Origin of the sequence: Daejeonella sp. (assembly GCF_049655485.1) — a bacterium.
GTDB lineage: Bacteria > Bacteroidota > Bacteroidia > Sphingobacteriales > Sphingobacteriaceae > Daejeonella.
Genome location: NZ_JBASJU010000365.1, coordinates 1 through 57671, shown reverse-complemented (window position 1 = coordinate 57671; position 57671 = coordinate 1). Strand labels below are relative to the sequence as shown.

At 41.7% G+C, this 57671-nt stretch carries 57 protein-coding genes, 1 tRNA gene and 1 pseudogene (1 of these 59 running past the window's edge); 31 read left to right on the top strand and 28 right to left on the bottom strand.

Annotation, left to right across the window (positions count from 1 at the left end; all coding sequences use genetic code 11):
• The 8 genes from leuC to atpD all read right to left on the bottom strand — a co-directional run.
• Positions 1 to 74: the start of a 3-isopropylmalate dehydratase large subunit gene (gene leuC, locus WBJ10_RS15085; RefSeq protein ID WP_424291747.1), read on the bottom strand. It extends 1333 nt beyond the left edge of the window; the window shows 74 of its 1407 coding nt (coding positions 1-74); it begins with the start codon at positions 72 to 74; its stop codon lies off the left edge, out of view.
• Positions 75 to 170: 96 nt separating this feature from the next.
• Complete coding sequence (locus WBJ10_RS15080; protein ID WP_424291745.1) at positions 171 to 1679, bottom strand: 2-isopropylmalate synthase; 1509 nt, start codon at positions 1677 to 1679, stop codon at positions 171 to 173.
• A gap of 95 nt (positions 1680 to 1774) precedes the next feature.
• Entirely contained in the window at positions 1775 to 2830 is a 1056-nt protein-coding gene (gene ilvC / locus WBJ10_RS15075) for a ketol-acid reductoisomerase (RefSeq protein WP_424291743.1), read from the bottom strand.
• Positions 2831 to 2886: 56 nt separating this feature from the next.
• A complete protein-coding gene (gene ilvN / locus WBJ10_RS15070) occupies positions 2887 to 3507 on the bottom strand; it encodes an acetolactate synthase small subunit (protein ID WP_424291741.1) in 621 nt (206 codons plus the stop codon).
• A 21-nt stretch (positions 3508 to 3528) separates the two neighbouring features.
• Positions 3529 to 5265: a biosynthetic-type acetolactate synthase large subunit gene (gene ilvB, locus WBJ10_RS15065; protein WP_424291739.1), complete on the bottom strand. Its 1737-nt coding sequence runs from the start codon at positions 5263 to 5265 to the stop codon at positions 3529 to 3531.
• Between the two features lie 56 nt (positions 5266 to 5321).
• Positions 5322 to 7001 (bottom strand): dihydroxy-acid dehydratase, encoded by a 1680-nt coding sequence (ilvD, locus tag WBJ10_RS15060; RefSeq protein ID WP_424291737.1) that lies wholly within the window; start codon positions 6999 to 7001, stop codon positions 5322 to 5324.
• Between the two features lie 552 nt (positions 7002 to 7553).
• A complete protein-coding gene (gene atpC / locus WBJ10_RS15055; RefSeq protein WP_424291736.1) occupies positions 7554 to 7802 on the bottom strand; it encodes an ATP synthase F1 subunit epsilon in 249 nt (82 codons plus the stop codon).
• Between the two features lie 92 nt (positions 7803 to 7894).
• A complete protein-coding gene (atpD, locus tag WBJ10_RS15050) occupies positions 7895 to 9400 on the bottom strand; it encodes a F0F1 ATP synthase subunit beta (protein ID WP_424291734.1) in 1506 nt (501 codons plus the stop codon).
• A gap of 308 nt (positions 9401 to 9708) precedes the next feature.
• Here atpD and WBJ10_RS15045 point away from each other — a divergent pair, with 308 nt between their 5' ends.
• The 6 genes from WBJ10_RS15045 (at position 9709) to obgE (ending at position 13671) form a co-directional block, all read left to right on the top strand.
• Positions 9709 to 9957, top strand: a complete 249-nt coding sequence (locus WBJ10_RS15045) for a hypothetical protein (RefSeq protein WP_424291732.1) — start codon at positions 9709 to 9711, stop codon at positions 9955 to 9957.
• Positions 9958 to 10206: 249 nt separating this feature from the next.
• The gene (locus WBJ10_RS15040) at positions 10207 to 11121 is read left to right on the top strand and encodes an SDR family oxidoreductase (protein WP_424291730.1); all 915 of its coding nucleotides are present in this window, start codon (positions 10207 to 10209) and stop codon (positions 11119 to 11121) included.
• An 81-nt stretch (positions 11122 to 11202) separates the two neighbouring features.
• Complete coding sequence (locus tag WBJ10_RS15035; protein ID WP_424291728.1) at positions 11203 to 11667, top strand: redoxin domain-containing protein; 465 nt, start codon at positions 11203 to 11205, stop codon at positions 11665 to 11667.
• Between the two features lie 101 nt (positions 11668 to 11768).
• Positions 11769 to 11842, top strand: a tRNA-Arg gene (locus tag WBJ10_RS15030).
• Between the two features lie 209 nt (positions 11843 to 12051).
• Positions 12052 to 12636: an adenylate kinase gene (locus tag WBJ10_RS15025; RefSeq protein ID WP_424291726.1), complete on the top strand. Its 585-nt coding sequence runs from the start codon at positions 12052 to 12054 to the stop codon at positions 12634 to 12636.
• 33 nt (positions 12637 to 12669) lie between these two features.
• Positions 12670 to 13671, top strand: a complete 1002-nt coding sequence (gene obgE, locus WBJ10_RS15020; protein WP_424291724.1) for a GTPase ObgE — start codon at positions 12670 to 12672, stop codon at positions 13669 to 13671.
• On the opposite strand, the gene WBJ10_RS15015 is transcribed toward obgE, so the two are convergent.
• The 8 genes from WBJ10_RS15015 to WBJ10_RS14980 form a co-directional block, all read right to left on the bottom strand.
• Positions 13668 to 16427 (bottom strand): hypothetical protein, encoded by a 2760-nt coding sequence (locus tag WBJ10_RS15015; protein ID WP_424291722.1) that lies wholly within the window; start codon positions 16425 to 16427, stop codon positions 13668 to 13670. The genes obgE and WBJ10_RS15015 overlap by 4 nt on opposite strands.
• Positions 16428 to 16504: 77 nt before the next feature.
• Positions 16505 to 17050 (bottom strand): hypothetical protein, encoded by a 546-nt coding sequence (locus tag WBJ10_RS15010; protein WP_424291720.1) that lies wholly within the window; start codon positions 17048 to 17050, stop codon positions 16505 to 16507.
• A gap of 4 nt (positions 17051 to 17054) precedes the next feature.
• The gene (locus tag WBJ10_RS15005; RefSeq protein WP_424291718.1) at positions 17055 to 17567 is read right to left on the bottom strand and encodes a hypothetical protein; all 513 of its coding nucleotides are present in this window, start codon (positions 17565 to 17567) and stop codon (positions 17055 to 17057) included.
• A gap of 10 nt (positions 17568 to 17577) precedes the next feature.
• Positions 17578 to 18108, bottom strand: coding sequence for a hypothetical protein (locus WBJ10_RS15000; RefSeq protein ID WP_424291716.1), 531 nt, complete (start codon positions 18106 to 18108; stop codon positions 17578 to 17580).
• Between the two features lie 112 nt (positions 18109 to 18220).
• Positions 18221 to 18733: a hypothetical protein gene (locus WBJ10_RS14995; protein ID WP_424291714.1), complete on the bottom strand. Its 513-nt coding sequence runs from the start codon at positions 18731 to 18733 to the stop codon at positions 18221 to 18223.
• A 300-nt stretch (positions 18734 to 19033) separates the two neighbouring features.
• Entirely contained in the window at positions 19034 to 19567 is a 534-nt protein-coding gene (locus WBJ10_RS14990) for a hypothetical protein (protein WP_424291713.1), read from the bottom strand.
• 152 nt (positions 19568 to 19719) lie between these two features.
• Positions 19720 to 20235 carry a hypothetical protein gene (locus tag WBJ10_RS14985; RefSeq protein WP_424291711.1) on the bottom strand — a complete coding sequence of 172 codons (516 nt, stop codon included), beginning with the start codon at positions 20233 to 20235 and terminating at the stop codon, positions 19720 to 19722.
• A gap of 1 nt (position 20236) precedes the next feature.
• Positions 20237 to 20683 carry a hypothetical protein gene (locus tag WBJ10_RS14980; protein ID WP_424291709.1) on the bottom strand — a complete coding sequence of 149 codons (447 nt, stop codon included), beginning with the start codon at positions 20681 to 20683 and terminating at the stop codon, positions 20237 to 20239.
• 72 nt (positions 20684 to 20755) lie between these two features.
• On the opposite strand from WBJ10_RS14980, the gene WBJ10_RS14975 reads away from it, so the two are divergent.
• Both WBJ10_RS14975 and WBJ10_RS14970 read left to right on the top strand, forming a co-directional pair.
• Positions 20756 to 21565, top strand: coding sequence for a hypothetical protein (locus WBJ10_RS14975; protein ID WP_424291707.1), 810 nt, complete (start codon positions 20756 to 20758; stop codon positions 21563 to 21565).
• Positions 21566 to 21643: 78 nt separating this feature from the next.
• A complete protein-coding gene (locus tag WBJ10_RS14970) occupies positions 21644 to 22705 on the top strand; it encodes a DNA topoisomerase IB (protein WP_424291705.1) in 1062 nt (353 codons plus the stop codon).
• A gap of 53 nt (positions 22706 to 22758) precedes the next feature.
• Here WBJ10_RS14970 and WBJ10_RS14965 read toward each other — a convergent pair whose 3' ends face one another.
• Together WBJ10_RS14965 and WBJ10_RS14960 are read right to left on the bottom strand one after the other, a co-directional pair.
• Positions 22759 to 22968: a hypothetical protein gene (locus WBJ10_RS14965; RefSeq protein WP_424291703.1), complete on the bottom strand. Its 210-nt coding sequence runs from the start codon at positions 22966 to 22968 to the stop codon at positions 22759 to 22761.
• A 145-nt stretch (positions 22969 to 23113) separates the two neighbouring features.
• Positions 23114 to 23932, bottom strand: coding sequence for a CheR family methyltransferase (locus WBJ10_RS14960; protein ID WP_424291701.1), 819 nt, complete (start codon positions 23930 to 23932; stop codon positions 23114 to 23116).
• Positions 23933 to 24206: 274 nt separating this feature from the next.
• On the opposite strand from WBJ10_RS14960, the gene gap reads away from it, so the two are divergent.
• From gap to WBJ10_RS14945, 3 genes are all read left to right on the top strand, one after another.
• On the top strand, positions 24207 to 25208 hold the full coding sequence (gene gap / locus WBJ10_RS14955) for a type I glyceraldehyde-3-phosphate dehydrogenase (RefSeq protein ID WP_424291699.1): 1002 nt from the start codon (positions 24207 to 24209) through the stop codon (positions 25206 to 25208).
• A gap of 8 nt (positions 25209 to 25216) precedes the next feature.
• Positions 25217 to 25648 carry a GNAT family N-acetyltransferase gene (locus WBJ10_RS14950; protein WP_424291697.1) on the top strand — a complete coding sequence of 144 codons (432 nt, stop codon included), beginning with the start codon at positions 25217 to 25219 and terminating at the stop codon, positions 25646 to 25648.
• A 140-nt stretch (positions 25649 to 25788) separates the two neighbouring features.
• A complete protein-coding gene (locus WBJ10_RS14945) occupies positions 25789 to 26979 on the top strand; it encodes a phosphoglycerate kinase (RefSeq protein ID WP_424291695.1) in 1191 nt (396 codons plus the stop codon).
• Positions 26980 to 27042: 63 nt separating this feature from the next.
• Here WBJ10_RS14945 and WBJ10_RS14940 read toward each other — a convergent pair.
• Positions 27043 to 27168: pseudogene (locus WBJ10_RS14940) on the bottom strand (hypothetical protein); the annotation flags it as partial.
• 173 nt (positions 27169 to 27341) lie between these two features.
• On the opposite strand from WBJ10_RS14940, the gene WBJ10_RS14935 reads away from it, so the two are divergent.
• Complete coding sequence (locus WBJ10_RS14935) at positions 27342 to 27953, top strand: hypothetical protein (RefSeq protein ID WP_424291693.1); 612 nt, start codon at positions 27342 to 27344, stop codon at positions 27951 to 27953.
• Positions 27950 to 28249 carry a winged helix-turn-helix domain-containing protein gene (locus tag WBJ10_RS14930; RefSeq protein ID WP_424291691.1) on the top strand — a complete coding sequence of 100 codons (300 nt, stop codon included), beginning with the start codon at positions 27950 to 27952 and terminating at the stop codon, positions 28247 to 28249. Before WBJ10_RS14935 ends, WBJ10_RS14930 begins: the two co-directional genes overlap by 4 nt.
• Before the next feature lie 8 nt (positions 28250 to 28257).
• Here the strand turns inward: WBJ10_RS14930 and WBJ10_RS14925 are convergent, their stop codons facing one another.
• Entirely contained in the window at positions 28258 to 29256 is a 999-nt protein-coding gene (locus WBJ10_RS14925) for a GAF domain-containing sensor histidine kinase (protein WP_424291689.1), read from the bottom strand.
• Between the two features lie 514 nt (positions 29257 to 29770).
• Here WBJ10_RS14925 and mraZ point away from each other — a divergent pair.
• From mraZ to WBJ10_RS14850, 15 genes are all read left to right on the top strand, one after another.
• On the top strand, positions 29771 to 30235 hold the full coding sequence (mraZ, locus tag WBJ10_RS14920) for a division/cell wall cluster transcriptional repressor MraZ (RefSeq protein ID WP_424291687.1): 465 nt from the start codon (positions 29771 to 29773) through the stop codon (positions 30233 to 30235).
• Positions 30228 to 31130 carry a 16S rRNA (cytosine(1402)-N(4))-methyltransferase RsmH gene (gene rsmH, locus WBJ10_RS14915; RefSeq protein ID WP_424291685.1) on the top strand — a complete coding sequence of 301 codons (903 nt, stop codon included), beginning with the start codon at positions 30228 to 30230 and terminating at the stop codon, positions 31128 to 31130. The genes mraZ and rsmH overlap by 8 nt, the downstream gene beginning before the upstream one ends.
• Positions 31131 to 31145: 15 nt before the next feature.
• A complete protein-coding gene (locus WBJ10_RS14910; RefSeq protein ID WP_424291683.1) occupies positions 31146 to 31553 on the top strand; it encodes an FtsL-like putative cell division protein in 408 nt (135 codons plus the stop codon).
• A gap of 143 nt (positions 31554 to 31696) precedes the next feature.
• On the top strand, positions 31697 to 33796 hold the full coding sequence (locus tag WBJ10_RS14905; RefSeq protein WP_424291681.1) for a penicillin-binding protein: 2100 nt from the start codon (positions 31697 to 31699) through the stop codon (positions 33794 to 33796).
• Positions 33796 to 35256 carry a UDP-N-acetylmuramoyl-L-alanyl-D-glutamate--2,6-diaminopimelate ligase gene (locus WBJ10_RS14900; RefSeq protein WP_424291679.1) on the top strand — a complete coding sequence of 487 codons (1461 nt, stop codon included), beginning with the start codon at positions 33796 to 33798 and terminating at the stop codon, positions 35254 to 35256. Before WBJ10_RS14905 ends, WBJ10_RS14900 begins: the two co-directional genes overlap by 1 nt.
• The gene (mraY, locus tag WBJ10_RS14895; RefSeq protein WP_424291677.1) at positions 35256 to 36497 is read left to right on the top strand and encodes a phospho-N-acetylmuramoyl-pentapeptide-transferase; all 1242 of its coding nucleotides are present in this window, start codon (positions 35256 to 35258) and stop codon (positions 36495 to 36497) included. Before WBJ10_RS14900 ends, mraY begins: the two co-directional genes overlap by 1 nt.
• Positions 36497 to 37849 (top strand): UDP-N-acetylmuramoyl-L-alanine--D-glutamate ligase, encoded by a 1353-nt coding sequence (gene murD / locus WBJ10_RS14890; protein ID WP_424291675.1) that lies wholly within the window; start codon positions 36497 to 36499, stop codon positions 37847 to 37849. The genes mraY and murD overlap by 1 nt, the downstream gene beginning before the upstream one ends.
• A gap of 72 nt (positions 37850 to 37921) precedes the next feature.
• Entirely contained in the window at positions 37922 to 39085 is a 1164-nt protein-coding gene (locus tag WBJ10_RS14885; protein ID WP_424291673.1) for an FtsW/RodA/SpoVE family cell cycle protein, read from the top strand.
• 3 nt (positions 39086 to 39088) lie between these two features.
• Positions 39089 to 40186 (top strand): undecaprenyldiphospho-muramoylpentapeptide beta-N-acetylglucosaminyltransferase, encoded by a 1098-nt coding sequence (gene murG / locus WBJ10_RS14880; RefSeq protein ID WP_424291671.1) that lies wholly within the window; start codon positions 39089 to 39091, stop codon positions 40184 to 40186.
• Positions 40187 to 40199: 13 nt separating this feature from the next.
• Complete coding sequence (gene murC / locus WBJ10_RS14875; protein WP_424291669.1) at positions 40200 to 41555, top strand: UDP-N-acetylmuramate--L-alanine ligase; 1356 nt, start codon at positions 40200 to 40202, stop codon at positions 41553 to 41555.
• Complete coding sequence (locus tag WBJ10_RS14870) at positions 41548 to 42408, top strand: cell division protein FtsQ/DivIB (protein ID WP_424291667.1); 861 nt, start codon at positions 41548 to 41550, stop codon at positions 42406 to 42408. The genes murC and WBJ10_RS14870 overlap by 8 nt, the downstream gene beginning before the upstream one ends.
• A gap of 10 nt (positions 42409 to 42418) precedes the next feature.
• Positions 42419 to 43771 (top strand): cell division protein FtsA, encoded by a 1353-nt coding sequence (ftsA, locus tag WBJ10_RS14865; RefSeq protein WP_424291665.1) that lies wholly within the window; start codon positions 42419 to 42421, stop codon positions 43769 to 43771.
• A 120-nt stretch (positions 43772 to 43891) separates the two neighbouring features.
• A complete protein-coding gene (gene ftsZ, locus WBJ10_RS14860) occupies positions 43892 to 45514 on the top strand; it encodes a cell division protein FtsZ (RefSeq protein ID WP_424291663.1) in 1623 nt (540 codons plus the stop codon).
• Between the two features lie 159 nt (positions 45515 to 45673).
• Complete coding sequence (locus WBJ10_RS14855; RefSeq protein WP_424291661.1) at positions 45674 to 46915, top strand: aminotransferase class I/II-fold pyridoxal phosphate-dependent enzyme; 1242 nt, start codon at positions 45674 to 45676, stop codon at positions 46913 to 46915.
• Between the two features lie 252 nt (positions 46916 to 47167).
• Positions 47168 to 47362: a histone H1 gene (locus tag WBJ10_RS14850; protein WP_424291660.1), complete on the top strand. Its 195-nt coding sequence runs from the start codon at positions 47168 to 47170 to the stop codon at positions 47360 to 47362.
• 56 nt (positions 47363 to 47418) lie between these two features.
• Here the strand turns inward: WBJ10_RS14850 and dapA are convergent, their stop codons facing one another.
• The 3 genes from dapA to WBJ10_RS14835 form a co-directional block, all read right to left on the bottom strand.
• Complete coding sequence (gene dapA, locus WBJ10_RS14845; RefSeq protein WP_424291658.1) at positions 47419 to 48303, bottom strand: 4-hydroxy-tetrahydrodipicolinate synthase; 885 nt, start codon at positions 48301 to 48303, stop codon at positions 47419 to 47421.
• Between the two features lie 93 nt (positions 48304 to 48396).
• Entirely contained in the window at positions 48397 to 50409 is a 2013-nt protein-coding gene (gene ligA, locus WBJ10_RS14840) for an NAD-dependent DNA ligase LigA (RefSeq protein WP_424291656.1), read from the bottom strand.
• Between the two features lie 167 nt (positions 50410 to 50576).
• A complete protein-coding gene (locus tag WBJ10_RS14835) occupies positions 50577 to 51251 on the bottom strand; it encodes an ACP phosphodiesterase (protein ID WP_424291654.1) in 675 nt (224 codons plus the stop codon).
• 132 nt (positions 51252 to 51383) lie between these two features.
• On the opposite strand from WBJ10_RS14835, the gene tyrS reads away from it, so the two are divergent.
• On the top strand, positions 51384 to 52667 hold the full coding sequence (gene tyrS, locus WBJ10_RS14830) for a tyrosine--tRNA ligase (RefSeq protein ID WP_424291652.1): 1284 nt from the start codon (positions 51384 to 51386) through the stop codon (positions 52665 to 52667).
• 35 nt (positions 52668 to 52702) lie between these two features.
• Here the strand turns inward: tyrS and WBJ10_RS14825 are convergent, their stop codons facing one another.
• Positions 52703 to 53041 (bottom strand): hypothetical protein, encoded by a 339-nt coding sequence (locus tag WBJ10_RS14825; protein ID WP_424291650.1) that lies wholly within the window; start codon positions 53039 to 53041, stop codon positions 52703 to 52705.
• A 17-nt stretch (positions 53042 to 53058) separates the two neighbouring features.
• Here WBJ10_RS14825 and WBJ10_RS14820 point away from each other — a divergent pair, with 17 nt between their 5' ends.
• Together WBJ10_RS14820 and WBJ10_RS14815 are read left to right on the top strand one after the other, a co-directional pair.
• Positions 53059 to 54183 carry a DSD1 family PLP-dependent enzyme gene (locus WBJ10_RS14820; RefSeq protein WP_424291648.1) on the top strand — a complete coding sequence of 375 codons (1125 nt, stop codon included), beginning with the start codon at positions 53059 to 53061 and terminating at the stop codon, positions 54181 to 54183.
• 125 nt (positions 54184 to 54308) lie between these two features.
• Positions 54309 to 54632: a four helix bundle protein gene (locus WBJ10_RS14815; protein ID WP_424291646.1), complete on the top strand. Its 324-nt coding sequence runs from the start codon at positions 54309 to 54311 to the stop codon at positions 54630 to 54632.
• 156 nt (positions 54633 to 54788) lie between these two features.
• Here the strand turns inward: WBJ10_RS14815 and WBJ10_RS14810 are convergent, their stop codons facing one another.
• The 4 genes from WBJ10_RS14810 to WBJ10_RS14795 form a co-directional block, all read right to left on the bottom strand.
• Positions 54789 to 55493, bottom strand: a complete 705-nt coding sequence (locus WBJ10_RS14810; protein ID WP_424291644.1) for a 3-keto-disaccharide hydrolase — start codon at positions 55491 to 55493, stop codon at positions 54789 to 54791.
• Between the two features lie 3 nt (positions 55494 to 55496).
• On the bottom strand, positions 55497 to 55919 hold the full coding sequence (locus WBJ10_RS14805) for a c-type cytochrome (RefSeq protein WP_424291642.1): 423 nt from the start codon (positions 55917 to 55919) through the stop codon (positions 55497 to 55499).
• Between the two features lie 54 nt (positions 55920 to 55973).
• Positions 55974 to 57026 (bottom strand): sugar phosphate isomerase/epimerase family protein, encoded by a 1053-nt coding sequence (locus tag WBJ10_RS14800; protein ID WP_424291640.1) that lies wholly within the window; start codon positions 57024 to 57026, stop codon positions 55974 to 55976.
• A gap of 12 nt (positions 57027 to 57038) precedes the next feature.
• Positions 57039 to 57671 (bottom strand): Gfo/Idh/MocA family protein (locus WBJ10_RS14795; RefSeq protein ID WP_424291638.1); only part of this gene is annotated, 633 nt, incomplete at its 5' end.

The following is a 57671-nucleotide window of genomic DNA, read 5'->3' as shown; positions in this document are numbered from 1 at the left end:
AACACATCGGGGCCACCTTCGATCTTTCGTATTACATGGGTGTCCCACACTTTGTCAAATAATGTCTTGCTCATTTTATAAGTTATAAGTTCTACGTTATAAGTGGTTGACGCCTAATCCAACTTACACCGTCATTGGTCTTTGTTCCTTGTTCTTTGTTCCTTACTCTACTAAACGAATTTATTCAGCGCATCCAAATACGCATTTGCCGAAGCTCTTACTATATCTGTACTAAAGCCGTAACCCTTGTAAGATTTCCCTTCGTCTGTCACGCGCATATCCACCTTGCTCACATCGTCGCTTCCACTGTGGATAGCATGGATGTTAAATTCCTTTATATTGAAACTACGGCCGATGATCTTTTCAATCGCCTTTATGGTAGCGTCAACCGGGCCGTTGCCAACAGCGCAGGCTTTATGATCTTTGCCATTGTATTTCAAATCGATTGTCGCTTCCGGTGGAGACTGGTCGCCAGTTACTACCTGGAGAGAGTTGATTGCTAACCCGTTTTTGTAATTTTGTTCGGGCGCATCTCCCATAAGCAAGAGGATATCATCATCTCTGATTTCTTTTTTCCCATCAGCCATGGTTAGAAAACGATCATATACCTGATCAAGATCGATGCGGTCGACGGTATAGCCTAAGCGCTCCAAATGATGTTTTAAAGCGTGACGGCCGCTGCGCGCAGTAAGTATAATCTCAGACTGATCTATACCCACATCTTCAGGGTTCATGATCTCGTAAGTTTCGCGATGTTTTAGAACGCCATCCTGATGGATGCCTGAGCTGTGCGCAAATGCATTCTTCCCGACGATTGCTTTATTGGGTTGAACGGGCATACGCATCATCCGACTGACCATACCGCTCAGTTCGTACAGGTGTTTGCTGTTGATCTTGTGATGGAAATTAAGCGTGCTATGTGTTTTGAGAATCATGACAACTTCCTCAAGAGATGTGTTACCAGCACGTTCGCCAATCCCGTTAATTGTACATTCTATCTGGCGTGCACCATTCTCGATTCCGGCGATGCTGTTAGCTGTCGCAAGGCCCAGGTCATTATGACAATGCACAGAAATAATTGCCTGATCGATATTCTTAACATTTTCTTTCAGGTAGAGGATCTTTGCACCATATTGTTCCGGAAGGCAATACCCATTGGTGTCAGGAATATTAACCACCGTAGCCCCGGCCGCGATAACCGCTTCAATCATTCTGGCTAAATATTCGTTATCCGCCCTGCCAGCATCTTCAGCATAGAATTCGATATCTTCAACAAAGCTTTTTGCATATTTCACAGCTTCAACGGCGCGTTCCAGAATTGCTTCCCGGGTGCTGTTGAATTTGTATTTAATGTGATTATCAGATGAACCGATACCCGTGTGAATTCGCGGGTACTTGGCAAACTTTAAGGCTTCAGCAGCACAATCTATATCACCTTTATTCGCACGTGTTAATGCACAAATAATAGGCTCTCTAACGGCTTTCGATAACTCCACGACACTTTGGAAGTCCCCGGGACTTGAAATAGGAAACCCGGCCTCAATGACATCAACTCCCAGTTTTTCCAGGGCTTTACCAATCTCAATCTTTTCAACGGTTGATAACTGGCATCCTGGCACCTGCTCACCATCGCGGAGGGTAGTGTCAAAAATGTAAATTCGATTTGGGTCGTGTAACATGTTTTATTAGTTGTACGTGGTACGTGGTACGTTTTACGTTAAGTTCAAAGTGGTACGTTTGCACTTATAACGTAAAACGTACCACGTAAAACTTCTTATTTCTCCGGTTGATTCTCCGGTCTCAAGCTCCTTACCGCCTGACCAGCTTGCCATATTTCGCTGTCGCGAAGAGTTTTAAGTTCAGCTTCAAGTTTTACACGGTAGTCCGGCTGGCTGTTTAATTTAATGGTACGCTCCGCTTCTTTACCCGACGCTACGCTTTTGTACAATTCATCAAATACTGGCTGGGTTGCATCGCGGAATTTGCCTTTCCAATCCAATGCTCCACGCTGAGCTGTTGTAGAGCAATTTGCATACATCCAGTCCATTCCGTTTTCTGCTACCAACGGCATCAAACTTTGAGTTAATTCTTCAACGGTTTCATTGAAAGCTTCAGACGGAGAGTGTCCGTTTGTACGAAGGGTGTTGTATTGTGCTTCGAAGATGCCTGCTATAGCTCCCATCAAAGTACCGCGCTCACCTGTAAGGTCAGAGAATACTTCTTTACGGAAATCGGTTTCGAACAGATAACCTGAACCAACACCGATACCTAATGCAATTGCGCGTGTTCTACCTTTTCCAGTTGCATCCTGATGGATAGCAAAAGACGAGTTCAAACCTTTTCCTGCCTGGAACAAACGACGAAGGGAAGTACCAGAACCCTTAGGTGCAACAAGAATTACATCTACATCAGCAGGCGGGATGATACCTGTCTGATCTTTGTAAGTGATACCAAATCCGTGAGAAAAATAAAGTGCTTTCCCCGGAGTCAGGTATTTCTTAATCGTCGGCCAAAGTGCGATCTGGCCAGCATCTGACAAAAGGTATTGGATTATAGTCCCTTTTTCAGCTGCCTCTTCGATTTCGAAAAGAGTTTCGCCAGGAACCCAGCCATCAGCTATAGCTTTATCCCAGGTCTTTGAATCTTTACGTTGTCCAATGATAACGTTAATACCATTGTCGCGCAGATTTAATGCCTGACCCGGACCCTGAACACCATAACCTATAATTGCTATCGTTTCGTCTTTTAAAACTTCACGTGCTTTTTCTAAAGGAAATTCTTCGCGGGTTACTACTTCTTCATTAACTCCACCGAAATTGATTGTTGCCATATTCTTCGTTTTTACTTTGTTGTGTTGCTTATTTATGTTTTCTTGTTAGTATGCTTTTACATCGTGAAGATCTTCTGACCTTCATTGAGATATTCGTTTTCGGAAACTTCCTCTCCGGGTTCTAACCTTTCGAATTCACGTAGTTTGGAATTGAAGCCATCACTGTGTTTGATGATCGCCACGCGTGCGCTTCTTACGAATTCAATCAGGCCAAAGGGCTGAAGAATTTTGATGAGGGCATCAGTTTCCTCCCTGTGTCCGGTGGTTTCAAAAACGGTATAATCTTTACGGATTACGACAGCACGTGCGCCATTCTCACGAAGCAGGCGCTCAACGCTGGCCTTTTCTGCGATTATGTCTGTAGGGACTTTATACAAAGCCAGTTCCTGCCAGATCACATCTTCGTTTGTGTTGAAATATACTTTTAGTACTTCAACCTGTTTCTCTATTTGTCGTGCTAGCTTCCTAACCACATCTTCCGTTTCGTTTACCACGATATTAAACCGATGTATGCTTTCGATTTCTGAAGGTGAAGTGTTCAGGCTGTCAATGTTTATTTTCCGTCTTGTGAAAATAATTGCGATCCTGTTAAGGAGCCCGATTTGGTTCTCTGTGTAAACAGTGATGTTATATTCCTGCTTAAGCGGAGTCGTTTCAATATCTTTCTGAGTGCTCATATAATCTCTTTTTCCAGTATTCTATTTCAACCTGATTTCTGCGACACTGCATCCCTGGGGAACCATAGGAAATACATTATTTTCTTTTGTAACCATAATTTCAAGGAGGAATGATCCTTTATGATTAATCATCTCTTTAAGTGCATCATTCAAATTTTCACGTTCAGAAACGCACTTACCTGCAATACCGTAGGCTGCAGCCAGCGCTACAAAATCCGGGCTGGCGATGTCAACAAAAGAATAACGGTGCTCATTGAACAGTTCCTGCCACTGGCGAACCATTCCTAAAAAGCGGTTGTTAAGGATCATGATCTTCACATCAACTCCGCTTTGCATGATAGTCCCCAGTTCCTGTAAAGTCATTTGGAATCCGCCATCGCCTATAACAGCAACAACTGTACGGTCCGGGGCTCCGAATTTTGCTCCTATTGCTGCCGGTAAAGCGAATCCCATAGTACCTAAACCGCCACTGGTTACATTACTGCGGGTGTGGTTTAATTTTGCATATCTGCAGGCTACCATTTGGTGCTGGCCTACATCGGTTACAATCACCGCGTCTCCGTTTGTCAGCTGGTTTAATTGATGAATAACTTCACCCATTGTGAGCTCTCCTGTAGTTGGATGAAGTTCGGCATTGATGACAGCTTCCACTTCTTTGGCAGTAAAGTCGTTAAACTTTGCAAGCCATTCCGGGTGAGTTTTCTCCCTGATAAGTTCCGTTAGGGCTGGTAACGTTTCTTTACAATCTCCCCAAACAGGAACAGTCGATATTACATTTTTGTCAATTTCCGAAGGGTCGATATCAAGATGAACGATTTTAGCTTGTTTTGCGTACTTATCCAGGCGGCCGGTTACCCTGTCATCGAACCTCATTCCGATAGCGATGAGAACATCACATTCATTGGTCAATACATTTGGCCCGTAATTGCCATGCATTCCCAGCATCCCTACATTTTGCGGGTGGTCGGTTGGAATTGCACCAGCTCCTAAAATTGTCCATGCAGCAGGGATACCGCTTTTTTCAATAAAGACTTTGAATTCTTTCTCAGCCTCTCCTAGTATAACCCCCTGGCCCCATAAAACGAATGGCTTTTTCGCAGAATTGATCAAATCGGCGGCCTTCTGTATGTACTCCTTACGGATTATAGGTTTCGGCCGATAGCTTCTTATATGATCGCAAGGTTTATAACCTGCAAAATCGAATTTTTGTATTTGAGCATTTTTGGTAATGTCGATCAATACTGGTCCCGGCCTTCCGCTTTTCGCGATGTAAAACGCCTTACTGATTACTTCAGGGATTTCGGTGGCATCGGTTACCTGGAAGTTCCACTTGGTTACCGGGGTAGTTATATTAATGACGTCGGTTTCCTGAAAGGCATCAGTACCCAGAAGATGGGCAAAAACCTGTCCGGTGATGCATACCAGAGGTGTACTGTCGATCATGGCATCTGCTAATCCGGTAACGAGATTAGTTGCACCAGGTCCGCTTGTTGCAAACACCACACCCACTTTTCCGGAAGTACGCGCGAATCCTTGTCCTGCATGGATACCACCCTGCTCGTGCCTGACCAAAATATGGTTTAACTTTTCTTTATAGTCATATAAAGCATCATATATAGGCATGATCGCTCCGCCGGGGTACCCAAATATTACCTCTGTTCCTTCTGCTATTAGAGCTTCCAGTAAAGCTACAGAACCAGAAACTTCTACCGTCTTAATGTCCTCTGCCTTTGCTGTTTCCTGTTGCGCTATTTCCATAATAATATCATTAATTTTTATAGCGTCCGGTGTTTTGTGCCACCGAACACAATCATTTATGCTTCGTCTGTAACACAGCCTTCACTGGCGTTTTTTACTTGTCTGAAATACTTAAATAATACCCCATTTTTTACCGGGGGCTCAGGCTGTTTCCAGGCCGCCCTTCTTGCTTCCATCTCTTCTTCAGAGATCATTAGATTAATAGAGTTTTTAGTGGCGTCCAGTTCGATGATGTCGTTGTCTTTTACAAGTCCGATGTTTCCACCTTCGAAAGCCTCAGGAGTGATATGTCCTACTACAAATCCATGTGTTCCGCCAGAGAAACGACCATCTGTAATGAGGGCTACAGATGAACCGAGGCCCGCGCCGAAAATGGCCGAAGTAGGTTTTAACATTTCAGACATGCCCGGCCCTCCTTTTGGTCCCACAAATCTGATTACAACTACATCACCTGCTTTTACTTTACCGTTATTAATTCCGGCAATAAGTTCGAATTCGCCGTCAAATACCCTTGCTGGGCCGGTAAACTTTTCGCCTTCCTTTCCGCTGATTTTCGCAACAGATCCCAAAGGGGCGAGGTTACCATATAGCATTTGTAAGTGGCCTGTTTTTTTAACCGGGTTTTCATAAGGGAGGATAACATCCTGGGTATTAAAATCCAGGTCAACGGCATCTGCAACGTTTTCTGCAAGGGTCTTGCCGGTTACCGTCATGCAATCACCATGAACAAGCCCTTTTTTCAAAAGATATTTCAATACCGCAGGCATTCCCCCAATATTGTGCACATCTTCCATCATATACTTCCCACTTGGCTTAAGATCAGCGATAACGGATGTCTCATCACTTACTTTTTGGAAATCAGCAAGTTCAAGTTTGACTCCTACCGATTTCGCCATAGCGATAAGGTGTAATACTGCATTGGTAGATCCGCCAAGCACCATAACAGTAACTATAGCGTTATGAAATGCTTTTTGAGTCATGATATCGCGTGGTTTGATATCTTTTTCCAGAAGCGTACGGATGTGTTTTCCCGCCTCCAGGCATTCATCTTTCTTTTCCTGGCTAAGAGCTGGGTAGGAAGAACTGTACGGTAAGCTCATGCCCAACGCTTCAATAGCAGAGGCCATTGTGTTTGCAGTGTACATTCCCCCACAAGCACCAGCGCCCGGACAAGCATGTTCTATTATACCCTGAAAATCTTCTTCGTTCAGGTTCCCAGCCATTTTTTGGCCTAAAGCTTCGAATGCGGACACAATGTTCAGCGATTGGCCTTTATAATTTCCAGAATGTATACTTCCGCCGTAAACCATAATGGCGGGCCGGTTCAGCCTTCCCATAGCCATTATAGCTCCGGGCATATTTTTATCACAACCTGGTAGAGCGATTAAAGCATCGTAATAATGTCCTCCGCAGACAGTTTCTATAGAATCAGCAATAAGGTCGCGCGAAACCAAAGAAAAACGCATCCCTTCAGTTCCATTTGTTATCCCATCACTTATTCCTATGGTATGAAACATAAGTCCGACAAGGTCATTGTTCCAAACTCCTTTTTTAACAACCTGAGCCAGATCATTCAGGTGCATATTACAGGTATTGCCGTCATATCCCATGCTAACAATTCCCACCTGCGCTTTTGCGAGATCTGCTTTAGTCAGACCAATTCCATGTAGCATTGCCTGTGAGGCAGGTTGCGTCGGGTCTTGTGTTATTGTCTTGCTGTATTTATTAAGTTCCATTTATACTTTAATTGTTTTGCGTCTTCTGTCCTTCATTAATGTTCTAAAAAAAAAGCCTTTCGGTTAGAGGAAGGCGTCTGATTTTTTCAATAAAATGTTTGAATTTAGCGCCTATGCAAAGAGGATGAGGATGTTAATGAGCAGAATATTCAGGACCAGGAGTTCAAGTGATTTGATCCTTAAATTAGTGCTATTTATTTGCAAATTATCCATCTTGAAAACGTTCATACAATCGCGTTTTTATTTATATCTCAATTTAAAGCCTTCGTTTATTTATACCAAGCTTTAATGATTATTTTTTAATTAAGAATATAATTTGGTATAGTGACTTAATTCGGAATATAATATTGAAATTAAATAGATGATGCCGTGAAAGTTCTGATCTGTATACCAAAACCGTTTTGGGTTTTCAGTTCAAAAAACTATGCATGCATAGCATGGTCTCATTATTCTGCCTGAAAATCTATAGAATGGAAAAATAAGTGAGAATAGAGCGCATAAAAAAAGCCCCTTAGATCGTGTGATCCAAGGGGCTTTTTTAAAGATTTATTTCTAGGAGTTTTGTGCTCCTTCGGCAAGCACCATAATATTATTATTAAGCACTTCTATTACTCCACCTTTTATTAAAATGGTTTCTTCAGAATTTCCAGTACGAATGATCACTTTTCCATCCTCTAAAGTTGAAACAATAGGGGCGTGGTCTTTTAATACTTCGAAAGACCCCATAGTACCAGGTACGGTTACAGATCTTACTTCGCCTTCGAAAACCTTTTTATCGGGGGTTAATATTTCTAGTTTCATAATTATAGATGTGAGATGTGAGATTTGAGATGTGAGAACTGGATGTAAAGCCCGATCTCATATCTAATGTCTCATATCTAATGTCAAGTCTCTTATGCGTTGGCTTCAGCTAATAATTTCTTTCCTTTTTCGATCGCATCCTCAATGGTACCTACAAGGTTGAAGGCTGCTTCAGGGTATTCGTCTACTTCACCGTCCATAATCATGTTGAATCCTTTAATGGTGTCTTTAATGTCGACCAATACACCCTTTAAACCAGTGAACTGCTCAGCAACGAAAAACGGCTGTGAAAGGAAACGTTGAACACGGCGCGCGCGGCCTACGACTAATTTATCTTCTTCAGAAAGTTCATCCATACCTAAGATGGCGATGATATCCTGTAATTCTTTATAACGTTGTAAGATTTCTTTAACACGTTGTGCCGTGCCGTAGTGCTCATCGCCAAGTGTTGCTGCATTCAAGATTCTTGAAGTTGAATCCAAGGGATCCACTGCCGGGTAGATACCAAGCTCAGCAATCTTACGTGAAAGTACTGTTGTCGCATCAAGGTGGGCAAATGTAGTTGCCGGTGCCGGGTCAGTCAAATCATCCGCAGGAACGTAAACGGCCTGTACTGAAGTAATTGAACCACGTTTTGTTGATGTAATACGCTCCTGCATTAATCCCATCTCAGTTGCCAGTGTTGGCTGGTAACCTACTGCGGACGGCATACGGCCAAGAAGTGCTGATACTTCTGAACCTGCCTGAGTGAAACGGAAGATATTGTCAACAAAGAAAAGGATATCTTTTCCTTGTCCTTCGCCTTCACCATCACGGAAATATTCAGCTACAGTTAGACCAGACAAAGCCACACGTGCACGTGCACCAGGAGGCTCATTCATTTGTCCGAATACCAAAGTCGCTTTTGAATCTTTTAATGCTTCTTTATCAACTGATGCAAGGTCCCAGCCCCCTTCTTCCATCGAATGCTTGAAAGCATCTCCGTAGTTGATTACGCCAGACTCGATAAATTCACGCAAAAGGTCATTTCCTTCACGTGTACGCTCACCTACACCTGCAAATACCGATAAACCTGAGTATGCTTTTGCAATGTTGTTTACCAATTCCATGATAAGAACAGTTTTACCAACACCTGCTCCTCCGAACAATCCGATTTTACCACCCTTTGCATATGGCTCCAATAAATCGATTACTTTAATACCAGTGAATAGTACTTCAGTTTCAGTAGAAAGCTCATCAAACTTTGGAGGTGTATTGTGGATAGGGTAACCATCTGTGTTATCTACATCGTCGATACCATCGATAGCCTGGCCAACCACGTTAAATAAACGTCCTTTAATTTTATCGCCAACCGGCATTTTGATAGCAGAACCTGTGTCAGTAACGTTCATTCCACGTACTAACCCATCTGTCGAATCCATCGCAACTGCTCTTACACGATCTTCTCCAAGATGCTGCTGAACTTCGAGAACGATCTTTTGTCCATTATCTTTTACGATCTCAAGTGCATCGTAGATTTTTGGTAAGTGTGCATTGTCAGTGAAGCTAACGTCGACTACAGGTCCGATGATCTGTGCTATTTTTCCGGAGTTTGGCATATATTTTTTCTGAAACTTTATTAAATCAACATTTTACGCCCTTTTTAAAGGGTGTTTTTTGGTCTGCAAAAATACTCTTTATCCCCGTAAATCAAATACTTAATTGAGAATTTTTATACAATAATTTGAGAACGTTTTTTCAGGCTATGGGAAGACTTGATTGGGCTTCTAAAAACTTGTTTCCTGTAGAATATGTGCTGTTTTGGGAAAGTGCTTTTTTTTCGTTTCACGGGATCTCATATCCGACTAAAACCAAAATCCTATTTAATTGTTAGTGATAAATATTAACTAAATCTAAACAAAACAACATGAAAACAATCACTCAATCAACATTCTCGAAATTAGGTAAAGCGTTTTGGACGCTTACGATGATCTTAAGCAGTTTATTAGTATCTGTTAAAACTTTTGCACAATCCGCTCCGGAAAAGGTTGAAGTTGATATCAACGCCGGCGGAGATTCTGTTTGGTACGGACAACCATGGGTTTGGGTTGTTGGTATTGCTGTGTTTATAGTAATAATAGTTGCTATTACACGTAATAACAACACAAAAGCATAGTAATGTCTTGTTCTAACATTCCTTTATAGTGGGTGTGATGAATATGGACGAATGTCAGAGCCCTTTCTTTAGGAAAGGGCTTTTTCTATTTTAAAGGGCGTTCATACTAATAGTAAGAATTCTTGAAATAGCCGGACTAAACTTTGACGGTATTCTAAATTTAAATTGCCCGTTTTATGAATTTTGATTTATTTTGGAAAACATGAGTTGGCCCAATAGTTAAAAGCCCGTTTAAAGAAAATTATAATAATGAAGAAAATATTAGTGACCGGGAGCAACGGTCTGCTCGGTCAAAAGCTGACGGATATATGTATTTTGGATGCGGATATAGAGATTATTGTCACATCAGTGGGTGCAAACCGCCATCCGGCGAAAGCTGGCTATATCTATGAGGAACTTGATGTCCGCGACAAGGGCCGCTTGGTGGAACTTGTAAAAAAGCATCGTCCTGATGCTATAATTAATACCGCGGCAATGACTAATGTAGATACATGTGAAGCGGAAAGAGATCTGTGTACTGCATTAAATGTGGATGTAGTTTCTATTCTTATATCAGTTTGTGAAGAGTATGATATTCATTTAATCCATTTATCCACCGATTTTATTTTCGATGGCGAGGATGGACCATATGCCGAACACGCTTCACCCAACCCCTTAAGCTTTTATGGACTTACAAAACTTCGCGCCGAAGAGCTGTTGAAATCTTCGTCTTGTCGCTGGACTATTCTGCGTACTATTATTGTTTATGGTATCGTAAGTGATATGAGCAGGACTAATATTGTATTGTGGGCTAAAGGGGCATTGGAAAAAGGCTCGCCGATTAATGTAGTGGATGATCAGTGGCGCATGCCAACCCTAGCTGAGGATCTCGCTATAGGGTGCATCCTGGCAGTTAAGAAGGAAGCAGAAGGTGTTTTCAATATTTCGGGAAAAGACTTGATGAGTATTATCGAGATCGTGGAACGGGTGGCAGATTTCTACGGCCTGGATAAGTCATTGATTAAGCCGATATCCGCTGAGAGTTTGAATCAAACGGCCAGAAGGCCCAAAAAAACCGGCTTTATTCTCGACAAGGCTATTAGCGAGTTAGGATATCAGCCACGATCTTTTGAAGAGGGGATGGCAATCCTGGAAGCACAGCTTAAACCGTATTCAGCTTCATAAATGTCCTGACATTGTCAGTATTTTATTACCATTGATTGCACCATAGTAAATTAATTATCTTTAAAAAAATAATTATAGCATATGACTTTATCTAAAGGGCAAAAAGCCCCTGACTTTAAATTATACAGTTCTGAACTTCAGGAAGTTTCATTAGCTGATTACGCGGGTAAGAAGCTGGTGATCCATTTCTTCCCAATGGCATTTACAGGAGTTTGTACTACCCAGCTTTGCACCATGCGGGACACATTCGGTTATTACGATGACAAAGAAGTTGAGATCCTGGCAATATCTGTTGACTCACCATTTACTTTGGCCAAATTCAAAGAAGAGAATAATTATCAATTTCCATTGCTGTCCGACTTTAATAAAGAAGTTTCACAAGCTTACGGGGCATATTACGACGAATTCGCTTTTAATTTAAAGGGGGTGGCTAAACGGGCAGCATTTGTGCTCAACGAAGATCATAACGTTTTATATGCAGAAGTTTTAGAATCAGCAGGAGACTTGCCTGATTTCGACGCCATTAGAGAGGCTTTAAATAAATAAAAAGCTTGTTTTTTAGTGTGCTAGCATAAAATACAGCGAAATTTTAAAAAAACTTACGTTAGTTTGAAAAGAAAGCATATTTTTGCAGTCCGTTAAAAAAGGCACCTGTAGCTTAATTGGATAGAGCACCTGACTACGGATCAGGAGGTTAGGGGTTCGACTCCCTTCAGGTGCACGTATAAAAGTGCATAAATCAACGAGCGGTAATTGGTCCGGGCATTCCGAGGTAATCGGGAAGGTTTAGGGTTCGGCTCCCCTCAATTACACTTAAGAAAAGCCTTTTCGTCCATAACACGGAAAGGCTTTTAAGATTTAATGATAACTATTCTTGTCACCCATTTCCTGCTGGTGATACCAGAAGGAAATTAAATTTAGATCATTCGAATGCTGAACTTAGTTTTGTTTGGCCCTCCGGGCGCTGGTAAAGGAACACAATCCGAAAAGTTAATCGCAAAATACCATCTTGTTCATTTATCAACGGGCGATATTCTCAGAGGTGAGATCACTCAGGGGACAGAGCTGGGGACAGAGGCAAAAAAGCTTATGGACCAGGGGATTTTAGTTCCCGACGAAGTAGTTATCGGCATGATTAGTAATAAGCTTGATTCGAATAAAGATGCCAATGGATTTATTTTTGATGGTTTTCCAAGGACGGTTGCTCAGGCAGAGGCCCTGGATGAATTATTGAAAAGTAAATCTTCTATTATTTCCGGAATGGTGGCATTGGTGGTCGACAATCAGGAACTGGAAAAGCGTCTTTTGAATCGCGGGAAAAATTCAGGCAGGCCGGACGATGCTAATCCTGAAGTGATACGTAAACGTATTAACGAATACAACTCTAAAACGGCTCCTGTAGCGAACTATTATAGGGATCAGAATAAGTTTACCAGCATCAATGGAATTGGCACTGTAGATGAGATCTTTGCATCGATCTGTAGCGTGATAGACAATTTTTCCAGAGTTCTATAGTAGGAACCGGAAACGCTTAAAAAACCGCGCACCATGTCTCAGAACTCAAATTTTGTTGATTACGTAAAGATATGCTGTCGGTCTGGCCATGGCGGTGCCGGGTCATCCCATTTACATAGAGACATTTTAACTTCCAAGGGAGGCCCTGACGGTGGTGATGGCGGCCGCGGTGGTCATATCATTCTAAAAGGAAATAGTCAGCTCTGGACGCTTCTCCATCTCAAATACCGGAAGCATATAATTGCTGAAAATGGTTTGCCGGGTTCCAGCGGACAAAGATCTGGTCGTACAGGCGAAGATGAAGTGCTGGAAGTCCCCTTAGGAACCATAGCCCGGAACTCTGAAACAGGTGAGATTTTATTTGAGATCACAAAAGACGGTGAAACAAAAATACTTACTCCCGGAGGCAGGGGCGGCCTTGGAAACTGGCATTTTAAGACTTCAACTAAACAGACACCGCGATATTCGCAACCCGGTGAACCTGGCAAGGAAGAATGGATGGTGCTCGAGTTAAAAATCCTTGCCGATGTTGGCCTCGTGGGTTTCCCTAATGCGGGTAAATCAACTTTGTTGTCTGTGGTATCTGCTGCCAAACCAGAGATTGCAGATTACGCTTTTACAACCCTCGTTCCAAATCTGGGGATAGTATCATACAGGGGGAATAAATCCTTTGTGATGGCTGATATCCCCGGTATAATTGAAGGAGCATCCAAAGGCAAAGGCTTGGGTATTCGTTTTCTAAGACATATCGAGCGGAATTCCGTGCTGTTATTTTTGGTTCCTGCGGATACCAGCAGAAGCATAAAAGAGGAATACCGGATTCTTCTAAACGAGCTTGAGCAGTATAATCCGGAACTCATGCAGAAGCCCCGTGTTTTAGCGGTAAGCAAGTCGGATATGCTGGATGAAGAATTGATGGATGAAATGAAAACCGACCTGCCCGGTTTACACTGTATATTCATTTCTTCCGTTGCTCAAAAGGGACTGGTAGAGCTGAAAGACCTGTTGTGGAAAGAGATAAACACCGACCGTTAAGGGCCCGCTTTCCTGATATTGATTTGCCTTTTTTGTTCAGTAATAATAAATTCCAAAGGCTTGATTTCTGCCTGGCTTGCTAAATCAGCATAGAGTACGCTTTCTGAAACCTGGAAACTTGAATCAAAGGAGGAACTAAAAATTCTTACTTCGTACCGATCCTCGGGCACACTAAAAGAAAAAGACCCGTTCTGAGTTGTTAGTGTGGTAAAAGTCTCACCTTTGGAGCTTACAGCCATGATTTTTATATTTTCGAGACTGAAAGTTTTTGTGCTATTTAAAGCTCTGTTCACAATTACCTTCCCGGTGAAAAAAGCTGTCTTTTTAAAGGGTATAAAAATATTGGTTTCTTTGTTTACTTCTACAGATTGTCTGAAGGCGGTCCGCGGCACCCAGCTTTTTTGGGCGCTCAACGTAAGATCAAGATCATAAACACCCCTGCTAACGTTTCTGTAAAAAATCTTCCCTTTTTCGTCACTAATGAATGATTTTCCGTTAATACGTATAGTTGCGCCAGGCAATACTTCGTCGCCCTCATTATAAACGCTGTCGGCATTGAGATCTTTGAAAAGCACCACTTCCATTGTTTCAAACTTTCTTATCCCCGGAAGGGGCAGATTAAGATTTTTCCTGATGCTTAAGTTGATATTCGAACTGCCTATATTATTGAAAGTTCTGAGATAAGAAAGTTTAAACTGGGTGTAAGATTTTCGGAGATTAAAGATAATATCTGACCTTAGGGAGAAATTTTTGTCGTTGCTACTATAATTCAGGTTAAAATCTCCCTGGTTTCTGAACTGAAGATTTTTATTGAATAGGGAATTTTCAATGAAAATATTTCCGTTCAGTCTTTTCGGTATTTGACCAGTGCGCAAGAATGTATTTATGTCGCCTAACTGGGAAAAACCATATTCATAGCGGGCATTAATTCCAACATTTTTCCTCTGGAATGTACCACTACTGTTGAAACTGGTGGACTTGACGCTATCCAGTCCGGGAAGACTGATTTTTCCGGCGTTGACCGCTAAATTCAAAAATGCACTTTGACCAAATCTTTTGTTCATTGCAAGGCCTAATTTGTAAGTCCCACTCTTTATGGAGTCAGCCCCGGCTTCTGTCTGGTTCAGGTAAGAGGCCGTTAAGAAATTACTCCAGGTTTTTCCGGATAAACCATACTTCAGACCATATTCCTTGCTGTTAAGGCTTAATAATGCTTCATAAATTCCGGAATCTGGTATTGCTCCACGATAGTTAATATTTGCGAAAGCGGATAGAGACTGTACTTTGCCTGTAACACCAATATCGTTTGTGCTTGTAAATAGGCCTTTATTAAATCCAGGATAGTACTTTGAAGATCTGTCAGTACTCGATCGGATAAAAAGACTTTTATATTTACTGTTCAGTTGAAATGCTGTACGCGATGATAACCTCCTGTCAGAAAACACCGGTTGATCAATATCTTCGAAGCCCCCAGCTTGAAGAAGACCAAAAGTTGTATTTTTTCCAAGAGAACTTTTTAGCATTAATTCCGAGATATAGCTGTTTATTCCTTTATCGGGGTCCAGGAATCCAAAGTTTTCAATAGTGAAACTGCCTTTTTTTGTTGTGAACTGGTGCTGATAGGTAAATTGTGAAGTACTATACTGTTTGCTCTTTATTGCAGATACTTGTATTTCCTGAGTTTTATTACGCAATGGTATAGTACCCCGAACGCCATAACCAATCATCTGAAAGTTTTTAAATCCGGTCTGATCGCCCGCGCTAAGGGTTAATCCTTTCGACCGGTATAGCGCCTGAATAAAAGATTGTCCTCCTCTGGCTCCATAGAGGCTTTCACTCTGGTAGTTCATGGATACGTCCCGCTCATTCTTAAAACCAAGGGTTAATTGTCCGTTCATAGTGTATGTTTCGCCGGCACTAAAAGCATTTTGCCCTACTACTTCTAAGGTAAGTGGTAGATTGAACCATGGTGTCTTATTAGCTCTCAGAGAGGAGTTCAATGCAGAAATTAGCTGTTCAGCTGACTGTTTATCTTTTGATTTACTGCTTGCTTCAACGATAATGCGGACTTCCCGGGCGTTCTGAAAACGATCATCCGCAGGAATGCTTACCTGTAAAAGTGTATCACTCCCCGGGGGCACCGTCACGTTTAACATGTCGGGGATATTCAGCCCAATATTGTCTTTAAAATTGAGCGAAATCTGTTCTGGTACGCTTCCTGAATTTCGCAGTAAAACAGGAAATATCGCGTTTTCTCCAGTTACCTGTTTAAGAATGCTGTTGTTTGGCAGAGTCATTTTCCATGCTGAACGGGATTTAACCAGGCATACCATTGTTAGTGTCTCACTTAAGTTTTCATTGGGCATTGAGAACTTCAATGTTGCATTGTAGCTTTTATCGCTTTGAGATCCTGGAGAGGCAGCTATCCGAAAAGGAATTATAAGGGTTTCGCCCGGTTGAATAGTGAATAGCTTTTGAAGTTCAATGATTTTCGACCAGTCGGAAGGGAGTTCTAAATCAATGTTAAATGTACGGGATATCTGTCCTGTATTATTAACCCGAATGTTATTAAAGGAAAAAGCATTGCCTTCAAGTGTAAGTGTGTCTCTTAAAAGTGAGACATCCAGACTTGAAATTTTCTTTACAGAGTTTTGGCTGTATGCCAGACTTGTGGTCAGTTGAACGGCGATAAAAATGCAGAAATACCACAGCCGATAAGTTTTTATATCGAAAAAAGGAGAATTATCCTTAACCACTATTATTCCCGGTGTAATATGCCAAACATAACTAAATGTAATTAATTAGTTTGTTGTTTGAATGGGCTATACTGGAATCATTGCCCGCTTAGCGTAAGTATAATTGGTACCGTGTAATAAGCGGGATCAACTTCATACCCTGGAGTGATCTTTAATTTCAAATTGAAAGTATTGCCGGAAACAGCCGGATTTCCAAGAGTACCTGTCTTTGTAACTGCCTGAAAATTGATGTTAAAGGGTGTAAAAGGAAGGAATACGTCATTTACGTCGGTGGTTGAGAAAGTAAAGTTTGCAAATGTTAGGGGAGAGTTTATCAAAGCTGGGCTGTCGCCATTTAGTACATATGTAATAACGCCTATTTCCGTTGTAAGTTTCCAGTTCACATTAGCTCCTATTGCGAGGTTAATAGGTGAGCTTTCAAGCCCATTTTCCAATTCGCTTGCATTCGTAAATGACGGCAGGGTTAGAGTAGAGCTGCTGGATAGTACTAGAAGGGGTTCTATTGTGGTTGAATATTGGTTTGAATAAATCGTCTGATTGATATTCCGGTTTCCCTGAGCTGCTGCCGGTAACACCCCAATACAAAAGCCAATGCTTAATAATAAAATATGTCCTTTTTTCATAATATTATTCTGGACTGATAGTATAAATAATAGGTATTGTGTATGCTGCCGGGTCGACAGACATGCCCGGTGTAATCTTGAATTTGATACTAAATTTTTTATCTGTCCCAGTTTTGGTTCCTGTTAGCACGGTAACAAGTGCATTAGAAAATGCGACCGGAGCATTATAGATATCGTTTTGATTAGGAGAAACAATGTAACTAAAATTGCTGTAGGTTAAAGGATGTAAAATCGTTGATGGTCCATTTGGAATTGGAGTTGAGACAATCGTACCAATCTGTGTATCTACTTTCCAGTCGTTATTTGCTTTTATTTTAAATCTCACTACCGACGTTTCCAGGCCGTTTGTAATATCAGATTCACTGGCGAACGAAGGTACGGTAATGGCCCCCGATTCGAGTTCTATATCCACAAAAACGGGAACGCCGGCACTCATTTGCGCTTCTGCATAGCAAAGCCCCACTACCAGAAAGGTAAGGGTTGCCAAAAACTTCTTTATGCCGTAAGCCAGACTCAAATCTAATTTTTTATTGTGCGCTTAATGTATATATAAGAGGAATGGTGTAGGTTGCCGGATCTACTTCAAACCCCGGAATGATCTTGAATTTCAAATTAAATGTATTGCCTGCCTTTTGAATATTCCCCTTAAGGCCAGTTTTTACATGCACGATCGTTCCCGGAAAAGAGTTCATATTGCTATATATTTCATTATCTGAAGAACTAGTATAATATTTAATATGGTTATAAGTCAAGGGTGAAGTTATAGTGGCTGGACCCGCTCCACCTGACAGAGGATTGGCAGTAATGGTTCCTATCTCTGTTGCTAGTTTCCAGTCTTTATTAGATTTGATAGTAAAACGGACATTCGTCGTCTCAAGACCCATTTCTATCTCAGATTGCGACACGAAAGGTGCTATTGTTATCGCGCCCGTGGTAACAGCCAGATTCATGGAACCTGGAATGTTAGACGATCCGGATCTATTAATTAAGTTTCCTTGCTGAGCATTCGCTGAGGTCATCAGCATGAGTATCGACAGAAGGGTTATCAGACTTTTCATTGTGTTGTATATCCGTCCGCTTTTAGACTAGCGGTTTAATTGGTTTAAACAAAGAAAGTGAGGTCTATAATAAACCTCACTTTCCATTATTTTAAAAAAATCGGATTGAAGCTTACTGAGCGCTCACAGTGTGGGTTACACTTACTGCATAAGTGCCTGGATCAACAGCAAAACCAGGGGTCACTTTATACCTTAAGGTAAATGTATTGCCAGAGACGAGGGCAGAACCTCTGGTTCCTGTTTTAGCTTGAGTCGGAGTATTAACAGTTGCACTGAAAGTTGTGAATGAGCTTGGCGTACCATCGGCTCCATTTATTACACCCCAGGCAATATTTGATGGCAGTAAAGGAGCCTCAATAGTTCCAGGGCCGCCAGTAATTGGTGTTCCTACGATACCAGTAATAGTAGTAGTTAACTTCCAAAGCCTGTTAGATTTTACAGCGAAGTTGACCGGCGCGGTGATAAGACCGTTCTCGATGTCGCTATCTGTAGCAAAAGCTGCTATGTCTGGTGTTCCAGTAACTGTAGCGTTAACTGAAGAACTAATTGCAGCATTGATAACTTGTGCCTGTGCAACAAAGCTGATAATCGTTATCAGTGATAATGTAAGTAGACATTTTTTCATTAGGTGATTATTTTGTTCTTAATTATAATGGTTTAACATCACTTTTTTAATTACAATGAAATAGACAAATGTAATGCCACGCAAGCTATTGTCTATTAACCGTATCATATCGGGGGGTTTTTAGATTATATGAATAAATCTCAATTGGGTAACTGTAGATATTATTCTACAACTTGGGGATAATTGGGGAATAAATTCCCATTTACTTTAATTCAATAAACTTTCACGGTAAATACCCATAATCCATGCATTCAAACAAGATAGGATAAAACATTGCTTTGTGTGGTTTCATTCCGCTCTTTATTGAGCACTCACTGTATAAGTTACATCTACTGCATATGTACCCGGGTCAACAGAAAAGCCAGGAATTACTTTATATCTTAGGGTGAACGTATTGCCGCTTACCGCGGGAGCACCTCTGGAACCAGTTTTTGCTTCAACCGACGCTGTTGTGGTGATAGTTGCGTTAGCGAAAGCTGTCCAGGACGTCACAGTCCCGCCGGCACCGTTAATTACACCCCAGGAAATATTCAATGGCTGTAAAGGAACTGTAATAGTTGCGGGTCCCCCGGAAATGGGTGTGCTAACGATATTGCTTACAGATGTAGTTAACTTCGAAAGCCTGTTTGATTTTATAGCGAAATTGACAGCATCTGTTACTTGCCCGTTCTCTATTTCGCTATCGGTAGTAAACGGGGCAAGGGTGGGAGTTCCTGTAACTGTAAAATTAACCTTAGAATTAATCGAAGCGCCAAGTGCAGCAATAATAGATTGTGCCTGAACAGTATAAGCCATAAGCACTTTCATTACTAGCGAAAGGCAACATTTTATCATAAATATTAATTTATGATACTATTAAGACAAATGTGATGTCATTTGTTTAATCATCAAACTGATCAAGAAGTTTAAGCTGAGTTTCATATATATACCCAAAATCGCCGCAAACCGGGTATTTTTTGCAGAAACGCCCATCGATGTGGGGTGACTTACATTGCTGTTAACGTGTAAACCAATGTAATAAAATAGTAGCCTTCGTTATAGTCAAAACCTGGGGTGAATTTAATATCGGCTTTAAAATCATTGCCCGGCGTAAAATTTCCACCTCTGCTCCCGGTAAATAAGGGTACATCGGTATATGCCAGAGGAATATATTCCGTACTGTTAGTTTTTTTCATTTGCAAAACGGAAGGGGGCATGTCACGACTTGCATATGGTCCGCTGCCACTAAAATAAGGTGTCGTAGATTTTACGCTAAGGGTCCAGGGACGTGTGGCTTTTATGCGGAAACGGGAGAATTGGCTTTTGATGATGCCGTTCTCGATATCATTTGCAGTTATAAAATTAAAGGATATGTCTGATTTAGGATCCATTTCAAATTCCAGTGCCGGACTGAGATTAAGCCTTACCTGTGTATTTTCAAAATCTTCCTTATTCTTTTGGGCGAAGATAAGATCAGAAATGCATAATAATACGATGAGCAAAAATAACGGGGAGTATTTCATATCAGTCGCTTGTTAAGGTAAACAGGATATTCACAACATAGCTGCCAGGGTCATAGTCAAAGTATAAAGGGGCAACAATAAAGTCCAGGTAGTATGTTTCTTCGTCTTTGTCTTTCCTGTTATTAGAAATTAAATGCTGATCATTGGTTGAAGATAAGGGAATTAGAGGAATCGTGTTATGTATCCGTATTGAAAATTTTTCTGCTGGTATACTTTGCCCGCTATTTGTTTTTATCGGTCCGTCTGATCTGAAACCAATTTGAAAATTTTTCCTTTTCGTGTCAACTTTTAAGCGGATCGCATTATTAGCAACCTTTTGGTTCTCATAATCGCTTATGGTAGTGTAATTGAAATCAGGGGCCGTCCCTATGATATCAAGGCTCATTTTCTGAGCTTTGGCGATATGCCACAGAAAAGAAATCAGTATACAAAGAAGAATTTTTTTCATGATCCATGATTCTAACTGGTAAAAATAACGCAATTATATTTTATTCTGTATTTTTTTTACTCTATTTGTATTATGACTAGACTGATTTGGTTAAGCCTTTTGTTTGGTATTGTGTTTTTGCCGTCGCTTCTTTTAGCACAGCAGATGAATGTCAACCCATCTACTCTTACATATAATTTAGCTCCGGGAACAACGGAGACCAAATTTGTAAGTGTAAGAAATATTACCACTAAAAAGCATACATTTCAATTGGCTCTCGCAGATTGGTATCGTGATTCGATAGGAAATCACGTCTATCTTAAGCCTGGGGTAATAAAACAATCATGCGCCTCTTGGGTAAAGCTTGGAGTAAACGTGGTGGAATTGGCGCCGGATCAGGTTGTAGATATTCCTGTTACTCTGGAAGTTCCGGCGGATTATAATGAAAAGGAGGGAATGCGCTGGTCGATGCTATTCATACAAAATTATATTTCTGATGATTCTACGGTTCAAAAAGCTGCGAGGATCACAACCACCATCCGCGAAATATTTCGTGTGGGCTTGCATATTTATCAAACACCACCCACAATAACCTCTAAATCTGCCGTTGCTGTATCATTGAATAAGGACAAAAAGAGTGCAGACACCTATGTTTTTGAAATGAAGAACAACGGTCCTACCATGTTAAACTGTTATGCTCATATGGAATTAACCAATATTGAAAGTGGTAAGGAGTTTAAACTTGAGGTACAGGATTTCCCAGTCTTCCCCGGCGGGAAGCGGCTGGTCGATTTTAAAATTCCACCTACCCTCCCGAAAGGAAAATATTCTGCCCTTGCCATTTTGGATTACGGAGAAAATTCACCCCTCGAAGCAGTCGAATCCACAATTGAGATAAAATAATACTCATCAGGCTTTTTAGAACCATGGGAATAAGGCAGTGCTCTTTAAACAATTCCATTGTTAATTGGTTGTTGCTTTATGACCGATCTGGAGTGCATACTTGAGGAAACAAGTTTAAATTATTCAAGCGACTCCCTCCCAGGGATCTCTCGTATCAGTGACAAAAACGGTTTTGTTTTCACAGATAAAAACGATAAAGTCATTACCGATCAGAAGACCCTTGACCGCATAAAGAAACTTGCTATACCGCCGGCATGGGCCAGGGTTTGGATAGCGCCTAAGGCCAATGCTCACTTACAAGCAACTGGGATTGATCAGGCTGGCAGAAAACAATATAAATATCATAACGATTGGATTAATTATCGTAGTGAGACTAAATATTTCAGATTGCTTGAATTTGGTAGCAAACTCCCTGAATTTAGAAGGAATATTCAAAAGGATCTTCGACGTAAACACTTGGATGAACGGAAGGTATTGGCAATATCCGTGAATATGATGCAGAAAACCCTCATCAGAATAGGAAATGAAACGTATAAGCAGTTATACGGCTCTTACGGACTAACGACGCTCAGGGATAAGCATGTGAAAATTACAGGCAATTCGCTAATGCTGAGTTTCAAAGGCAAAAAAGGGGTTTACCATGAAATCGGGATATCCGACAGACTGCTAGCCCGACTGGTAAAAAAGTGTAAAGACATCCCTGGGCAGGAGTTATTTCAGTATTACACACCTGGAGGTGACAGAAAGTCTATCGATTCAGGGAAGGTTAATAACTATATCAAGGAAATTAGTTGCTGTGATTTCACCGCCAAGGATTTCAGAACCTGGGCTGGAACTATGCACACTATGAAGCATCTTGCAGAGTTTGAATATCCCGATAATGTCACTTTAAGAAAAAAAGTAATTGTAACAGTTATTGACCAGGTGGCGGCCAAACTAGGCAATACGCGAGCTATATGTAAGAAATCCTATGTTTTTCCAACACTGCTGGAAGAATATGAAAATGGCTCTCTTCAGCCTTACCTTAAAAAACTATCTAAAGCAACTGATTTCACGGGAGAAAAAGGTTTAAACCACGATGAAAAAGTATTGCTAAGTTTTTTGAAAGCACAAAAGAAAAAGCGTAGCCTTGAAAAATAAAACAATCGAGATGTTAGTGCTCTCCTAAAACTTCCGGAGTGGGGGCAAGTTTTTTAATCTTTGGGGGGTGTTTTAACGGGGTTTACAGGCTGTTCATCAGTTTCCCTTCTCTTAGCCGGATCAGGCAAATTCGCGTCCTCTTTGGTATAGGTTTGATCCTCTGGCTTAACAACCGCCTCGATATCAGTGTTTGGCGTTACTATATTTTTTTGATCTGAATCTTGAGGTTCTAATTTTTCTGGTTTCCTGGCTTGGTTATTCATATGGTATAGACAAGTTAGACAAAATATTGTTTCGGCAATGCACTTAAATCTGGGAGGATTCTTTTTCATTCGCCTCGACAACCTGATGTTCCGTTTTGCCGGTAAGTAAATCAACGGGGGTTGTATCGGTATTTTGGGGTATCTATCATACCTTGCGCCATATCTTTTGGGAATTTAATTGCTTGAAATTTGAAGCAATAGAAGAGAAACGCAGCGTTTCTTTTGTGCCCAGCGCCAGAAAACCAAGATTTTCCAGACTTTCGTCAAAAAGTCCAAAAACTTTAGCCTGCAGGTATTTGTCAAAATAGATCAGAACATTGCGACATAGAATTAGTTGAAATTGATTAAAGGAATGATCGGACACCAGATTGTGCGTTGAAAAAATCATTTTAGATTTCAGGTTTTCGTCAAACCTGGCTGAATTGTAGTTTACCGAATAATAGCTTGAGAAATCGTGCTTGCCTCCAGAAAGACTGTAATTTTCCGAATATTGCTTCATCTGGCTCAATGGGAAGATTCCTTTACCTGCTTTATCTAATACTTCAGTATTAATGTCGGTGGCATATACTAATGATTTATCATACAAATTAAGTTCTTTTAGAACTATCGCGATCGAGTAAGCCTCTTCACCCGTGGAACAACCGGCGACCCAGATTCGGATAAAAGGGTAGGTGCCCAGTTGGGGAAGTACATCTTCCCGTAAGGCTTGATAGAATAAAGGGTCACGGAACATCTCCGTCACATTAACAGTGATTTGTTCTACAAAACGTTTTACATATTTTGAATCAGTTTTGAGATGATACCGAAACTCTGCGAAACTGGGGAATTTGTCGAGGGTAAATAGTCTGTTAATTCTGCGCTTGATTGAGGCCTTAGAATAATTCGTGAAATCATAGCCAAATAATTCCAACAGATCATTTAGAAGGATCTCCACCTCAACATCATTTATCGCACTTTCCTGCACGGGTTTTACATTATCAACCGGAAACCCATTCAGTTCAGGAATCTTTTTGGAGAATATAGATTCTCAGGTATATCATCAACTATTAATATCATTTCTAATTGCATGAACTTAATTTTTAAGGGGCTGGGGCACGGGATAAAATTAGAAATAATTGTCTATGAAACATGATAATTCAAGAATGCGTTTATAAAAAAGCCGATTGCTTTTAACATGGACGATTTACCTGGTCTTTTTCGTTCAATGTGATAACTTTGCCATGTTCTGATTATAGAGTATGAGAGTAGCAATAAATGGTTTTGGACGTATTGGAAGAATTACCCTGCGTGCATTGCTGAAAAAAGAGGGTATTGATATTGTCGCGGTGAATGATCTGAGTGATACGGCTACATTGGCTCATCTCTTTAAATACGATTCTGTTCACGGTGGATTTAAAGGAAATGTATATGGTAATAAAAGGGGACTAGTTGTCGACGGCAGACAGATAAGTGTATTCGCAGAAAAGCATCCGGAGAAACTTCCCTGGCGCGAACTGGCTGTAGATTTGGTTATTGAATCCACCGGAAAATTTACAAGCGCTGAACTAGCTGCAGCGCATCTGAAAGCGGGTGCTACGCAAGTTATTATTTCAGCACCTTCAGGTGATAAAGATTTGCCAACAGTTGTTCTGGGTGTAAATGATGATCTAACCGATCTGTCGTCCTCTATATTGTCAAATGCATCTTGTACCACAAATAATGTCGCGACCATGGTTAAAGTATTGGATGATAATTGGGGTGTGGTGAACGGATACATTACGACAGTACATTCAATGACCGGGGACCAAAATCTGCACGATGCTCCTCATAAAGACCTGCGGCGGGCAAGAGCAGCTTCCGCCTCAATCATACCAACCACAACAGGTGCTGCAAAGGCTATAACTAATATATTTCCACATCTTGAAGGTAAACTTGGTGGAGCAGGTATCCGGGTCCCGGTGCTTAATGGTTCATTAACGGATTTTACATGTATATTAAAAGTGGTCCCTACTGCTGAAGAGATTAATCTCGCTTTCCAGAAAGCGTCTGAAGGGTTTCTCAAGAATGTTTTGGAATACACTTCGGATCCCATTGTTTCGGTTGACATACTCGGAAATCCCCATTCGTGTATTTTTGATTCTCAGCTCACATCAGTCGTCGGCGACCTGGTGAAGGTTGTGGGGTGGTACGATAATGAATCCGGCTATTCAAATCGGCTGGCTGACCTTGCTGTAAAGATCGCTGCTCTAAAAAGCAATTAAAAGTCCCTATGATAAAATTCATCACCTCCGACCAGACACGGGATTTGCGAAGCTCAGAATTGAGGTCAGGATTGGATCGTAATTTATGCGGTTTTGTTGGAGACGACGATGAAGGTTCTTTTCATGTTGGATATTTTTTGGATACGGAATTGATGAGCATTGCTACGTTTCATAGACAACCGAGAGAGGGTTTTCCCGGCGCAGGATATCAGCTCCGTGGGATGGTAACCCATCCTGATTATCGGGGAAGGGGAATTGGTAACCAACTTTTAAACTTTTCCATTGTTTACCTCAAAGGCCAGGGAACCAACTATATTTGGTGTAATGCCCGGAAAAAGGCGTGCAAATTTTATCAGGACATTGGATTTGAAATTATATCTAAAGAATTTGAACTACCCGGAATAGGGCCGCATAGGGAGATGTACCTTAGGATTAGTTAAGACGGGAACAAGGAACAAGAGCAAAGACCGCGACCGTAATTAGGGGTGCTGGAGTGTAATCCAGGCAGGGTCTAACAACTAACAACCAACAACTAACAACCAACAACTAACAACTAACAACCAACTAACAACCAGCAAGTATGAAAACAATAGATTATTTAAATTTTTCGGGTAAAAAAGCATTGATACGGGTTGATTTCAATGTTCCCTTGGATGAACACTTTAATATTACCGATGATAACCGAATCATGGGTGCCATTCCCACCATTGAAAAAATATTAAAAGATGGTGGGTCTGTGGTTCTAATGTCGCACCTTGGAAGACCTAAAAATGGCCCTGAAAAGAAATTTTCTTTAATTCACCTAGTAAAGCACTTATCGCTTGTCCTGAATACCGAGGTCAAGTTTGCTGATGATTGTATTGGCGAAAAAGCGAATCAACTGTCAAAAGATTTAAAAGGCGGTGAGGTTCTCTTGCTGGAAAATCTTCGATTCTATAAGGAGGAGGAAAAAGGCGACGAAGCTTTTGCAAAGAAGCTTGCTGCATTGGGTGATGTTTATGTAAATGATGCTTTTGGAACCGCCCACCGTGCTCATGCATCTACTGCCATTATTGCCAGGTTTTTCCCGGATGCCAAATACTTTGGATACCTTATGGCTGGCGAACTTGCAAATGCAGAGAAGATTCTCAACCATGCCGAAAAACCGTTTACAGCTATCATGGGTGGTGCTAAGGTGTCTGATAAAATCGAATTAATAGATCAATTGCTGCAAAGGGTAGATAATCTCATCATCGGGGGGGGGATGGCCTATACTTTCGCAAAAGCTCAGGGAGGGAAAATCGGAAATTCACTTGTCGAAGATGATAAGCTTGAATTAGCTGTAGAACTTATCGCGAAAGCTAAAAAGCAAAAGGTAAATCTTTTATTACCGGTGGATTCAATTATTGCTGATGCTTTCGCAGAAGATGCTAAAACCGGAAAAGCCCAAAATGATAACATTAAAGATGGCTGGATGGGCCTTGATATTGGTGCGGAATCAATAAAGAGTTTCGTAGAAGTAATAAAAGGATCTAAAACTATTTTGTGGAATGGCCCTATGGGTGTTTTCGAGATGGAGAAATTTCAGCAAGGCACAAAATCTATCGCTGAAGCCGTGGTAGAAGCAACTAAAAAGGGTGCATTCTCACTTATTGGGGGAGGTGACTCGGCTGCTGCTGTTGCAAAATTTGGTTTTAATGACGACGTAAGTTATGTTTCAACCGGGGGAGGGGCTTTACTAGAATATATGGAAGGAAAAGAACTTCCGGGAGTTAAAGCAATCAATTCCTGATTTGGCTTAGGGCAATGTGTTTTGTTGCGGAGGTATTTGTAGCAAGCTTTCTGGGTTTAAACTTCACTTGAATTCCTGGCTAACTATTTTTCCGCCCAAAAGGGTTAGGTGAACTTGCGTTGTGTTTGCGATGTTTTCTAGCGGATTTTTTTCCAGGATTACTAAATCCGCTTTTTTTCCTACGGTAACTGAGCCATGTTTATTTCAATGCCAATAATGCTGAATTGCAAGTGAATATACCTATGATTACTATCTCTTCTCGACTTAACGATAGTGAGATAGGTAAAATCATGCCTTATGGGCAGGATATTTTTGCAGTTCCGCCGAATAATTCATTACTTTGATGAACAAAGTACTTTTGTATGAAAGAAAAAGATGTATATTCTGAATTGAGTTCCATTAGGAATCTAATGGAGCGATCTTCGAAATTTATTTCATTGAGTGGCCTGGCGGGAGTATTAGCGGGTTTGTATGCCTTGTTAGGTGCCGGATTAGGTTATATGCTAATGAACAATATTTTTGAGACAGACGGTGTCATTACGAATAGGTCGGTGGTGGTTTGGCAACTGTTCATGATTGCATTGACTGTATTGGTCTTTTCAGTCGTTACTGCATGTTGGCTTACTATACGTAACGCGAAAAATAAACGCGAAAGTGTGTGGAATCCTGTAAGTCGTCGCTTACTCACTGCCAGTGGAGTCCCGCTTGTCACTGGTGGACTGTTTATTCTAATCATGCTCATGAAAGGAGAATACGCCTTTATAGCTGCTGCTTGCCTCATCTTTTACGGACTGGCCTTATTTGCAGGAAGCCATTATACTTTTGTTGACATAAAATGGCTGGGATTTTGTCAGATTTTATTGGGCCTGATCGCGCTTATTGTGCCTGTTTATGGCTTGATTTTATGGGCGATAGGTTTTGGTGTTCTGCACATCATCTATGGTGGTATTATGCATTTTAAATACGAAAGGTGAAGGTTTCCCTGGAAGAATTCGATAAAGCTTTTGAAAACAGAATCAGGCTTCAAATCATGAGCGTGCTTTCTGTTAATACAAATTATGATTTCAATTCGCTCAAAGAGCTGTTGCAGGTGACCGATGGCAATTTGGCTTCGCATCTTAAGGCTTTAGAAAAAGAAGAATACATAAGTGTTTTTAAGTCGTTCGTTGGGCGCAAACCTAACACTCAGTATGCTGCTACCCAGAAAGGGAAAGACGCCTTTAAAAAACATCTGCAGGCACTAGAAAATTTAATCCGGCAACAGAAATAGGAACGCGATTACTGTGGTAATATGACCTGGAACGTGGCTCCGTTTTGGTCAGAAGTGATGTTTAATGTACCACGCAAGCCTTCAATCAATCGCTTAACCAGGGCCAGGCCAAAGCCGTAGCCATGCTCCCCATTTGTACCGGAAGTTGTGGCTGATTTTCCCTCCAGAATGTTGGCAATTTGTTCCTTACTTAGACCTGTTCCGGTATCCTGAATTGTAATCCTTAACACATTTGGATTCTCTTTTTCTGTCAGCACAAGACTAACGTTTACCTGACCACCTTTCGGCGTAAACTTGATGGCGTTAGATATCAGATTTCCAGTTATCTGCAGGAGTTTATTCTTGAAAAAAGGGACTGTTTCTGTTTCAGGGCTTATATGAATTTCGAGCTTTACATCCTTGGCTTTGGCCTGAGGAATATATAACTTATCGAGCTTTTCTCTAAATATTTTCAAGTTTAATTCATCTCCTTTGACGCGAACTTCGCTCTTATTCTCTGCGCTCAGGATCTCGTCGGCAAGGTCAAGAAGCGAACTGCCACTTTTGTGGATAAGGTTTATGAACTCCAGTACCTCGTCTAATTTGTTTTCCTTCCCCTGATCGTTTATTATTTGTGCGAGACCAATGATCCCAGCCAGGGGCCCGCGGATATCGTGTGCAACCTTGTTCTTTGTATCCGTAGCTTCAGTGACTTTGGTCCTTAGAGATTCAATAACCTTATACGTTTTAAGACGGCTGACAATTTCCGCTGCAATGATCTTTAGCAGCTCAGTTTTCTCTGGCTCTAATTTTCTCGCGTTTCGGTCCAACATGCAGAGTGTACCTATATTATAGCCATCCGCGATAAGCGGGAGTCCAAAGTAATATCGCAGTTTTGGTTCGTGAGTGACAAATGGTTTTTGTTGAAATCTTAAATCATTTGAGAGATTCTGTATTTCAAGATGATCTTTTTCCATTAATGTAAACTGACACACAGTCTCTTCTCTAGGTGCTTGATCTATTTCCATACCATGTCCTGAGATGATTTATTGGGTATACGAATCAATTAATCCAACTAGCGATATTTCTGTCCCTGCAACACTGGCGGCAAGTTTTGCGAGGTCTTTGAACTGGTCATGTAAGCTAGTGTAATCTACATTGAATTCTGAAAGAGTTAAAATTCTTTCGAGCTCGTTTTCCGGGACTGGGGCTGATATTATTAATAGATTTAAGTCAAGTTTCTGACTTGAGACTGTTCCTTAGTTCAGGATATACGATCCAGGCAAAAATAAGGTTTCAACAAAAGTAGTGTTCCTTTTAGAAATCACCAAAACAAGGGGAAAGTGAATGAATTCGGTTGAACTAGGGTGCAATAGGGTAGGATCAGGCGACTAATTTATATGTACAAAAATCATTTTCTAAAAGCACCAAGGATCATTAAAAAGGGTCCAAAACTGTGGAAAACTTTTTTATGTGGGAGATAGTGGTAAAAAGTGGTAAGTTATTTACTTTTACTCTTGAATTAATCTGTGAAGTACCGTAATGTCCCATTTTTTAGGAGAATTTGATTGTAAACTTGATGCTAAGGGGAGGATGATGATTCCGTCCGCCCTGAAGAAGCAGCTCCCGGAAGCTGAGCGTGAAGGGCTTGTGATCAATCGGGGCTTCGAAAGGCACCTGGTGATTTACACTAAAAAAGAATGGGATCGAATTACAGAGGAGCTTAGTAAGCTGAATTTGTACGAGAAAAAGAAAAGGGATTTTGTCAGATATTTTACCCGGGGTGCAACAGAGTTATCTCTCGATTCGGCTAATCGTATACTTTTTCCAAAAGCTTTAATGGAATATGCAGGTATCACAACTGAAGTGGTATTGTCATGTCAACTGAACAAGATTGAGGTTTGGGCTAACGATGCCTACGATTCTCAAATGGATAACGAGCCGGAAAACTTTGCAAACCTGGCAGAAGAAGTAATGGGCCATGCAGGAAGGGGGGATAATGACTAATTATCACCAGCCCGTTATGCTCAAGGAATGTATTGAAGCTTTAAATATTAAACCTGATGGGATTTATGTTGATGTCACTTTTGGTGGCGGAGGTCATTCCCGTGAAATATTAAAACACCTGGGTCCGCAGGGAAGGCTTTTAGCTTTCGATCAGGACGCTGACGCACAAAAGAATTTACCCAACGATGATCGATTAACCTTTATTGATCAGAACTTCCGCTATTTGAAAAATAATTGCCGTTTGCAGGGCGCCATTTCTGCAGATGGCATTCTGGCTGATCTGGGTGTTTCGTCGCACCAATTTGATCAGCCAGAACGGGGGTTCTCTATTCGTTTTGATGCGGATCTCGACATGCGAATGGATCAGGGGGGCACACTTACTGCCCGCGATGTAGTAAACAATTTTACCGAGGAGCAGCTTCACAGGATTTTTGGCATTTATGGGGAGATAAAGAATGCAAAATCATTAGCCCGGACACTTGTAACCGTTCGGTTGAACAAGAGTATTCAAACGGTGATCGACCTTAAACAGGCAATTGGGCCTCTTATCCCGAAAGGTAAAGAGAATAAATATTTGGCGCAGGTGTTTCAGGCGCTTAGAATCGAAGTTAACCAGGAGCTCGAAGCATTAAAAGAATTCCTTGAGCAATCGGTTGATGTTTTGAAAAAGGATGGACGCCTCGTTGTTATGTCATATCATTCACTCGAAGACAGACTCGTAAAAAATTTTATTGCAAAGGGAAAATTTCACGGTGAAGTGGAAAAGGACTTTTTCGGCAATCAGATAAAGCCATTGGAAAGTCTTACCAGAAAGGCGATCGTAGCTTCTGAGCAAGAAGTAAAAGAGAACAACCGGGCACGGAGTGCCAAACTTAGAATTGCTGTTAAGAATTAATTCAGGTTTAGAATTATGAATAACCAATTTAAAAGAGAAACTACTGAGGAAGTGGAAGTTGAAAGGGAAGTGCAGCCTGAAAAAGAAAAGGCTGAGCTTCCCCGCAACTTCTTCACCATGATGTTTACTGATGGGGTTATTTCAAAGGAAGCGGCAACTGATATGCTGCCCTTCATCATATTCATTGCTTTTTTGGGGATGATCTATATTGGTAACCGCCATTTTGCAGAAAATAATATACGCGATATAGACAGGCTCGGAAAGGAAGTTAAAGAACTCAGCTGGGATTATAAAACGCTTAAAGCTGATCTCATGATGAAGAGCACACAGACAGAGGTTGCAAGGGAGGTAGATACCCTGGGGCTGATGGAGCCCGTGGAGCCGCCGAAGAAAATTGTGATTGCGGAGGGAGAATTTGAATAGAACCAAGAGCCAGGAACAAGGAACCAAGACGAAGGACTGTATAAATTAAGCACAAACTACTAAAGCACTATTTACTAACTATTAATCACTACTACAAACCACTAACAACCAACAACCAACAACCAACAACAAACAACAAACCCGTGAACATCAGAACCGACATACTACTACGCGTGTACATAGCCTTTGGGCTTATTGTACTTTTAGCGTTTGCGGTTTTGTTTAAGCTTTTCCACGTTCAGTATGTTGAAGGAAGCAAGTGGAGAGCGATGGCCGACAGCCTTTCTACCCGTTTTGCCAATGTTGAAGCTTCCCGGGGAAATATCTATGCTGTTGACGGAAAAAGCCTGCTTGCAACTTCCGTACCTGAATATGAAATTCGGATGGACCTGATGGCAGGTGGGATTGAAAAGGATGAGGTATTCTATGAGAAAATCGACTCCCTTGCTGCTAAGCTTTCGTCCTTTTTCGGTGACAAATCTGCGAAGCAATACTCCAGGATGCTAAGAAATGCAAGGGAAGATAAAGCCCGCTATTTTTTGTTGAAACGCGACGTTACACATCAGGAGTTAAAAGCCATTCGTAAGTTTCCTGTGTTCAAGATGGGAAGATATAAAGGGGGATTGATCTCTGTGCAGAAGAACAAAAGAATTATGCCATTTCAAAGCCTGGCTGCCCGTACCATTGGATATAAGAATGAAAACGTGCAACCGGTTGGTTTAGAAGGTGCCTACAGCTCTTATATCGATGGCGAAAGCGGAAAACGACTGGTTCAACGAATTGCTGGTGGGATTTGGATGCCTGTAAATCAGGATATAGAAATTGCCCCTAAAGAAGGTGCAGACATCATATCAACTATTGATGTTAATATGCAGGATGTCGCTCAACGTGCCTTGAAAAAACAATTAATTGCAAGTAATGCCGACCACGGGACGGTCGTATTAATGGAAGTGGCAACAGGGCAAGTGCGGGCGATTGCCAATTTTAGCAAGGTTAGTGAGGGGGTTTATAAAGAGAAGTTTAACTATGCAATTGCCGGTAATCAGGATCCGGGCTCAACGTTTAAAGTAGCCTCCTATATGGCTTTGCTGGAAGACAATAAAGTGGACACAAACACCCTGGTTGGGACCGGTACCTACCCTATACCAGGAAAAATTATTACGGATTCTCACGGCAGTATAGGCACGGTTACGGTAAAAAAGGCCTTTGAAGAATCATCAAACGCCGCAATAGCAGAGCTCATTAACAAGGCATATAAGGCAAATCAGTCTGCTTTCACAGATCATTTATACAGATGGAGCTTGCATGAGAAATTAGGTTTGCAAATCCCCGGGGAGGCTCAGCCAGTGGTTAAGAATCCCAGTAATAAAAGCTGGAATAAAAACATGACCCTGCCGCAGATGGCTTATGGATATGAAATGCAGCTTACTCCCCTTAAAATGTTGTCCTTCTATAATGCCATAGCGAACGACGGAAAATATATCGCCCCGATTTTTGTTAAGGAAATAAAGAGACTGGGAAATACTGTTGAACAGTTTACAGCAAGAGTGATAAATGAAAAAATCTGTTCGGATGAGACCCTGGGTAAAATACAGGCGATGCTGGAAGGCGTTATTACCGAAGGTACGGGAAAGTCAATTATAGAAAGTCCTTTTTATAGGGTAGCCGGAAAATCCGGTACGGCACAAGTTGCTGACGGCAATAAGGGATATAAAGCGAAACGTCAGTATCAGGCATCATTCTGTGGTTATTTTCCTGCAGATAATCCGAAGTACTCGCTGATCGTTGTGATTAACGACCCGAAAAATGGATATTATGGTGCGCAGGTTAGCGGGCCTGTGTTTCGTGAAGTGGCCGACAGAGTATATGCCAGTGACGTGAGCATGTATGACGGAATGAAGGATGAGAAATTGGCCGGGAATATCAACATGCCGTCAGCGAAAGCAGGACAAAAAAAGGCGACTCAAAGAGTCTATAAAGCTTTCGGAATAAAGACATTGTTTGCTGCAAACGCAGAGTACGTTACGGTTGATACGAATAAAGGCGTGGTAAATCCTGAAATAAGAATACTGGAAGGATCGGTTCCGGATGTAAGCGGAATGGGGCTCAAAGATGCTTTATATGTGTTAGGTAACTCCGGGCTGAGACCGATTGTCAGAGGCAGCGGAAAAGTTATAAAGCAATCGATCGTTGCGGGTACCAGAGTAGGTAAAGATTATCCAATAGTTTTAGAATTGAAATAATGAAAATACTAAAGGATATATTATATGGTGTTCCTCTAAAGCAGGTTTCCGGTTCCACAGAAATGGAAGTGGATTCTATTTGTTTCGATTCAAGAAAAGCCGAACCAAGCGGACTTTTTGTAGCCGTTCGTGGAACCTTGTCGGATGGCCATGATTTTATCGAAAAAGCGGTTGGCCTTGGTGCAACAGCAATTGTATGTGAGACTTTGCCAGTTAAACTCCAGATAGGGGTAAGCTATTTCTTGGTAGATGATTCGGCGAAATCGCTGGGGATTATTGCTGCGAACTATTTTGAACATCCTTCTTCAAAGCTTAAGCTAGTAGGGGTTACAGGCACGAATGGAAAGACAACAGTAGCGACGCTTCTTTTTCAACTATTCCGCGATCTTGGATATAAATGTGGTTTGCTCTCAACGGTGCAAAATCAAATTAACGATCTTATTATCGCATCAACACATACCACGCCTGATCCAATTGCGCTAAACAGCCTGCTGCAAGATATGGTTGACAGCGGTTGTGATTATTGTTTCATGGAAGTAAGTTCCCATGCAGTTGCACAGCATAGAATTTCCGGACTGCAATTCACGGGCGGTGTGTTTACAAACCTCACGCACGACCATTTGGATTTCCATCAAACTTTCGATGCCTATCTAAAAGCTAAGAAGGCTTTTTTCGATACTTTGGAAAGCAATTCATTCGCGCTGACGAATATTGACGATAAGAATGGGATCATTATGCTGCAGAATAGTCGCGCTCATAAGAAAACCTATGGGTTGAAAAATATCGCGGATTTTAAAGCGAAGATTATAGAAAACCATTTCAGCGGCCTTCTTCTCAATATTGATGGAGAAGAAGTATGGTTTAAAATGGTAGGCAGTTTTAATGCATACAATTTGCTTGCGGTGTATTCCACCGCGATGTTGCTTGAGCAGGATCGTGCCCGGGTGCTTATTTCTCTGAGCCGCTTAAGTGGCGCTGAGGGAAGATTCGATTATACCGTGTCGCCTTCAGGCATTATTGGAATTGTAGACTATGCACATACACCAGATGCGGTACAAAATGTTCTTCATACCATACAGGATATCCGTACAGGTACTGAACAAGTAATTACGGTAATAGGTTGTGGCGGCGATAGGGATAAGAGTAAGCGTCCTGTAATGGCGCAGGTAGCATGCGACTGGAGCAATAAGGTCATCCTGACTTCTGATAATCCACGAAGTGAGCCGCCGGAACAGATTATCCATGACATGGAAGCTGGAGTAATGCCGCAAAATAAGAAGAAAGCAATTTCAATTGTCGACCGAAAAGAAGCAATACGCACAGCATGCCATCTGGCAAAGCCGGGCGATATCATACTCGTCGCAGGCAAGGGACATGAAAAATACCAGGAGACAGCAGGGGTAAAACATCCGTTTGATGATAAGCAGATTTTAAATGAACTTTTAAACCTGATGAGCTGATGCTATACTACTTATTCACATGGCTGGATCAGCATTATAATCTACCGGGGGCAGGTGTGTTTCAGTACATATCATTTCGTACCGGCATGGCTGTTATCCTGTCTTTGTTTTTAACTACGGTTTATGGAAGCCGGCTGATCAGAATCTTAAGCGCCAAACAGGTTGGTGAACCTGTGCGGAATCTGGGATTGGAAGGGCAAATGCAAAAGCAGGGAACACCTACAATGGGGGGGCTTATCATATTATTGGGGATACTTTTACCAACTCTGCTATTTGCCCGCCTGGAAAATATTTACATCATACTGATGCTGGGTACTACGGTATGGATGGGTGCGATAGGATTCCTGGACGATTATATCAAAGTTTTTAAGAAGGACAAAGAAGGGCTAGCAGGCAGGTTTAAAATTATGGGTCAGGTCGGACTTGCACTGATCATTGGCTGGACGATGTATTTTCACCCGGATATTGTTGTCCGCGAGCAGGTTCCTTTTCCTACTGTTTCCGATGCCCATACAGAGGTTCGAAAAAAAGGTAACGAGTTATATTACACCCAGGATGTTAAGTCAACACAAACAAATTTTCCTTTTTACAAGGATAATGAGTTTGATTACGCCAAGGTCTTGACCTTTTTCAATGAAGACCTTAAAAATTATTCTTTACTAGTATTTCTGCTGGTTGTTATCGTGATCGTGACCGCGGTTTCTAATGGTGCTAATTTAACTGATGGTATTGATGGACTAGCAACAGGTACATCCGCCATAGTCGGGATTACTCTCGCCATCCTGGCATACGTTTCCGGTAATACCATTTTCGCAGATTATTTGAATATCATGTATATCCCGAATTCCGGGGAGCTGGTAGTATTCGCTGGAGCATTTGTGGGTGCATGTGTAGGTTTCCTATGGTACAATTCTTATCCTGCTCAGGTATTTATGGGAGATACAGGAAGTTTGGCCATTGGCGGAATTATCGCGGCTTTTGCTATTATGATCCGTAAGGAGCTTTTGATACCGGTCCTTTGCGGAGTTTTCCTTATTGAGAATCTTTCTGTGATGATCCAGGTTACTTACTTCAAGTATACGAAACGTAGGTTTGGGGAAGGCCGCCGTGTTTTCCTAATGTCGCCCCTTCACCATCATTATCAGAAAAAAGGATATCACGAGTCGAAAATAGTAACCCGGTTCTGGATTGTCGGGATTATCCTTGCCATTTTAACTATTGTAACCTTAAAGCTCCGATAATGCAGGATAGAAAATATATCGTTGTTCTGGGAGCCGGCGAAAGCGGGGTTGGCGCAGCTTTGCTCGCACAAAAGCAAGGTTATGAAGTCTTTGTTTCTGATATGGGACCCGTTGCTGAAAACTATAGTAAAGAACTTCAGAAAGCCAATATCCCTTTCGAACAAAATGGACATACTGAGGAACGTATTTTATCAGCTACCGAAATTGTAAAGAGCCCCGGAATTCCCGACAAAGCCCCAATCATCAAGAAAATACTGGAGAAACAAATTCCAATCCTTTCAGAAATTGAATTTGCCGGGCGGTATACCGACGCTAAATTGATTTGCATTACCGGGTCGAATGGCAAGTCGACAACGACGATGCTAACCTACCATTTACTCAAAGATGCCGGATTAAATGTTGGCCTTGGTGGGAACATCGGAAAGAGTTTTGCAAAGCAGGTTGCTTTTGAAAAATACGATTATTATGTACTTGAGATCAGCAGCTTCATGCTTGATAATATGTACAATTTTAAAGCTGACGTCGCGGTTTTACTTAACATAACGCCAGATCATCTTGACCGCTACGATTACAAAATGGAGAACTATTCAGATTCTAAATTTCGTATCATCCAAAATCAGGGTGCAAATGATGTATTTATTTACTGTGCTGACGATGCAGAGATTAAATCGGGACTGGAGAAACGCAATATTTCTTCACAATCCTTTCCTTTTTCAATAGAAACTATCCTCAACAAAGGAGCCTGGCTGGAAGGTCAGGAAATAACAATTAACCTTAACCACAATAATCAAGAACTTCTTACCATGTCAATTACCGAATTAGCCCTGCAGGGCAAGCACAATATTTATAACTCTATGGCCTCTGGCATAGTAGCGAAAGTGCTTGAATTACGAAACGAATCCATACGCGATAGTATGGGGAGTTTCAGCAACATTGAGCACAGACTGGAACATGTTGCCAAGATTTCAGGAATTGATTTCATCAATGATTCAAAAGCAACAAATGTAAATTCTACCTGGTATGCACTTGAAAGCATGCCTGGAAAGGTCGTTCTTATCCTTGGTGGTGTGGATAAGGGAAACGATTATAATATGCTTAGGGATCTTGTTAAGGCAAAGGTTAAAGGAATTGTTTGTTTGGGGAAAGATAATAGGCGCATTCACGAAGCCTTTGAAGATGACGTTGAAGTTATTGTCAATACTTTCTCTGCAAGTGAAGCGGTTCAAATTGCTTATCACATGGCAAAGAAAGGCGACACGGTGTTGCTTTCTCCTGCCTGTGCAAGTTTTGACTTGTTCAAAAACTATGAAGACCGGGGAAATCAGTTTAAGAAAGCGGTAATGGAACTGTAGTTGGATGTTAGTTAAGGGTTTTTGGAAAGAGAGAGCCAAAACCCACTAACACTAAGCCAAATTTCTGATAATATGGAAAGACTCATAAATAAAACTAAAGGCGACCGGTGGATCTGGCTGATAGTGATCTTACTGTCAGTATGGTCGCTGCTGGCGGTGTACAGCGCTACCGGAACCCTGGCCTATAAGAAAGGTGTGGGCAGTGAGCAGTTTCTGATCAAGCACCTTGTGATGATCATTGGGGGTATTGCATTGATGTATTTCTCGCATTTGCTGGATTATCGTCATTATGCAGGAATCTCAAAAATCCTGATGATTATAACAATTCCATTGTTGCTCTATACACTCATTTTTGGGACGAACGTTAATGAAGCGAGCCGCTGGGTCACTATTCCTATCATCAATCAGACTTTTCAAACGTCGGATATGGCAAAGCTCGCCTTAATAACCTTCCTGGCCCGAACTCTCAGCAAAAAGCAGGAGAATATTAAAGATGTTAAGAAAGCTTTTATTCCTATAATGGGCTCCGTCTGCGGTGTATTCGTATTAATTGCGCTTGCTAACCTTTCCACTGCTTTAATGCTTTTCGGTGTTAGTATCCTGCTTCTCATAATGGGTAGGATCAGTATCAAACAGATTTCTATTGTAAGTATTGCCGGTTTAGTCTTATTGAGCGGGGTAATGCTGTTAGGCCCGAGGCGTCAAACATATATGTCGCGGATTGAAACCTACCTCCATCCAGAGAAAGCAAATTCTGATAAATCATTCCAGGCTAATCAATCTAAAATAGCAATAGCTACAGGAGGTATTTTTGGTAAAGGCCCGGGGAATAGTACACAACGGAACTTTCTTCCCCACCCGTATTCCGACTTTGTATTTGCGCTGATTATAGAAGAATACGGACTTGTAGGTGGAGTTGGATTGGTGATGTTGTATCTGATCTTCCTGTATCGATGCGTGTTGATTGTCACCCATAGCCCCAAAGCTTTTGGTGCTTTGCTTGCGGCGGGCCTGAGTTTTAGTCTTACCATACAAGCCTTCGCAAATATGGCGGTGGCTGTCGGACTGGGTCCCGTAACTGGTGTACCTTTGCCGCTCGTGAGTATGGGAGGCACGTCAATACTTTTCACCAGCGTGGCCTTCGGGATAATTCTTAGCGTGAGCAGGGATAATGAAGAAAAGAAAGAAAAAAACAATGAAAAAGTAATTGTCGGGGAAATACCGGCGATGGGTTAAAATATGGAGAAGCGAGTGATAATAAGCGGTGGCGGCACAGGGGGACATATATTCCCGGCTGTGGCAATTGCTAATGCACTTAAAAAAATATCTCCGAACATTGAAATACTTTTTGTGGGAGCGAACGGCAGAATGGAGATGGAAAAGGTTCCCGCGGCCGGATATAAAATCACCGGGTTGGATATTCAGGGTTTTCAAAGAAAATCCTTATTAAAGAACATCCTGCTGCCTTATAAAATGGTAATGAGCCTGATCCGCTCGAGAAGTATAATAAAAGAGTTTAAACCGGATATAGCGGTTGGTGTTGGAGGCTATGCATCGGGCCCGCTGTTGTATACGGCATCACTAATGAAAATACCGTACCTGATACAGGAACAAAATTCTTATGCCGGGATAACCAATAAAAAATTAGGTAAACATGCAGCCAAAATATGTGTGGCATTCCAGGGAATGGAGCAGTTTTTTCCTAAGGAGAAGATCTTAATAACCGGCAACCCGATACGTAAGGATACAGTAGAAATTGAAGGCAAACGGGCAGCTGCTTTTGAGTTTTTCGGATTGTCTCCCCATAAGAAGACAATTTTGATAACAGGCGGAAGCCTCGGTGCTGGCACACTTAATAAATGTATGCTTGCCGGGATTGATAAAATCGTAGCTGAAGATGTTCAGCTTATCTGGCAAACAGGAAAGTATTATCACGAGTCACTTACCCAGCAGTTAATTGGAAAAGAACACATTAATATAAAAGTTCCCGAATTCCTTCAAAAAATGGATTTCGCTTATGCTGCAGCTGATGTAATAATCTCGCGGGCTGGGGCAGGAACAATTGCGGAATTGTATGTCGTTAAAAAGCCGGTGATACTTGTTCCATCTCCTAATGTTGCAGAAGATCACCAAACTAAAAATGCAATGGCATTGGTAAAGAACGATGCTGCGATTTTGGTTAGGGACATAGAAGCTGAACAGAATTTGGTGGACATTGCGCTCGCTTTGCTTAAGAATAATGAAAAGTGTGAGAAATTATCGGAAAATATAGGCAGGATGGCATTGCCTGATGCAGACGAAGTTATTGCCAGAGAAATATTAAAGATAGCTAACTAAAGAATTAACAGAAATGGAGTTAGAAAATATTAAGAGGGTTTACCTAATAGGAATTGGCGGGATTGGAATGAGTGGCCTTGCCAGATATTTTAAGAAACGGGGCTGCCTTGTTTGCGGTTACGACAAAACCTGTACTCCGTTAACTTCTGCTTTAATGAATGAGGGAATCCCTGTCGTTTTTCATGACGAAGTCGATAATGTACCGTTGAGTTTCCAGGAAAAGGATCCTAATACCCTGATTATATATACTCCGGCAGTTCCTAAAGATTCGCCTTTATTAAACCATTTTAAGTCGGGCGGATTTGCATTTAAAAAGCGCTCGGAGGTGCTCGGCATTTTAAGTAAGGGTATGTTCACTATTGCGGTGGCTGGAACACATGGTAAGACTACCACTACGAGTATGATTGCTCATGTTTTAAAAGATAGTGGGTATGATTGCTCAGCATTTCTTGGAGGAATAGCGACCAATTATAACAGCAACGTATTGTTTGGTGATAATAATACTATGGTAGTGGAAGCCGACGAATTTGATCGCTCTTTCCTAACCTTGCATCCGGATATTGCCATCGTGACCTCAATGGATGCAGATCATCTTGACATCTATGGAGATAAAAGCCACCTGGTAGACTCTTTTAAGCAATTTACCTCTCAGTTAAAGTCTGGCGGGAAGCTCTTGTTCAGAAAGGGGCTCGATCTACAGAGCGGTCAGACCTACGCTGCAAATGCCGTGGCAGATGTTCAGGCAGTTAATGTTCGTGTGGAGAGCGGAAATTTTCACTTTGATTTCAAAAACGGACAATTAGTTATCGAGAACATAGAAATGGCCTTGCCAGGACTTCATAACATTGAGAATGCTGTTGCGGCCGTTGAAGTGGCACTTCAGCTGGGGATAGACCCCGATAAAATCCGGACGGCCCTTGGCAATTTTAAAGGAGTGAAACGCCGTTTTGAATATATCGTCAGGAACGAGGGCCATGTTTATATAGATGACTATGCCCATCATCCTGAGGAGCTGCGTGCTTGTATAAAGGCAGTTAAAACCCTGTATCCTGATAGAAAACTAACTACTGTATTTCAGCCGCATTTGTTCACACGGACAAGGGATTTTGCTGAAGGCTTCGCGGAAGTTCTGGGTATGACGGATGAACTGATTCTGCTTGATATCTATCCTGCAAGGGAATTGCCGATACAGGGCGTAAATTCTGAAATGATCTTAAATAAGATAGACCTGGCAAATAAACGCATAATGAGCAAGAGTGAAGTTATTGATTATGTTAGGAAGGAGCAACCTGAGCTTTTATTGACAGTTGGTGCGGGAGACATCGACACTTTAATTGAACCCCTAAAAAAAGCACTTGAAAATGCTTAAAAAGATCAACTGGAAACTTATTCTATACTGTTTCACATGGGCGGTGTGTCTCAGCGGGCTCCTTGTGCTAATGAGTTTCATTAGTGTCAAGAAGAATACGCAGAAATGTACGGACCTGAAAGTGATGCTTCCCGGGAATAATAACTTGATTGAACGTGACGAGATTGACCGGATACTCCTTGAGAGTAGCGGAGTTCTGGTTGGCAGGAACCTGGATGATATAAACATACATAAGCTGGAAAGTTTATTAAAGGCTAATCCTTTTATCGAATATGCAAAGGTTTTCGCCGACATGAACGGTGTTATACATGTAGATGTTCGTCAGCGTAAACCTTTGATCAGGATAATTAACATGGCTAACGTCAATTTCTACATTGATGAGAATGGCTTCAAAATACCCATGTCAGATAATTATACTGCAAGGGTATTGGTAGCTAACGGTTTGATTGATGAAGATTTTTCAGGTAAGGTCGATACACTTTCATCCCAAATGGCACGCGACCTTTTCCGGATGGCTAAGTTCATTTGTCAGGATACACTGTGGAACGATCAGGTAGAGCAGCTATTTGTAAGCCTTAAGGGGGATATCGAAATAGTACCTCGTGTTGGGGATCACAAAATAATTTTGGGCACAGCAGATTCTTTAGACACGAAGTTTCGGAACCTGCTCGTGTTCTATAAAAGAGCGATACCAAAAGTGGGCTGGGATACCTATAAGACAATCAATCTTAAATACGCCAATCAGATCATTTGCGAAAAAAATATTATAGATAGTGCTGCTGTTGCCCCGGTCGAAATAAAACGGCCAGGCGATACCACACTTGTAACAAAACTGGATTCAACCTTAAATTAATGCACATAACATGGACAAAAGTAACTCAGCTTCAGCCAAAAATTCACCAATAGTAGTAGGCCTTGACATCGGTACTACAAAGATTTGCGTTACCGTGGGGCGCAGAAGCGAACATGGAAAGATAGAAATTCTTGGTATGGGAAAAGCCGAATCTGCGGGAGTAACCCGCGGTGTGGTCTCAAATATTCAAAAAACTGTGCAGGGTATTATGCTTGCAGTTGAAGAAGCAAGCGCCCAGTCTAATGTGGATGTAAAGATCGTAAACGTTGGCATCGCGGGCCAGCATATCAAAAGCCTTCAGCATAGAGGGATCCTTACAAGGAAAGATCTTAATACCGAGATCCAGAGAAAGGATATTGATAAGCTTATCGAAGATATGTATAAGCTGGTAATGCCTCCGGGTGAAGAAATCATCCATGTCCTTCCACAGGAGTTCACTGTAGATAATGAGCCGGGTATTAAAGATCCTATTGGCATGGCAGGTGTGCGTCTCGAAGCGAACTTTCACATTATATCCGGACATGTCAGTGCTGTTAAGAATATTATAAAATGCGTTGGCAATGCAGGCTTGGAAACGCAGGAATTGATCCTCGAACCACTTGCTTCTTCTGAATCGGTGCTGAGCGATGAAGAAAAAGAAGCCGGGGTTGTTTTGGTCGACATTGGCGGTGGTACTACCGACCTTGCAATTTTCCACGAAGGAATTATTCGCCATACGGCAGTTATTCCGTTCGGAGGGAATAGCGTTACTGAAGATATCCGTGAGGGATGTTCGGTTATGCGCAACCAGGCTGAGTTATTAAAGACACGTTTCGGATCAGCATTGGCTGAGGAAAATAAAGAAAACGAAATCATCTGTGTGCCGGGGCTACGCGGCAGAGAGCCGAAAGAGATTTCAGTTAAGAACCTGGCATTCGTTATACAGGCCAGAATGGAAGAAATTATCGAGCATGTCTACTATGAAATTAAATCTTCAGGATATGAGAAAAAACTTATCGCTGGAATTGTTATCACTGGTGGCGGAGCACAGCTTAAACATTTACCTCAACTAGTAGAGTATGTAACGGGCCTCGATAGTCGTATCGGCTATCCAAATGAGCATCTCGCTAAGAATGAGGTTCTTCCTAAGCAGACCTATGACGAGCTGAAGAGCCCTATGTTTGCTACCGGTATTGGACTTCTTATAAAAGGTATTCAGAAGGCTGAGCAAAATGAAGAATCAGGAAAACGGACTGGTGTTTCCGAGGAGAAAATCCCGGTCGCTGATAAGGCAAAAAAGAGCTTTGGCCTTTTTGAGAAAATTTTAGCTTCAGGAGCGAAATTCATCAAAGATGATATCAAGGATGAGGATTACATCCGTTAATTATCCACAAAGTGCGGAGTTTCCCACATATCTAACAAATGTGGATAACCTCTGTGGATAAATAGCTAATATTACGGCAGGAACTGTCAGAAACAAAGATTTACCTAACTGATAAGAGATATGCAGTTTGAAATGTTAAAAGAAAAATCATCGATCATAAAAGTTATCGGTGTTGGTGGGGGCGGCGGAAACGCTGTGAACCACATGTATCGCCAAGGGATTACAGGTGTTGATTTCATCATTTGTAATACAGATGCCCAGGCATTGGAACTGAGTCCGATACCTAATAAAGTTCAGCTTGGTGCCAGCCTTACAGAAGGTATGGGTGCCGGGTCAATTCCTGAAGTTGGAAAGAATTCCGCCATCGAAAATATTGACGATATAAAGCGTATGCTTGGCAGCAATACCAAGATGCTATTTATCACCGCCGGAATGGGCGGTGGAACCGGAACTGGTGCCAGTCCTATCATCGCGAAAGCGGCGAAGGAAATGGATATTTTAACCGTTGGTATCATAACCACTCCGTTTTCTTTTGAAGGAAAACGCAGGAAAATCCAGGCAGAAGAAGGTTTAGATGAATTTAAGAAATACGTTGATTCGTATTTGGTTATTTCCAACGACCGGCTTCGGGAGATCTTCGGCAACCTTACCCTTGGATCCGCATTCGCACAGGCAGACAATATACTCACCACTGCCGCAAAAGGCATCGCTGAAATTATTACCATACCGGGTTATATCAACGTCGACTTCAAAGATGTGCGCACGGTGATGAAAGAGAGCGGTGTTGCAATAATGGGGAGTTATGCTGCTGAAGGAGAAAACAGGGCTTTGAGAGCGGTGGAGGGTGCATTAGCATCCCCTTTACTTAAAGACAATGAGATCGAAGGGGCTCGTTATATACTTTTAAATATCAGCTCAGGGGATAAAGAGGTTACTATGGATGAGGTTAGTATTATTACTGACTATATCCAGCAGGAAGCGGGGCTTGCTGCAGATCTGATATGGGGAAATTGTTCTGATGAAGGACTGGGTGAGAAAATATCTGTAACTATCATAGCCACCGGATTTCAGACTAAAGAGGAGCGCGAAGTGGAGAAGAGCCAGGTCCGTAAAGTGTCATTGCTGACACCAGAACAGGCTCCGCTTGTGAGACCCGTCCACGAAAATACTTTTATCGCACCTAAAGTCGAGGAAGTATTGGAGCCCGTACTTAAAAAAGAGGAAAGCCAGGTCGACCTTTTCGCCGGTTATTTCCAGAGTTCGCCTAAAGTGGAAGAAGTTAAAGCCCCGGAACCGGATTATGTACGTCATACGCTGAATGATGAGATACCTGCTGATAGTGTGAAGCCAGAACCGTCATTCGAATTTGAGATTAAAACCGAAGAGCTGATTTTTAAGGCCGAAACTGTCAGGGAAGAAAATTTACCACCTGTGCAAACCTGGGTTGAGGAAGAAGCACAGGTTCCGAACCCCGATGAGAATAAAACTGATGAATCAATCGAAGAGCAGCTGAGGAAATCCAAAGAACGAATTCTTCGCTTGAAAGATTTGAGCATGAAGCTGCGTACAAGTAACGGCTTGCAGGAGCTTGAAAACGAGCCCGCTTATAAACGCAAGCAAATGTCGTTGCAGGATGTTCCTCATTCTTCTGAGTCGCAGGTGTCACGCTTCACTTTAAGTACAGAAGATGGGATAACTGAGATCCGCCCAAATAATTCTTTTCTGCATGATAATGTAGATTAAGGGCCGGAATACATGAAAAAGCCTTTATTCCTTTTGCGAATAAAGGCTTTTTTGTTTTATGGCATTATTATTACATGCTAATTAATTAGCTTTTGATAATCAGGCCGGTAAATCTTAACTTTGCCGCAAACAATACGCAAACATTTAATACTATAAGATTTGGATTTATTTGATAAAATTTCGAAAAATATGGGTCCTTTGGGCCAGCACCACAAAATGGCGCATGGTTATTTTTCATTTCCAAAGTTGGAAGGTGAGATTGCTCCTCACATGAAATTCAGGGGGAAGGAACACCTGGTGTGGAGTCTTAATAACTATCTCGGACTTGCAAATCATCCGGAAGTTAGGAAGGCTGATGCCGAAGGAGCTGCCGAATTCGGTCTTGCCTACCCTATGGGAGCACGAATGATGTCAGGTAATTCAAGCAATCATGAAGCCCTGGAAAAGGAGCTCGCTGAGTTTGTTGGTAAAGAAGATTCATTCCTTCTTAACTATGGATATCAGGGAATAATGTCTGCAATCGACGCTTTAGTTGACCGACACGATGTGATTGTATACGACGCAGAGTCTCATGCATGTATTATTGATGGTGTTCGTCTGCACCCGGGAAAACGCTTTGTTTACTCGCATAATGACATGGAGAGCCTTGAAAAGCAATTGGAACGTGCGACACGATGGGTTGAAAACACCGGAGGAGCAATCCTTGTAATAACAGAAGGTGTATTCGGGATGTCGGGTGCCCAGGGAAAGCTGAAAAATGTAGTTGACCTGAAAGAAAAGTTTAATTTCCGGATATTGATTGATGATGCACACGGCTTCGGTACTATGGGAGCTACCGGTGCGGGAACTCATGAAGCACAAGGATGTATAGAAGGTATTGATATATATTTTGGGACTTTTGCCAAGTCAATGGCAGGAATAGGTGCTTTTATAGCCTCGACTGAGGAGATCACAAATTTCCTTCGTTATAATATGCGTTCTCAAACATTTGCTAAATCACTTCCGATGCCAATGGTAGTAGGTTTACGCAAACGCCTTGAACTATTAAAAAGCAAACCGGAGTTGAGAGAAAAGCTATGGGAAGTTGCTACCACACTGCAAAAAGGCTTAAAGGAAAGAGGATTCAATATAGGTGTGACAGATACGATGGTCACCCCTGTGTTTCTTGAAGGCGAATTAGCGGAAGCAACTGCAATTACTATGGACCTGAGAGAAAATTACGGGATTTTCTGTTCGATTGTAGTTTATCCTGTTATTCCAAAAGGATTAATAATGCTGCGACTGATCCCAACAGCTCTACACACCATAGAGGACGTGAATCGCACCTTAGATGCCTATAGCGAACTTGCGGTCAAACTGAAGAAAGGCCATTACAAGGAAAAAAATCTGGCAAAGGTTTAAATATTGCTGTAATAAAAAAAGTGCCCTTAGTACTAATTAAGGGCACTTTTTATTTGAAGCAATTTGTAACTAGCTGAAATAAAACATTTTAGCCTGGCAAATCCTAGTTTTATTGTTGATAAACTCCATAAATGTGGAAAAATACGCTAAAAACGCATGATTATATTTATTTCAAATATTTTTTTTTAGGAAAAAACATTATACATTAGCTAATAGTAATCATACTAACCTCACAACTAAAGTAGTACAAACATGAAAAAATTCCAAGAAGCAAAAAGTTTATTCGAATCACTGGAAGCAGATGCTGACAAATTCTACAACAAGGCTAACAGCGCAGCTGGTACGCGCGTAAGAAAAGGAATGCAGGATCTTAAGAACCTTGCTCAAGCTATCCGACTTGAAGTTCAGGAAGCTAAAAACAAAGAAGCTGCAAAAGCTAAGAAATAATAAATGCAGAAAGACATTTAAAGCCCGTTCTCATATAGTGAGGACGGGCTTTTCTATTAAATAAGGTGAAGCTTTTTAAGCTCGTTTTCTATCTTTGAAGTAGTATCTGAACCTACCTTAACAAGAGGCAATCTAAGGTTGTCCTCACATATTTTCAACAAGTTAAGGGCTGATTTAACTCCACCGGGATTTCCCTCGGCGAAGCATAAGCTGGTGAATTCGATGAGGCTGTAATGAAGAGGCTGGGCCTCTATAAATTTGCCATCCAGGCACATTCTAACCATTGTTGATAAAATCCCCGGCAGGGCATTTCCAATAACAGATATAACTCCCACTGCTCCAGCCGAAATAAGGGGTAGAGCTATGGCGTCATCTCCTGAAATGAACAGAAAATCTTCCGGCTTGTCACGAATGATGATATTGAACTGGTCAAAGCTTCCGGAAGCTTCTTTGGTCCCGATGATATTTTTAAAATCATGTGCCAGACGAAGTGTGGTATCTGCAGTCATGTTCATGCCAGTCCGACCTGGAACATTATATAAGAGGACGGGAAGATCAGAAGCCTCCGCAACTGCCTGGTAATGCTGATAGATACCTTCCTGGCTAGGTTTGCTGTAGTATGGCGACACAGAAAGAACCGCATCATAAGCACTTTTGTCGAATTTCTTTAGGTCACGTACAACTTCGGCCGTATTATTACCACCAATCCCTGCGATAAGAGGCACTCTTCCTGCAGTATGTTCAGCAGTTACCTCCCATATCTCTTTCTTCTCGTCGCTGCCAAGCGTTGCTGCTTCTCCTGTTGTTCCTAAGGATACGATGTATTCCACACCGCCAGCGATTATGTAATCAATGATGTTTTTAAGCCCCGAATGATCAATTGAGCCATCTGCATTAAATGGAGTAACCATGGCTACTCCCGTTCCGTGAAATTTATTCATTCTGGGTATGTTTAAGCGAGCGTAATCTTGCGAATTTAAGACGATAAGCGCGAATTTTAAAACGATTGCCCAATTATTTTAGCATTTCTGCGATTATTTCAACATTTTCAGCATTTCAGAGTCAGAGATTATCGGGATTTTTAATTTCAAAGCTTTTTCAAGCTTAGCCGGCCCCATGTTATCACCCGCTACCAGATAATTTAACTTAGCGGATATGCTACTTAATATTTTACCGCCATTTGCTTCAATTATATCTTTCAGTTCATCCCGGCTATAATTTTCGAACACACCTGAAATGATAAATGACATTCCTTCAAATTTAGTGCTTTGCAATTCAACCACTGTTTCTGAAGTTTCAAAATGCAGCCCATGTTGTCGGAGTTTGTCAATCTGTTCGGTATGTCGTGGTTCACTAAAATATTCCACAAGGCTTGCTGCAATCCGCTCTCCAATTTCTTCCGCAGATGTTAATTCCAACAAACTGGCATTCATCAGCGAGTCAATATTTTTAAAGTGTGCAGCCAGTTTTTTCGCTACGGTTTCCCCAACGTACCGGATCCCAAGGCCAAAGAGCACCTTTTCGAAGGGCATTTGTTTTGACAATTCAATTCCCTCAAGCATATTTGTAATTGATTTTTCACCAAATCTGTCGAGCTGTTTTAGCTGATCTCGTTTTTCGTAAAGAGTGTAAAGATCGCTGATATGTTCTATAAGCCCTTTTCGGTAAAACGCTTCGATACTTTCCTGCCCAATGCCTTCGATATTCATTGCCTTTCGGCTGATGAAATGCTGCATTTTTCCAACAATCTGTGGGGGACAGGCTTCATCATTCGGACAATAGAAGACGGCTTCTCCTTCTTGTCGTACTAAGTTACTATCGCATTCAGGGCATACTTCCGGATAAACGATAGGTGCTGCACCCGCCCGTCGCTTAATGGTATTGACAGCAATAATTTTCGGAATAATTTCTCCTCCTTTTTCCACGAGTACCGTATCTCCTTCATGGAGATCGAGGCGGAGGATCTCATTTGCGTTATGAAGGGTAGCCCGCTTAACCGTGGTGCCTGCGAGCAGGACTGGTTTGAGGTTCGCTACAGGCGTCACTGCACCAGTCCGTCCAACCTGGTAGCTTACTCTTTCAAGTATAGTTTCAACCTCTTGGGCTTTATATTTATAAGAAATCGCCCAACGTGGCGATTTCGCGGTAAACCCAAGTTCCTGCTGCTGGCTGTAGTTATTTACTTTAATGACGATACCATCGATTTCATAACTCAGGCCAAAACGCTTTTCTTCCCAGAGATGGACGAAGTCAAGTACTTCTTCGATGTTCTTGCAAAGAGTGTTGTGCTCACAAATGTGAAATCCCCAGTCTTTTACAGCCTCCATGCTTTCCCAATGAGTATTATAGAGACGCTTATCCGTATAAAGAAAATACAGGAAGCAGTCGAGCGGACGCTTTGCGACTTCACCGGAATCCTGCATTTTTAATGTCCCTGAAGCGAAGTTACGCGGGTTAGCATAGGGAACCTCGTTATTTTCAAGCCTCTCTGTATTCAGGCGCTCAAAAGCGGGCTTATGCATAAAAACTTCACCGCGAATCTCGAACATTTCGGGATACCCGCTTCCTTTGATGGTTTTTGGTATAGTCTGTATCGTTCTGGCATTTGTAGTTACATCATCGCCTTGTGTTCCATCACCACGGGTTACCGCTCTAAGTAATTTCCCGTTTTCGTAAGTCAGGCTAATAGATAAGCCATCAAACTTCAGTTCGCATACATATTCGAAATTGTCACCAATCGCTTTGCGCACTCGTTCATCGAACTCTTTAAGGTCCTGCTCATTGTATGTATTTCCCAAAGAAAGCATCGGCCACTTGTGCTTTACCGTCTGGAACTCCTTAGTTATATCACCACCCACCTTTTGCGTTGGAGAATCGGGATCCTGGTATTCGGGATATTCCTTTTCCAAAGCAGAAAGTTCCTCTAATTTTTTATCGAATTCAAAATCTGAAATAGAAGGATGTGCCAGAACATAATAGTTGTAATTATGGATGTTCAGCTCTTTGACGAGGGATTCTATGCGGTTTTGGATTTGGGAAGGGGACATTTTACGAAGTTAATTTTAATAAGCTGAAAACTGAAAACTGAAAGTTGAATCTCTATGCAGATTGTCATCAAATTCGGGGCCGTTCAATTTAGGTTTTTAACTAGCCTTCCGTTTTCAGTTTTCAACTCGCCTTCCGTTTTCCGTTTTCAACTCTCACCTTTAACCTTTCACCTATCCACTACCTTCTCGATTTCCTCAAAAATCTCCATATACCCCCTCTGTAGTTCGTTATGATAAGCCAGCAAGATCGAACTTAGCTGCAGGAGTTGAGTGTCATTTAGTGGTTCGGGCCAAATGCGCATACAGATCCGGTTAATGGCATACATTATATTATGAGCTTCCCGGTAACTTCCAAGGTAATTTACTTCAATAAAATTGTCAAAAAACTTGAAAAAATGGACTGGATCGTCCATGGTGGTTAGTTGGAAAAAGCTTTTGAGGGCAGAACGGTCAGAAAGACGAAGGTTGGTGTAAAGGTCGCTGGGATCAATAATGTCTTCCGTCAGCAAAATGCTGTCCAGCATAATTTCAAGGGCAATGTGGGCTACAAACGATGGTCTTACCGGCGAGTGGACCAGCACCGGTGCTATTGCCTTTCGCATCGCATTCGTATGCTTTATAAAAAAGCCGGAATTATGGAAATGCCGATCTACCGCCAGATGGCGCTTCCACCCTTTAAGAATGGATTTTTCGGTCAGCCCGAGAAAAAGCGCTTCATTTTTTTCGGGCCGTAAATTCCAGTCTTTCCTTGCATTTTTCACCAGATCGGGCAAAACCGTTCCCAACACTATGTTTGGATCGTTATTGTATCTGTCAAAATAAAAATGGGACAAGAAATTCATATAATTTAAACCCGAAGTCTATACTAATACGCTACGTTGCTTAGAAACGTTCCATCCAATAAATTTACGAAAATTTTGACATGCAGGGGTGTTGCCAATTCTGTTATATTTGCAGGCAAAACGATAATTTCAATGAATTTTGTAGAAGAATTACGCTGGCGGGGAATGCTGCACGATATCATGCCTGGCACCGAAGAAGAATTGAATAAAGGCCTGACTTCCGGTTATATTGGCTTTGACCCCACAGCCGACTCACTACATGTTGGTCATCTTACTCAAATTATGACCCTGATTCATTTCCAGCGCGCCGGACATAAGCCAGTCGCTCTGGTGGGTGGTGCTACTGGAATGGTGGGAGATCCTTCAGGGAAGTCTGCCGAACGAAACCTGCTTTCTGAAGATATACTTAATCATAATGTGAGCTGCCTCGAAGCTCAGTTGAAGAAATTCCTTGATTTCGATTGTGGCGCTAAAAGTGCTGAGATGGTTAATAATTACGACTGGTTTAAGAATTTCACTTTCCTTGATTTTATCCGCGACGTGGGCAAGCATCTGACGGTTAATTATATGATGGCCAAGGATTCTGTAAAGAAGCGGCTGGAAGGCGAAACCGGAATGTCATTTACTGAGTTTAGTTACCAGCTAGTCCAGGGATACGATTTTTACTATCTCTGGAAAGAAAAGAACTGTCTGGTGCAGATGGGTGGCTCCGATCAATGGGGAAATATCGTAACAGGAACAGAAATCATCAGGCGTAAAGCCGGTGGTACAGCTTACGCGATTACAACCCAGTTGATTAAGAAAGCGGATGGGACAAAGTTCGGTAAGACAGAAAGTGGTGCAGTATGGTTAGACCCGGCAAAGACCTCACCATATAAATTCTACCAATTCTGGTTAAATACTACGGATGACGATGCAAAAAGCTGGATACGGATCTTTACATTAAAAACAAAAGAAGAGATCGAGGCGCTTGAGCATGAGCACGACAAGGCACCGCATTTGAGAATCCTGCAAAAGGCTCTGGCTGAAGAAATAACCATTCGCAGCCACTCTGAAGAAGCTCTACAAACGGCGTTAAAAACATCAGAATTCCTTTTTGGCGGCGGTTCATTAGAGTTTCTTAATGGATTGAGCAACGAAGCAGTATTAGAGGTATTTGAAGGACTTCCTCAATTTACTATATCCAAAACTGACTTATCTGAAGGAATCAATCTAACTGATCTGCTGGCTGAGAAAACTTCTATTTTTCCATCAAAGGGAGAGGCAAGGAAGATGATAACCGGGGGTGGAGTTTCTGTGAATAAACAAAAAGTGGATGACTCTACACATTCTTTTTCGGGATCCGATCTTATAAATGATCGATTCCTGGTTGTTCAAAAAGGGAAAAAGAATTATTTTTTGATCATTTCGGAATAAATTTCAGATTATACACTTTTTCAAGCGGCACAAACTCAATCTCCTTTGCCCTGCAAAGCGGTGTTCGAGTATCGTTCGACCGGTTCTGAACCGGTTCCGAAGCGGTACTGAACCATTTCTGAACCATTCCTGAACAATACCTGAACAATACCTGAGCCGGTGTTGCAGTGGACATCAGGTGTACTACAAGCGGTGTCTAAGTATAGGTTGAGCGGTGTTTGAGTATAGGATGAGCGGTGTTTGAGTATACCTATAACCGTGTCACTTTCACTTTCAAAGCTTGCACTTGAACTTTTATACCTTTCATAAATCGGTTTGATATGAATTAATACTAGATTTATCGAGTAGCAGCCGGCAGTTAAAGGACCCTTCATACATTCAAAAATTAAATATGATCCAGGAAAAAGAATCAATTGGTAAATCGAAATGGGACTTGGATACGCCGGCATTAGTTGTCGACCTGGATAAAATGGAGCGAAACATCAAAGCAGTTCATACGCGTTTGCAGGGAACTGGTGTCGGTGTTCGTCCGCATATTAAAACGCATAAATCGCCTGCCATAGCAAAAATGCAGATCGCTGCCGGAGCCCTTGGTGTTTGCGCTGCCAAACTTGGTGAAGCAGAAGTTATGCTGGAGAACGGGATCGATAGCGTGCTCCTGACCACGGTAAATGTAACTGCTTCTAAGATTGTTAAGTCAATGGCTTTAAGGAAGAAGCATAATGGCTTTATACAGGCGGTGGATAATCCTCAGAATATCCAGGATCTCCAGGATGCAGCTAAAGCAGCTAGCATTGTGGCTGACGTCGTACTTGATATTGATGTCATTAAAAGATCGGGCGTGGCACCTGGTGAGCCTGCATTAGCTCTGGCGCACATGATCGACAAAATGCCGAATCTTAAATTCTGCGGTATACTTGCCTATGACGGGACCGTACAGCATGTTGTCGGATTTAAAGAACGACAGGCTCAGGCTCTGAAAACATATGAGCCGATTGTCAGGACCTATGAGTTGATGAAGGCTGCTGGCCTTAATATGGAGATTTTCAGCGGAGGCGGAACTGGCACTTATGATATTATGAGCGTTGTGCCCGGATTTACGGATGTGCAAGTGGGAAGTTATGTGTTTATGGATCGCCAGTATATTGAAATCGGAGGTGCAAACAATGAGAAAGTATTTGATGACTTTGAGCCTTCGCTTACTGTAATGACTACTATTCTTAACAATTATCACCCCGGCCGTCTCACAACTGATTCCGGTTCAAAGGCCTTCACTCTAAACCAACCCAGTCCGCTAGTCCTCGGCGAACCGGATTATAACTACATTGCTGCAGCCGACGAGTATGGGGTAATTACCTTTGAGAAATCGAATAAATCCTACATAGTAGGAGAGAAGCTCGAGATCATCCCACCGCATTGTGATCCGATTGTTAATTTATATGATGTGATTTATGGGGTGCGTAATGAAAGGGTGGAGTCAGTTATTGAGGTGCTTGGTCGGGGGAAATCGCAATAGGGTGAAAGGTGAAAGGTGATAGGTGGAAGGTGAAGCCGATCAATAGGTTGATCATGCCTTTAAATAAGTGCTATAGTCAATATTCCCAACGCTTAGTATATTAGGATAAATAAGCTTCCTTCCTAATGGCTAAGAGTTTAATTCAAATTAAGAGTTATGCGTTTGCATTAAAGATCATTGATCTTTGCAAATATTTATATGAAATAAAGAAAGAGTTTGTTTTGTCAAAGCAGCTTTTGAGAAGTGGTACAGCCCCTGGAGCTTTGATTTACGAAGCTGAACATGCCCAATCTCGACCTGATTTCCTCAATAAGCAGAATATAGCTTTAAAAGAGGTAAAGAATGCAAATACTGGCTCAATTTACTTAAGGATTCTAACTATCTCTCCGAGAAACAATTTTCAGATATTATACCAGATTGCACTAAATAATAAAGATGCTCTCGAGTAGTGTTAAAACGACGAGAGCATCTCTTATTCGATAACCAGTATAACTATTTCAGTATGAAATTCAATCCCCAGGAAAAAACAAATCCTATTAATAACGAGTTGTTTTCACCTTTCCCCTTTCCCCTTTCACCTATTAGTATAAGGCTCTTTAACGAATTTAAAGCCTCTTTATAGATATATTCCTATACCAAACATTATCACCATGATCCTGCAGTGCAATTCTGCCGGTTTTGTAAATTCCAAAAGCTGGCCAGTTTTTGAATTTACTTCCTGCCACCATTTGCTTCCAGTTATCATCCCACATGGTGGTTTTTACAACTGATTCGCCATTTTGTATTAGTTCGAGAGCACCATCATTCATAATAATCTCAGAGGTGTTCCATTCGCCGACAGGTTTAACATTCTCTACGCGGCTTTTTACCAGATCGTATAGATCACCTGCACGGTGTTTGGTAATCTTAGCGTCAGGATGTCCGTCGTTGTCGAGAACCTGCATTTCTGGTCCAGTAGTATAAGTAGCATTGTATTTTGGATCTTCTTTAACATTAAAAATGATCCCGCTATTGCCATTTTTAGCGATTTTCCATTCAAGCTTCAAGTGATAGTTGGTGAATTCTTCATTCGTAACCAGGTCACCTCCTTGTCCGGGAGTTTTGTTCGCAGCATCCAGAAATAATGCTCCGTCTTCAACTTTCCATTTCGCTCCAGCAGTGGTTTTGCCATAAGTATGCCATCCGGAAGTTGTTTTACCATCAAAAAGCTTTTGCCAGCCTTTGCCGCTGGTGCTGCTCATTGAATTTTTTCCGGTTCCGCATCCTGTTAAAAGGACTGCTGCAATAATTGTCAAACTTAAAAATCTCATAATTTACTTTTTTAACGATAATATATATTTAACCATTTCCTTTGCATCATTTTCGCTAATTGTTGGATGCGGTGCCATTGGAATATCTCCCCAATTGCCTGAGCCTCCTTTAATAATTTTTCCTGCAAGGAGTTCAATATTTTCCTCGGTGGCAGGGTATTTTGCAGCCACATCCTGATAAGCCGGGCCTAAAAGTTTCACATCTTCCTTGTGACAACTAAGGCAATCACTCTTTTTTATCAGTTCTGCCCCGGTAGTGCCAGTGGAGCTCGTTCCAATATTATTCACATTGGTATCAACGTTCGACTGTTGTGCTGTGGCGGCCTGATCTGCCCCCGCAGATGTGTTGTCGGTTGATTTCGTTTCGCTATTGCTGCACGCTGCGATGACGCTGCAAATTCCAAGTATTAAGGCTAGTTTTTTCATTGTGTCTTTATTATCTATACAAGTTTAACAGCATCACCAATGTACTGTTTTATTTTATATTCCTAAGATCCGACGATTGCCTTCTTCATTGCTAACTCCACCTGCAAAATCATCAAAGGCTTTTTCAGTAACACGGATTATATGATCTTTTATAAACGCAGATCCTTCTCTGGCACCGTCTTCGGGATGTTTAATGCAGCATTCCCATTCCATTACCGCCCAGCCAGTATAATCGTATTGGGTTAGTTTGCTGAAAATCTTTTTAAAGTCTACTTGTCCGTCACCTGGCGAGCGGTATCGCCCAGCGCGATTTGCCCAGCTTTGATAACCGCCAAAAGTCCCTTGTTTTCCAGTAGAATTAAACTCTGCATCTTTAACATGGAATGCTTTGATACGTTCATGATAATGATCAATGTATTGAATGTAGTCAAGTTGCTGCAAGACAAAATGTGAAGGATCATACAGAAGGCAGGCACGTGGGTGATTATTTACTTTTTCCAGGAACATCTCATAAGTTATCCCATCAAAAAGGTCCTCACCCGGATGTATTTCATAACACACATCTACACCCTCTTTATCAAAATGATCCAGGATAGGCATCCAGCGTTTGGCTAATTCTGTGAATGCCAAATCGACCAAACCATCTGCCCTTTGCGGCCATGGGTGCCACATATGCCAAAGCAGCGAACCACTGAAGGTTGCATGAGCATTAAGGCCAAGATTTTTAGAAGCAGTCGCAGCATATTTCATTTGCTGAACCGCCCATTCCTGCCTGGCTTTTGGATTGTTTTGAAGATTCTTAGGTGCAAACGCATCGAATGGCTGATCGTAAGCTGGATTGACAGCTACTAATTGCCCCTGCAGGTGTGTTGAAAGTTCTGTAATTTCTAGTCCGCATGAATTTACTATTCCTTTGATCTCATCGGCATAGGTCTTGCTTTCAGCAGCTTTTTGAAGATCGATAAAACGAGGATCTAATGTTGGTATCTGAACACCGACGAAACCAAGGCTTTTTGCCCACTTGCAAATAGATTCGAGACTATTGAAGGGCGCCTCATCGCTTATAAATTGAGCTAGAAATACTCCCGGTCCTTTAATTGTTGTCATATCTGCTATCTATTAAATTGTATAGTCGGTCCATTTTTCACTGCTCGCATTACTTTTTACGACATTATCGATGAACGCCATCCCTCTGATCCCTTCCTCCACGGATGGAAAATCTAGTGTTTCTGGTGATGCTTCTGTTCCATCTATTCTTGCTGACAGGGTAAGTGCAAAATTCCTGTAAAGATTGCCGAAAGCTTCCAGATAACCTTCCGGATGTCCTCCCGGTGTACGGCAATTATGAGTGGCATAAGTTGAAAGCCTGTCGGTGTATCCGGCTCCGGCCCTTAGTATTTCAGTTGGCCTGTCGAGCCATTTTACCAATAAAGTATTTGGTTCATGCTGTGCCCATTCCAGACCACCATTTTCACAGTATAGCCGAATTTTTAACGCATTTTCTTCACCAGCAGCTACTTGCGAGGCCATTAACACACCATTAGCCCCGTTGTCAAAATTTAAAAGCACGTTTCCATCATCATCAAGCTGGCGTCCTTCAACAACTATGTTAAGGTCGGCACATATCTTTGTGATTTTAAGTCCGGATATGTACTCCGCCAGATGGGCAGCGTGTGTCCCTATATCGCCCATGCTGCCACTTTTGCCAGATTTTTTCGGGTCTGTCCTCCAGGCTGCCTGGGAATTTCCTTC

Bases quoted from the DNA above. Each gene is read 5' to 3' on its own strand.
- WBJ10_RS15080 (WP_424291745.1), bottom strand. From the start codon at position 1,679: ATGTTACACGACCCAAATCGAATTTACATTTTTGACACTACCCTCCGC.
- ilvC (WP_424291743.1), bottom strand. From the start codon at position 2,830: ATGGCAACAATCAATTTCGGTGGAGTTAATGAAGAAGTAGTAACCCGC.
- ilvN (WP_424291741.1), bottom strand. From the start codon at position 3,507: ATGAGCACTCAGAAAGATATTGAAACGACTCCGCTTAAGCAGGAATAT.
- ilvB (WP_424291739.1), bottom strand. From the start codon at position 5,265: ATGGAAATAGCGCAACAGGAAACAGCAAAGGCAGAGGACATTAAGACG.
- ilvD (WP_424291737.1), bottom strand. From the start codon at position 7,001: ATGGAACTTAATAAATACAGCAAGACAATAACACAAGACCCGACGCAA.
- atpC (WP_424291736.1), bottom strand. From the start codon at position 7,802: ATGAAACTAGAAATATTAACCCCCGATAAAAAGGTTTTCGAAGGCGAA.
- atpD (WP_424291734.1), bottom strand. From the start codon at position 9,400: ATGCCAAACTCCGGAAAAATAGCACAGATCATCGGACCTGTAGTCGAC.
- WBJ10_RS15045 (WP_424291732.1), top strand. From the start codon at position 9,709: ATGAAAACAATCACTCAATCAACATTCTCGAAATTAGGTAAAGCGTTT.
- WBJ10_RS15040 (WP_424291730.1), top strand. From the start codon at position 10,207: ATGAAGAAAATATTAGTGACCGGGAGCAACGGTCTGCTCGGTCAAAAG.
- WBJ10_RS15035 (WP_424291728.1), top strand. From the start codon at position 11,203: ATGACTTTATCTAAAGGGCAAAAAGCCCCTGACTTTAAATTATACAGT.
- WBJ10_RS15025 (WP_424291726.1), top strand. From the start codon at position 12,052: ATGCTGAACTTAGTTTTGTTTGGCCCTCCGGGCGCTGGTAAAGGAACA.
- obgE (WP_424291724.1), top strand. From the start codon at position 12,670: ATGTCTCAGAACTCAAATTTTGTTGATTACGTAAAGATATGCTGTCGG.
- WBJ10_RS15010 (WP_424291720.1), bottom strand. From the start codon at position 17,050: ATGAAAAAAGGACATATTTTATTATTAAGCATTGGCTTTTGTATTGGG.
- WBJ10_RS15000 (WP_424291716.1), bottom strand. From the start codon at position 18,108: ATGAAAAGTCTGATAACCCTTCTGTCGATACTCATGCTGATGACCTCA.
- WBJ10_RS14995 (WP_424291714.1), bottom strand. From the start codon at position 18,733: ATGAAAAAATGTCTACTTACATTATCACTGATAACGATTATCAGCTTT.
- WBJ10_RS14990 (WP_424291713.1), bottom strand. From the start codon at position 19,567: ATGATAAAATGTTGCCTTTCGCTAGTAATGAAAGTGCTTATGGCTTAT.
- WBJ10_RS14985 (WP_424291711.1), bottom strand. From the start codon at position 20,235: ATGAAATACTCCCCGTTATTTTTGCTCATCGTATTATTATGCATTTCT.
- WBJ10_RS14980 (WP_424291709.1), bottom strand. From the start codon at position 20,683: ATGAAAAAAATTCTTCTTTGTATACTGATTTCTTTTCTGTGGCATATC.
- WBJ10_RS14975 (WP_424291707.1), top strand. From the start codon at position 20,756: ATGACTAGACTGATTTGGTTAAGCCTTTTGTTTGGTATTGTGTTTTTG.
- WBJ10_RS14970 (WP_424291705.1), top strand. From the start codon at position 21,644: ATGACCGATCTGGAGTGCATACTTGAGGAAACAAGTTTAAATTATTCA.
- WBJ10_RS14965 (WP_424291703.1), bottom strand. From the start codon at position 22,968: ATGAATAACCAAGCCAGGAAACCAGAAAAATTAGAACCTCAAGATTCA.
- gap (WP_424291699.1), top strand. From the start codon at position 24,207: ATGAGAGTAGCAATAAATGGTTTTGGACGTATTGGAAGAATTACCCTG.
- WBJ10_RS14950 (WP_424291697.1), top strand. From the start codon at position 25,217: ATGATAAAATTCATCACCTCCGACCAGACACGGGATTTGCGAAGCTCA.
- WBJ10_RS14945 (WP_424291695.1), top strand. From the start codon at position 25,789: ATGAAAACAATAGATTATTTAAATTTTTCGGGTAAAAAAGCATTGATA.
- WBJ10_RS14935 (WP_424291693.1), top strand. From the start codon at position 27,342: ATGAAAGAAAAAGATGTATATTCTGAATTGAGTTCCATTAGGAATCTA.
- WBJ10_RS14925 (WP_424291689.1), bottom strand. From the start codon at position 29,256: ATGGAAATAGATCAAGCACCTAGAGAAGAGACTGTGTGTCAGTTTACA.
- mraZ (WP_424291687.1), top strand. From the start codon at position 29,771: ATGTCCCATTTTTTAGGAGAATTTGATTGTAAACTTGATGCTAAGGGG.
- rsmH (WP_424291685.1), top strand. From the start codon at position 30,228: ATGACTAATTATCACCAGCCCGTTATGCTCAAGGAATGTATTGAAGCT.
- WBJ10_RS14910 (WP_424291683.1), top strand. From the start codon at position 31,146: ATGAATAACCAATTTAAAAGAGAAACTACTGAGGAAGTGGAAGTTGAA.
- WBJ10_RS14900 (WP_424291679.1), top strand. From the start codon at position 33,796: ATGAAAATACTAAAGGATATATTATATGGTGTTCCTCTAAAGCAGGTT.
- mraY (WP_424291677.1), top strand. From the start codon at position 35,256: ATGCTATACTACTTATTCACATGGCTGGATCAGCATTATAATCTACCG.
- murD (WP_424291675.1), top strand. From the start codon at position 36,497: ATGCAGGATAGAAAATATATCGTTGTTCTGGGAGCCGGCGAAAGCGGG.
- WBJ10_RS14885 (WP_424291673.1), top strand. From the start codon at position 37,922: ATGGAAAGACTCATAAATAAAACTAAAGGCGACCGGTGGATCTGGCTG.
- murG (WP_424291671.1), top strand. From the start codon at position 39,089: ATGGAGAAGCGAGTGATAATAAGCGGTGGCGGCACAGGGGGACATATA.
- murC (WP_424291669.1), top strand. From the start codon at position 40,200: ATGGAGTTAGAAAATATTAAGAGGGTTTACCTAATAGGAATTGGCGGG.
- WBJ10_RS14870 (WP_424291667.1), top strand. From the start codon at position 41,548: ATGCTTAAAAAGATCAACTGGAAACTTATTCTATACTGTTTCACATGG.
- ftsA (WP_424291665.1), top strand. From the start codon at position 42,419: ATGGACAAAAGTAACTCAGCTTCAGCCAAAAATTCACCAATAGTAGTA.
- ftsZ (WP_424291663.1), top strand. From the start codon at position 43,892: ATGCAGTTTGAAATGTTAAAAGAAAAATCATCGATCATAAAAGTTATC.
- WBJ10_RS14850 (WP_424291660.1), top strand. From the start codon at position 47,168: ATGAAAAAATTCCAAGAAGCAAAAAGTTTATTCGAATCACTGGAAGCA.
- dapA (WP_424291658.1), bottom strand. From the start codon at position 48,303: ATGAATAAATTTCACGGAACGGGAGTAGCCATGGTTACTCCATTTAAT.
- ligA (WP_424291656.1), bottom strand. From the start codon at position 50,409: ATGTCCCCTTCCCAAATCCAAAACCGCATAGAATCCCTCGTCAAAGAG.
- WBJ10_RS14835 (WP_424291654.1), bottom strand. From the start codon at position 51,251: ATGAATTTCTTGTCCCATTTTTATTTTGACAGATACAATAACGATCCA.
- tyrS (WP_424291652.1), top strand. From the start codon at position 51,384: ATGAATTTTGTAGAAGAATTACGCTGGCGGGGAATGCTGCACGATATC.
- WBJ10_RS14825 (WP_424291650.1), bottom strand. From the start codon at position 53,041: ATGAAGGGTCCTTTAACTGCCGGCTGCTACTCGATAAATCTAGTATTA.
- WBJ10_RS14820 (WP_424291648.1), top strand. From the start codon at position 53,059: ATGATCCAGGAAAAAGAATCAATTGGTAAATCGAAATGGGACTTGGAT.
- WBJ10_RS14815 (WP_424291646.1), top strand. From the start codon at position 54,309: ATGGCTAAGAGTTTAATTCAAATTAAGAGTTATGCGTTTGCATTAAAG.
- WBJ10_RS14810 (WP_424291644.1), bottom strand. From the start codon at position 55,493: ATGAGATTTTTAAGTTTGACAATTATTGCAGCAGTCCTTTTAACAGGA.
- WBJ10_RS14805 (WP_424291642.1), bottom strand. From the start codon at position 55,919: ATGAAAAAACTAGCCTTAATACTTGGAATTTGCAGCGTCATCGCAGCG.
- WBJ10_RS14800 (WP_424291640.1), bottom strand. From the start codon at position 57,026: ATGACAACAATTAAAGGACCGGGAGTATTTCTAGCTCAATTTATAAGC.